The organism is Scandinavium tedordense, assembly GCF_024764965.1.
GTDB lineage: Bacteria > Pseudomonadota > Gammaproteobacteria > Enterobacterales > Enterobacteriaceae > Scandinavium > Scandinavium tedordense.
The window spans coordinates 1-57671 of record NZ_JALIGG010000053.1 but is presented as its reverse complement, the minus strand read 5'-3'; the positions used below and the strand labels follow the sequence as shown (position 1 = coordinate 57671).

Annotated in this window: 51 protein-coding genes and 1 rRNA gene (1 of these 52 running past the window's edge); 36 read left to right on the top strand and 16 right to left on the bottom strand. The window is 54.0% G+C overall.

The genetic code is table 11. The features are described from left to right. From hrpB to fhuB, 6 genes are all read left to right on the top strand, one after another. Nucleotides 1-493, top strand: the 3' end of a protein-coding gene (gene hrpB, locus MUU46_RS07975) for an ATP-dependent helicase HrpB (protein WP_258965253.1). The gene continues 1937 nt to the left of window position 1, outside the view; only the last 493 of its 2430 coding nucleotides appear in the window; the start codon falls outside the window, past its left edge; the stop codon is at nucleotides 491-493. 208 nt (nucleotides 494-701) lie between these two features. Then, complete coding sequence (gene mrcB, locus MUU46_RS07970; protein ID WP_258965252.1) at nucleotides 702-3245, top strand: bifunctional glycosyl transferase/transpeptidase; 2544 nt, start codon at nucleotides 702-704, stop codon at nucleotides 3243-3245. Between the two features lie 288 nt (nucleotides 3246-3533). Beyond that, a complete protein-coding gene (gene fhuA / locus MUU46_RS07965; RefSeq protein ID WP_159761157.1) occupies nucleotides 3534-5741 on the top strand; it encodes a ferrichrome porin FhuA in 2208 nt (735 codons plus the stop codon). 49 nt (nucleotides 5742-5790) lie between these two features. After that, nucleotides 5791-6588, top strand: a complete 798-nt coding sequence (gene fhuC / locus MUU46_RS07960; RefSeq protein ID WP_159761159.1) for a Fe3+-hydroxamate ABC transporter ATP-binding protein FhuC — start codon at nucleotides 5791-5793, stop codon at nucleotides 6586-6588. Then, entirely contained in the window at nucleotides 6588-7478 is an 891-nt protein-coding gene (gene fhuD, locus MUU46_RS07955; protein ID WP_258965251.1) for a Fe(3+)-hydroxamate ABC transporter substrate-binding protein FhuD, read from the top strand. Before fhuC ends, fhuD begins: the two co-directional genes overlap by 1 nt. Further along, nucleotides 7475-9457: a Fe(3+)-hydroxamate ABC transporter permease FhuB gene (fhuB, locus tag MUU46_RS07950; protein ID WP_159761163.1), complete on the top strand. Its 1983-nt coding sequence runs from the start codon at nucleotides 7475-7477 to the stop codon at nucleotides 9455-9457. The genes fhuD and fhuB overlap by 4 nt, the downstream gene beginning before the upstream one ends. Nucleotides 9458-9544: 87 nt before the next feature. On the opposite strand, the gene hemL is transcribed toward fhuB, so the two are convergent. Then, entirely contained in the window at nucleotides 9545-10825 is a 1281-nt protein-coding gene (gene hemL, locus MUU46_RS07945; protein ID WP_159761165.1) for a glutamate-1-semialdehyde 2,1-aminomutase, read from the bottom strand. A 178-nt stretch (nucleotides 10826-11003) separates the two neighbouring features. On the opposite strand from hemL, the gene clcA reads away from it, so the two are divergent. Together clcA and erpA are read left to right on the top strand one after the other, a co-directional pair. After that, a complete protein-coding gene (gene clcA / locus MUU46_RS07940; RefSeq protein ID WP_159761167.1) occupies nucleotides 11004-12431 on the top strand; it encodes a H(+)/Cl(-) exchange transporter ClcA in 1428 nt (475 codons plus the stop codon). 77 nt (nucleotides 12432-12508) lie between these two features. Then, entirely contained in the window at nucleotides 12509-12853 is a 345-nt protein-coding gene (gene erpA, locus MUU46_RS07935; RefSeq protein ID WP_110510828.1) for an iron-sulfur cluster insertion protein ErpA, read from the top strand. 49 nt (nucleotides 12854-12902) lie between these two features. On the opposite strand, the gene MUU46_RS07930 is transcribed toward erpA, so the two are convergent. The 3 genes from MUU46_RS07930 to mtnN are packed head-to-tail and all read right to left on the bottom strand — an operon-like array spanning nucleotide 12903 to nucleotide 15032. Beyond that, the gene (locus MUU46_RS07930) at nucleotides 12903-13526 is read right to left on the bottom strand and encodes a TRIC cation channel family protein (RefSeq protein ID WP_159761169.1); all 624 of its coding nucleotides are present in this window, start codon (nucleotides 13524-13526) and stop codon (nucleotides 12903-12905) included. A gap of 14 nt (nucleotides 13527-13540) precedes the next feature. Continuing rightward, nucleotides 13541-14341: a vitamin B12 ABC transporter substrate-binding protein BtuF gene (gene btuF, locus MUU46_RS07925; protein ID WP_159761171.1), complete on the bottom strand. Its 801-nt coding sequence runs from the start codon at nucleotides 14339-14341 to the stop codon at nucleotides 13541-13543. After that, nucleotides 14334-15032, bottom strand: coding sequence for a 5'-methylthioadenosine/S-adenosylhomocysteine nucleosidase (gene mtnN / locus MUU46_RS07920; protein WP_159761173.1), 699 nt, complete (start codon nucleotides 15030-15032; stop codon nucleotides 14334-14336). The genes btuF and mtnN overlap by 8 nt, the downstream gene beginning before the upstream one ends. Before the next feature lie 74 nt (nucleotides 15033-15106). Here mtnN and dgt point away from each other — a divergent pair, with 74 nt between their 5' ends. From dgt to cdaR, 3 genes are all read left to right on the top strand, one after another. Further along, on the top strand, nucleotides 15107-16621 hold the full coding sequence (gene dgt / locus MUU46_RS07915; RefSeq protein WP_258965250.1) for a dGTPase: 1515 nt from the start codon (nucleotides 15107-15109) through the stop codon (nucleotides 16619-16621). A 139-nt stretch (nucleotides 16622-16760) separates the two neighbouring features. Next, nucleotides 16761-18209 (top strand): serine endoprotease DegP, encoded by a 1449-nt coding sequence (degP, locus tag MUU46_RS07910; protein WP_159761177.1) that lies wholly within the window; start codon nucleotides 16761-16763, stop codon nucleotides 18207-18209. A 165-nt stretch (nucleotides 18210-18374) separates the two neighbouring features. Then, nucleotides 18375-19532 (top strand): DNA-binding transcriptional regulator CdaR, encoded by a 1158-nt coding sequence (gene cdaR, locus MUU46_RS07905; protein WP_159761179.1) that lies wholly within the window; start codon nucleotides 18375-18377, stop codon nucleotides 19530-19532. 92 nt (nucleotides 19533-19624) lie between these two features. On the opposite strand, the gene MUU46_RS07900 is transcribed toward cdaR, so the two are convergent. The 4 genes from MUU46_RS07900 to map all read right to left on the bottom strand — a co-directional run bounded on the left by MUU46_RS07900 (nucleotide 19625) and on the right by map (nucleotide 24569). Beyond that, nucleotides 19625-20014 carry a DUF3461 family protein gene (locus tag MUU46_RS07900; protein ID WP_159761181.1) on the bottom strand — a complete coding sequence of 130 codons (390 nt, stop codon included), beginning with the start codon at nucleotides 20012-20014 and terminating at the stop codon, nucleotides 19625-19627. Between the two features lie 111 nt (nucleotides 20015-20125). Then, nucleotides 20126-20950 (bottom strand): 2,3,4,5-tetrahydropyridine-2,6-dicarboxylate N-succinyltransferase, encoded by an 825-nt coding sequence (dapD, locus tag MUU46_RS07895; protein WP_052285401.1) that lies wholly within the window; start codon nucleotides 20948-20950, stop codon nucleotides 20126-20128. 29 nt (nucleotides 20951-20979) lie between these two features. Then, entirely contained in the window at nucleotides 20980-23643 is a 2664-nt protein-coding gene (gene glnD, locus MUU46_RS07890; RefSeq protein ID WP_159761183.1) for a bifunctional uridylyltransferase/uridylyl-removing protein GlnD, read from the bottom strand. A 131-nt stretch (nucleotides 23644-23774) separates the two neighbouring features. Beyond that, nucleotides 23775-24569, bottom strand: coding sequence for a type I methionyl aminopeptidase (gene map, locus MUU46_RS07885; protein ID WP_125352687.1), 795 nt, complete (start codon nucleotides 24567-24569; stop codon nucleotides 23775-23777). Between the two features lie 320 nt (nucleotides 24570-24889). On the opposite strand from map, the gene rpsB reads away from it, so the two are divergent. From rpsB to tilS, 20 genes are all read left to right on the top strand, one after another. Next, on the top strand, nucleotides 24890-25615 hold the full coding sequence (rpsB, locus tag MUU46_RS07880; RefSeq protein ID WP_159761185.1) for a 30S ribosomal protein S2: 726 nt from the start codon (nucleotides 24890-24892) through the stop codon (nucleotides 25613-25615). Nucleotides 25616-25735: 120 nt separating this feature from the next. Further along, nucleotides 25736-26587 carry a translation elongation factor Ts gene (gene tsf, locus MUU46_RS07875; RefSeq protein WP_159761187.1) on the top strand — a complete coding sequence of 284 codons (852 nt, stop codon included), beginning with the start codon at nucleotides 25736-25738 and terminating at the stop codon, nucleotides 26585-26587. 150 nt (nucleotides 26588-26737) lie between these two features. Beyond that, on the top strand, nucleotides 26738-27463 hold the full coding sequence (pyrH, locus tag MUU46_RS07870) for a UMP kinase (RefSeq protein ID WP_159761189.1): 726 nt from the start codon (nucleotides 26738-26740) through the stop codon (nucleotides 27461-27463). Nucleotides 27464-27748: 285 nt separating this feature from the next. Further along, on the top strand, nucleotides 27749-28306 hold the full coding sequence (frr, locus tag MUU46_RS07865) for a ribosome recycling factor (protein ID WP_159761191.1): 558 nt from the start codon (nucleotides 27749-27751) through the stop codon (nucleotides 28304-28306). 91 nt (nucleotides 28307-28397) lie between these two features. After that, nucleotides 28398-29594 carry a 1-deoxy-D-xylulose-5-phosphate reductoisomerase gene (ispC, locus tag MUU46_RS07860; RefSeq protein WP_159761193.1) on the top strand — a complete coding sequence of 399 codons (1197 nt, stop codon included), beginning with the start codon at nucleotides 28398-28400 and terminating at the stop codon, nucleotides 29592-29594. Between the two features lie 186 nt (nucleotides 29595-29780). Then, on the top strand, nucleotides 29781-30539 hold the full coding sequence (gene ispU / locus MUU46_RS07855) for a (2E,6E)-farnesyl-diphosphate-specific ditrans,polycis-undecaprenyl-diphosphate synthase (protein ID WP_159761194.1): 759 nt from the start codon (nucleotides 29781-29783) through the stop codon (nucleotides 30537-30539). Between the two features lie 12 nt (nucleotides 30540-30551). Beyond that, a complete protein-coding gene (gene cdsA, locus MUU46_RS07850) occupies nucleotides 30552-31409 on the top strand; it encodes a phosphatidate cytidylyltransferase (RefSeq protein WP_258965249.1) in 858 nt (285 codons plus the stop codon). 11 nt (nucleotides 31410-31420) lie between these two features. Further along, entirely contained in the window at nucleotides 31421-32773 is a 1353-nt protein-coding gene (gene rseP, locus MUU46_RS07845) for a sigma E protease regulator RseP (protein ID WP_159761198.1), read from the top strand. A 30-nt stretch (nucleotides 32774-32803) separates the two neighbouring features. Next, nucleotides 32804-35209 carry an outer membrane protein assembly factor BamA gene (gene bamA / locus MUU46_RS07840; protein WP_159761200.1) on the top strand — a complete coding sequence of 802 codons (2406 nt, stop codon included), beginning with the start codon at nucleotides 32804-32806 and terminating at the stop codon, nucleotides 35207-35209. 124 nt (nucleotides 35210-35333) lie between these two features. Continuing rightward, on the top strand, nucleotides 35334-35828 hold the full coding sequence (skp, locus tag MUU46_RS07835) for a molecular chaperone Skp (protein ID WP_258965248.1): 495 nt from the start codon (nucleotides 35334-35336) through the stop codon (nucleotides 35826-35828). Nucleotides 35829-35831: 3 nt separating this feature from the next. Then, nucleotides 35832-36857, top strand: coding sequence for a UDP-3-O-(3-hydroxymyristoyl)glucosamine N-acyltransferase (lpxD, locus tag MUU46_RS07830; protein ID WP_258965247.1), 1026 nt, complete (start codon nucleotides 35832-35834; stop codon nucleotides 36855-36857). A gap of 102 nt (nucleotides 36858-36959) precedes the next feature. After that, nucleotides 36960-37415: a 3-hydroxyacyl-ACP dehydratase FabZ gene (fabZ, locus tag MUU46_RS07825; RefSeq protein ID WP_110510849.1), complete on the top strand. Its 456-nt coding sequence runs from the start codon at nucleotides 36960-36962 to the stop codon at nucleotides 37413-37415. Between the two features lie 3 nt (nucleotides 37416-37418). Beyond that, nucleotides 37419-38207, top strand: a complete 789-nt coding sequence (lpxA, locus tag MUU46_RS07820; RefSeq protein WP_110510850.1) for an acyl-ACP--UDP-N-acetylglucosamine O-acyltransferase — start codon at nucleotides 37419-37421, stop codon at nucleotides 38205-38207. Then, nucleotides 38207-39352 (top strand): lipid-A-disaccharide synthase, encoded by a 1146-nt coding sequence (gene lpxB, locus MUU46_RS07815; protein WP_159761208.1) that lies wholly within the window; start codon nucleotides 38207-38209, stop codon nucleotides 39350-39352. The genes lpxA and lpxB overlap by 1 nt, the downstream gene beginning before the upstream one ends. Nucleotides 39353-39357: 5 nt before the next feature. Next, a complete protein-coding gene (gene rnhB / locus MUU46_RS07810) occupies nucleotides 39358-39945 on the top strand; it encodes a ribonuclease HII (RefSeq protein WP_374684999.1) in 588 nt (195 codons plus the stop codon). 23 nt (nucleotides 39946-39968) lie between these two features. Then, nucleotides 39969-43451 carry a DNA polymerase III subunit alpha gene (gene dnaE, locus MUU46_RS07805; protein WP_258965246.1) on the top strand — a complete coding sequence of 1161 codons (3483 nt, stop codon included), beginning with the start codon at nucleotides 39969-39971 and terminating at the stop codon, nucleotides 43449-43451. Between the two features lie 12 nt (nucleotides 43452-43463). Continuing rightward, nucleotides 43464-44423, top strand: a complete 960-nt coding sequence (gene accA, locus MUU46_RS07800; RefSeq protein ID WP_159761214.1) for an acetyl-CoA carboxylase carboxyl transferase subunit alpha — start codon at nucleotides 43464-43466, stop codon at nucleotides 44421-44423. A 102-nt stretch (nucleotides 44424-44525) separates the two neighbouring features. Beyond that, complete coding sequence (locus MUU46_RS07795; RefSeq protein ID WP_258965245.1) at nucleotides 44526-46664, top strand: lysine decarboxylase LdcC; 2139 nt, start codon at nucleotides 44526-44528, stop codon at nucleotides 46662-46664. Between the two features lie 60 nt (nucleotides 46665-46724). Then, complete coding sequence (locus MUU46_RS07790) at nucleotides 46725-47114, top strand: VOC family protein (protein ID WP_258965244.1); 390 nt, start codon at nucleotides 46725-46727, stop codon at nucleotides 47112-47114. Nucleotides 47115-47117: 3 nt separating this feature from the next. Beyond that, the gene (tilS, locus tag MUU46_RS07785; protein ID WP_258965243.1) at nucleotides 47118-48419 is read left to right on the top strand and encodes a tRNA lysidine(34) synthetase TilS; all 1302 of its coding nucleotides are present in this window, start codon (nucleotides 47118-47120) and stop codon (nucleotides 48417-48419) included. Between the two features lie 17 nt (nucleotides 48420-48436). On the opposite strand, the gene rof is transcribed toward tilS, so the two are convergent. Beyond that, nucleotides 48437-48697, bottom strand: a complete 261-nt coding sequence (rof, locus tag MUU46_RS07780) for a Rho-binding antiterminator (RefSeq protein ID WP_110510858.1) — start codon at nucleotides 48695-48697, stop codon at nucleotides 48437-48439. Continuing rightward, nucleotides 48684-48884, bottom strand: a complete 201-nt coding sequence (locus tag MUU46_RS07775; RefSeq protein WP_110510859.1) for a YaeP family protein — start codon at nucleotides 48882-48884, stop codon at nucleotides 48684-48686. The genes rof and MUU46_RS07775 overlap by 14 nt, the downstream gene beginning before the upstream one ends. Before the next feature lie 195 nt (nucleotides 48885-49079). On the opposite strand from MUU46_RS07775, the gene MUU46_RS07770 reads away from it, so the two are divergent. The 3 genes from MUU46_RS07770 to nlpE are packed head-to-tail and all read left to right on the top strand — an operon-like array spanning nucleotide 49080 to nucleotide 50773. Then, entirely contained in the window at nucleotides 49080-49625 is a 546-nt protein-coding gene (locus tag MUU46_RS07770) for a YaeQ family protein (RefSeq protein WP_258965242.1), read from the top strand. Beyond that, nucleotides 49622-50044, top strand: a complete 423-nt coding sequence (gene arfB, locus MUU46_RS07765) for an alternative ribosome rescue aminoacyl-tRNA hydrolase ArfB (protein ID WP_159761238.1) — start codon at nucleotides 49622-49624, stop codon at nucleotides 50042-50044. The genes MUU46_RS07770 and arfB overlap by 4 nt, the downstream gene beginning before the upstream one ends. A gap of 30 nt (nucleotides 50045-50074) precedes the next feature. Next, nucleotides 50075-50773 carry an envelope stress response activation lipoprotein NlpE gene (gene nlpE, locus MUU46_RS07760; RefSeq protein ID WP_258965241.1) on the top strand — a complete coding sequence of 233 codons (699 nt, stop codon included), beginning with the start codon at nucleotides 50075-50077 and terminating at the stop codon, nucleotides 50771-50773. Nucleotides 50774-50851: 78 nt separating this feature from the next. Here the strand turns inward: nlpE and proS are convergent, their stop codons facing one another. The 6 genes from proS to metN form a co-directional block, all read right to left on the bottom strand. Further along, nucleotides 50852-52570, bottom strand: a complete 1719-nt coding sequence (proS, locus tag MUU46_RS07755) for a proline--tRNA ligase (protein ID WP_258965240.1) — start codon at nucleotides 52568-52570, stop codon at nucleotides 50852-50854. A gap of 112 nt (nucleotides 52571-52682) precedes the next feature. Beyond that, nucleotides 52683-53390 (bottom strand): tRNA (N6-threonylcarbamoyladenosine(37)-N6)-methyltransferase TrmO, encoded by a 708-nt coding sequence (gene tsaA / locus MUU46_RS07750; RefSeq protein ID WP_159761244.1) that lies wholly within the window; start codon nucleotides 53388-53390, stop codon nucleotides 52683-52685. Further along, nucleotides 53387-53791: an envelope stress sensor lipoprotein RcsF gene (gene rcsF / locus MUU46_RS07745; protein WP_159761246.1), complete on the bottom strand. Its 405-nt coding sequence runs from the start codon at nucleotides 53789-53791 to the stop codon at nucleotides 53387-53389. Before rcsF ends, tsaA begins: the two co-directional genes overlap by 4 nt. A gap of 106 nt (nucleotides 53792-53897) precedes the next feature. Further along, nucleotides 53898-54713, bottom strand: coding sequence for a MetQ/NlpA family lipoprotein (locus MUU46_RS07740; protein WP_159761248.1), 816 nt, complete (start codon nucleotides 54711-54713; stop codon nucleotides 53898-53900). 41 nt (nucleotides 54714-54754) lie between these two features. Next, entirely contained in the window at nucleotides 54755-55408 is a 654-nt protein-coding gene (locus MUU46_RS07735; protein WP_110510867.1) for a methionine ABC transporter permease MetI, read from the bottom strand. Beyond that, the gene (gene metN / locus MUU46_RS07730; protein WP_159761250.1) at nucleotides 55401-56432 is read right to left on the bottom strand and encodes a methionine ABC transporter ATP-binding protein MetN; all 1032 of its coding nucleotides are present in this window, start codon (nucleotides 56430-56432) and stop codon (nucleotides 55401-55403) included. Before metN ends, MUU46_RS07735 begins: the two co-directional genes overlap by 8 nt. 188 nt (nucleotides 56433-56620) lie before the next feature. Between metN and gmhB the strand changes: the two genes are divergently transcribed. Beyond that, on the top strand, nucleotides 56621-57187 hold the full coding sequence (gene gmhB / locus MUU46_RS07725; protein ID WP_159761252.1) for a D-glycero-beta-D-manno-heptose 1,7-bisphosphate 7-phosphatase: 567 nt from the start codon (nucleotides 56621-56623) through the stop codon (nucleotides 57185-57187). 371 nt (nucleotides 57188-57558) lie between these two features. Further along, nucleotides 57559-57671, top strand: a 16S ribosomal RNA gene (locus MUU46_RS07720); the annotation flags it as partial.

The following is a 57671-nucleotide window of genomic DNA, read 5'->3' as shown; positions in this document are numbered from 1 at the left end:
AGACGAATGGCCTGCGGTGGATGATGCAGCATTGTTGACTGGGCTTGAGTCCTGGCTGCTGCCGCACATGACCGGTGTACATTCGCTGAAAGCCCTGAAGGCGCTGAATATCACCCAGGCATTACAGGGTTTACTGCCCTGGTCATTACGACAACGTCTGGATAGTGAGCTACCCACGCATTACACTGTGCCGACTGGAAGCCGGATTGCCCTGCGTTATGATGCGGATAACCCACCCGTTTTGTCGGTGCGAATGCAGGAAATGTTTGGTGAGGCGAGTACGCCGACTATCGCGCAAGGCCGCGTGGCGCTGGTGCTGGAGCTACTGTCTCCGGCACAGCGACCGTTACAAATCACGCGTGATCTTAGTGCGTTTTGGGCGGGCGCCTACCGTGAAGTGCAGAAAGAGATGAAAGGGCGTTACCCGAAACACGTCTGGCCGGATGACCCGGCGAGCACGGCACCAACGCGACGCACGAAAAAGTATTCGTAGTTTTGGGGAACGGTGCGGGCTGATGCCCTCACCCCGACCCTCTCTCACAGGGAGAGGGAGTAAACCGCACCGGCCAGTTCCCTCGCCCCTTTCGGGAGAGGGTTAGGGTGAGGGGCAAACACGTTTATTTTGAGAGATTTCTTCTTTCACCATGATGTGAAAGAAAAGAGAATCAGGCGCTTACGCCTGAATTTAGCGGAGAAAAAGTATGGCGGGGAATGACCGCGAGCCGATTGGACGTAAAGGCAAGCCTGCACGTCCGGCTAAGCAGAAGGTTAGCCGTCGTCGTCTCAGGGACGAAGAGTACGACGATGATGATTACGAAGATGAGGATGACGAACCGATGCCGCGCAATGGAAAAGGTAAAGGCAAGAAGCCCCGTCGCAAATACGGCTGGTTCTGGCTACTGGTCAAATTAGGCATCGTTTTTGCGGTGTTGATGGCCATTTATGGCGTCTATCTGGATCAGAAAATCCGTGCACGAATCGACGGTAAAGTGTGGCAGCTGCCAGCGGCGGTCTATGGCCGTATGGTTAACCTCGAACCGGATATGCCCGTCAGCAAGAATGAGATGGTGCGACTGCTGACGGCCACGCAGTACCGCCAGGTGACGGCGATGACCCGTCCGGGCGAGTTTACCGTGCAGTCCAACAGCATCGAGATGATCCGTCGTCCGTTTGATTTCCCGGACAGTAAAGAAGGGCAGGTGCGCGCGCGTCTGACCTTTGATGGCGATCATCTGGATTCCATCACTAACATGGATAACAACCGTCAGTTCGGTTTCTTCCGTCTCGATCCGCGCCTGATAACCATGATGTCATCGCCTAACGGCGAGCAGCGCCTGTTTGTGCCGCGCAGTGGTTTCCCGGACTTGCTGATCGACACGCTGATTGCGACCGAAGACCGTCATTTCTACGAGCATGACGGCATTAGCTTCTACTCGATGGGGCGTGCGGTACTGGCGAACCTGACGGCGGGCCGAACGGTGCAGGGCGCAAGTACCCTGACTCAACAGCTGGTGAAAAACCTGTTCCTCTCCAGCGAACGCTCCTACTGGCGTAAAGCCAACGAAGCGTACATGGCGCTGATCATGGATGCCCGTTACAGCAAAGACAGGATCCTTGAGCTGTATATGAACGAGGTGTACCTCGGTCAGAGTGGCGACAACGAAATCCGCGGTTTCCCGCTGGCAAGCCTGTACTACTTTGGCCGCCCGGTGGAAGAACTGAGCCTCGACCAGCAGGCGCTGCTGGTGGGCATGGTGAAAGGGGCGTCTATCTACAACCCGTGGCGTAACCCGAAACTCGCACTGGAACGTCGTAACCTGGTCCTGCGCCTGCTGCAACAGCAGAAGGTTATCGATCAGGAGCTGTACGACATGCTCAGCGCGCGTCCGTTGGGCGTGCAGCCGCGCGGTGGGGTGATTTCTCCACAGCCAGCGTTTATGCAGATGGTGCGTCAGGAGCTGCAGGCGAAGCTCGGTGACAAGGTGAAAGATCTTTCCGGTGTGAAAATCTTTACCACCTTCGATTCCGTGGCGCAGGATGCGGCAGAAAAAGCGGCGACCGAAGGCATTCCGGTCCTGAAGAAACAGCGTAAGCTGAGCGACCTCGAAACCGCGATGGTAATTGTCGACCGTATGACCGGCGAAGTGCGGGCGATGGTCGGTGGTGCAGAGCCGCAGTATGCGGGTTATAACCGTGCGATGCAGGCGCGTCGTTCGATTGGTTCTCTGGCAAAACCGGCGACCTATCTGACCGCGCTGAGTCAGGCGAATACCTATCGTCTGAACACCTGGATTGCCGATGCGCCGGTCACGATTCATCTTTCGAACGGCCAGACCTGGTCCCCGCAGAACGATGATAAGCGCTTTAGCGGTCAGGTGATGTTAGTGGATGCGCTGACGCGTTCGATGAACGTACCGACGGTGAACCTCGGGATGGCGCTGGGATTGCCGGCGATCACCGATACCTGGCAAAAACTCGGCGTGCCGAAGGATCAGCTTAGTGCGGTTCCGGCGATGATTCTTGGCGCCCTGAACCTGACGCCAATCGAAGTGGCACAGGCATTCCAGACTATCTCCAGCGGCGGTAACCGTGCGACGCTTTCCGCGCTGCGTTCGGTCATTGCGGAAGATGGCACCGTGCTGTACCAGAGCTATCCGCAGGCTGAACGTGCCGTTCCGGCACAGGCGGCCTACATGACGTTGTGGACCATGCAGCAGGTTGTGCAGCGCGGTACAGGTCGTCAGCTTGGCGCGAAGTATCCGAATCTGCATCTGGCGGGTAAAACCGGGACCACCAACAATAACGTCGACACCTGGTTTGCGGGCATCGACGGACGTGAAGTGGTGATCACCTGGGTTGGCCGTGATAACAACCAGCCGACTAAGCTGTACGGGGCCAGTGGTGCGATGTCCATTTATCAGCGTTATCTGTCCAACGAGTCGCCGATCCCACTGGATCTGACGCCACCGGAAGATATCGTCAATATGAGCGTCGACGACAACGGCAACTTTATCTGTGATGGGGCTGGTATGCGTCAGCTGCCGGTCTGGACGACCAATCCGGATCAGCTGTGTCAGCAGAGCCAGGCGATGCAACAGCAACAGCAGGACGCAAATCCGTTCGGCGGCCAGCAGCAGCCACAGCAACAGCAGCCTCAGCAGCAGCAACAGCAACAGCAGCCAGCGAAGCAGGAAAAAGGCGATGGCGTAGCGGGCTGGATTAAAGATATGTTCGGCGGCAACTAAGACTGTTCCCCCTCACCCTAACCCTCTCCCCACAAGGGAGAGGGGACTGTCCGGTTGAAAGGACAGGCCGGTTCCCCCCCTCGCTCATTGGGGGAGAGGACCGGGGTGAGGGGCATTTTTTAACCTTCCTTTAACTCCCCACTTACCATCAGGTTATTTTTTAAACCCTCAATTCTGGTAGGGACGTATTCCGCTTGCTATGACTTCCGCGTTTCGCCTATTATTCTGCGGGCATAATAATAATTCTCGTTTACGTTATCATTCACTCAATATTATCAGAGAACAATCATGGCGCGTCTCAACACTGCTCAGCCAATGAATACCTCACTGCGCAAGCTCGCATTGGTAGTAGCCACAGCGGTTAGCGGCATGTCTGTCAACGCACAGGCAGCGACACAACCTAAAGAAGAAACCATTACCGTGACGGCCGCACCAGCCGCACAGGAAAGCGCGTGGGGCCCAGCGGCTACCGTCGCAGCCAAACATTCCGCCACCGCCACGAAAACCGACACCCCGATTGAAAAGACCCCGCAGTCGATTTCAGTGGTGACGCGTGAAGAAATGGACATGAAACAACCGGCCACGGTGAAAGAAGCGCTGGCCTATACGCCAGGCGTCTTTGCAACGCGTGGCAGCTCGACGACCTATGATGTGGTGTCTATTCGCGGTTTCACCACCTCGTCCACGGTCAATACTAACCAGTACCTCGACGGCATGAAGCTTCAGGGTGATAACTACTCTGAAATGTCGATGGACCCGTATTTTCTGGAGCGTGTGGAAGTGATGCGCGGTCCGGTTTCCGTTCTGTACGGAAAAAGTAACCCAGGCGGTATCGTCAGCATGGTCAGCAAGCGTCCGACCACTGAGCCGTTAAAAGAAATTCAGTTCAAAATGGGCACTGACAACCTGTGGCAGACCGGTTTTGACTTCAGCGATGCAATTGATGACGACGGCGTGTGGTCTTACCGCCTGACCGGTTTGGGCAGCAGCCAGAACGCACAGCAGGAAATGGTGAAATCCACCCGTTACGCGATTGCGCCATCTTTCAGCTGGCGTCCGGATGATAAAACCGACTTCACCTTCCTGAGCAACTTCCAGAGCGACCCAAATGCGGGTTACTACGGCTGGTTGCCGCGCGAAGGAACCGTGGTGCCGTACTACGATGCCAACGGTAAAGCGCATAAACTGCCGACGGACTTCAACGAAGGGGAATCGGATAACAAAATGGCGCGCCGTCAGAAGATGGTGGGCTACAGCTTCTCGCATGAATTCAACGACACCTTCACCGTGCGCCAGAACCTGCGCTACGCCCAGGTGAACACCCTGTATCGCTCTGTTTATGGCAACGGCTACATTGCGCCGGGCCAGATCAGCCGCGCGTACGTGCGTTCAGATGAAAACATGAACAGCTTCACCGTGGATAACCAGCTGCAGTCCAAATTTGCTACCGGTGCCGTGGATCACACGCTGTTGACTGGCGTGGACTATATGCGTATGCGCAATGATATCGACGCTGACTATGGTTCAGCCGATCCGATCAGCATGAGTAATCCGCAACACGGTAACCCGAACGTCAACGTGTTCTTCCCGTATGCGGTGCTGAACCGTCAGGAACAGACCGGTTTGTACGTGCAGGATCAGGCCGAATGGGATAAGTGGGTGCTGACGCTGGGCGGTCGCTACGACTTCGCGAAAACGTCAACCCTTACCCGTTCGTCAAACACCACTGCGGAAGTTAACGATCACCAGTTCACCTGGCGCGGTGGCCTGAACTATCTGTTCGACAACGGTATTTCCCCATACTTCAGCTACAGCGAATCTTTCGAGCCGATCTCCGGGGCGACGATGGGCGGTAAACCGTTCAATCCGTCTAACGGCAAGCAGTACGAAGCGGGTGTGAAGTACGTACCGAAAGATATGCCAGTGGTGGTGACGGCGGCAGTGTATCAGCTGACCAAAGATGGCAACCTGACGGCAGACCCGAGCGCGCCGAGCAGCGGATTTAGCGTCCAGGGCGGCGAAATTCGCTCCCGTGGCGTAGAGCTGGAAGCGAAGGCGGCGGTGAATGCCAACGTCAACCTGACAGCGTCTTACACTTTCACCGATGCGAAATACACCGAAGATACCTGGTATGAAGGTAAGCGTCCGGCGGAGATCCCACGTAACATGGCTTCTCTGTGGGCGGATTACACCTTCCACGAAACCGCGCTCAGTGGTCTGACGATCGGTGCGGGCGGACGTTACATCGGTAACACCGTCAGCTACTACTCAGCGAACTCGCCTAAGGCGTATGAATCGTTCAACGTGGCAGGCTATGCGCTGATGGACGCTACCGTGAAATACGATCTGGCACGCTTTGGTCTGCCGGGATCGTCGGTGGGTGTGAATGTCACCAACCTGTTCGATCGTGAATACGTCTCCAGCTGCTACAGTGAATACGCGTGCTACTGGGGCGCGGAGCGTCAGGTTGTGGCGACAGCCACCTTCCGTTTCTAATCTCCTCTTTGGGCACGGTTCGCCGTGCCCTTTTGACAAGTTGGCCGTTATGCAGGACACCACAACTCAGACCGACACCACGTTCGCTATGAACGATGTCACCTTTCGTGTGCCAGGCCGTACGCTGCTGCACCCGCTTTCACTGACCTTCCCGCCTGGAAAAGTGACCGGCCTTATCGGTCATAACGGTTCAGGTAAATCCACGCTGTTAAAAATGTTGGGTCGTCACCAGCCGCCGTCAGAAGGCGATATCCTGCTGGATGGACAACCGCTGGAAAGCTGGAACAGTAAAGCGTTTGCGCGCAAGGTGGCCTATCTGCCCCAGCAGTTACCGCAGGCAGAAGGGATGACGGTACGCGAGCTGGTGGCGATTGGCCGCTATCCATGGCACGGTGCGTTGGGGCGATTTGGTGCAGCGGACCGCGAGAAAGTAGAAGAAGCGATTTCGTTGGTTGGATTGAAACCGTTGGCCCATCGTCTGGTGGACAGTCTTTCCGGCGGCGAACGCCAGCGCGCGTGGATTGCGATGCTGGTGGCGCAGGACAGCCGTTGTCTACTGCTGGATGAACCGACCTCGGCGCTGGATATTGCTCATCAGGTCGATGTCCTGGCGTTGGTGCATCGTCTCAGTCAGCAACGCGGCCTGACGGTGATTGCGGTGCTGCATGACATCAACATGGCGGCGCGCTACTGCGACTATCTGGTGGCGTTGCGCGGTGGTGAAATGATTGCCCAGGGCACGCCGGAAACGCTGATGCGTGGCGAAACACTGGAAAAAATTTACGGAATTCCGATGGGGATCCTGCCGCATCCGGCGGGTGCTGCCCCGGTAAGCTTTGTTTATTGATGAATGATTCCCTCTCGATAAGCCGTCGTCGTTTATTGACGGCTATGGCGCTGTCTCCGCTGCTCTGGCAGATGAAAAGCGCGCACGCTGCGGCGGTGGATCCGCAGCGCATCGTGGCCCTCGAATGGCTGCCGGTAGAACTGCTGCTGGCGCTGGGCGTAACGCCGTACGGCGTGGCCGACATTCCCAATTACAACCTGTGGGTTAACGAACCGGCGCTGCCTGCATCGGTGATTGACGTTGGCTTGCGTACCGAACCTAATCTCGAACTGCTGACCGAAATGAAACCGTCGTACATGATGTGGTCGGCAGGTTATGGTCCGTCGCCAGAAAAACTGGCACGTATCGCACCGGGCCGTGGTTTCAATTTCAGCGACGGTAAACATCCGCTGGCAAATGCCCGTAAGTCGCTTGTGGAAATGGGCCAGTTGCTGGGCATGGAAAACCAGGCTCACGCGCATCTCAACCATTTCGATCAATTTGTGGCGCAGCATAAACCGCGTTTTTCCGCGTGCGGCGGACGGCCGCTGCTGATGGTAACGCTGCTCGATGCCCGTCATGTGCTGGCCTTCGGTTCGAACTGCCTGTTCCAGCAAATCCTGGATGAGTACGGGATAGTGAATGCCTGGCAGGGCGAAACCAACTTCTGGGGGAGTGAGGTGGTCGGTATCGACCGATTGGGCGAGTTCAAGGACGTGGACGTTATCTGTTTCGATCACGGCAACGAAACCGACATGCAAAAACTGATGGCCACGCCGCTGTGGCAGGCGATGCCGTTTGTGCGTCAGCAGCGCTTCCAGCGAGTGCCTGCCGTGTGGTTCTACGGTGCGACGCTGTCGGTGATGAATTTTATCCGTATTCTCGATAACGCGTTGGGAGGCAAGGCATGAGCCAGCGCATCGCGCGTTTCCCGGCATTCATTCTCTTCGTGCTGTTTATCGCCTCGGCGTGGCTGAGCTGGCACAACTTTAACGTGGCGCTGCCACGTGGACAGTGGCGGGAAGCGCTGTGGCAGCCGAACGTCGATAGCATCCGGCAGATGCTGTTCCACTACAGTTTGCTGCCGCGCGTGGTTATCTCGCTGCTCGTTGGGGCCGGGCTGGGGCTGGTCGGCGTTCTGTTTCAACAAGTTTTACGTAATCCGCTGGCCGAACCGACGACGCTCGGCGTCGCCACCGGGGCACAGCTCGGCATCACGATCACCACGCTGTGGGCTATTCCGGGCGCATTCTCAACGCAGTTTGCGGCACTGGCGGGGGCCTGTGTGGTTGGTGCGCTGGTATTTGGCGTCTCCTGGGGCAAGCGTTTGTCGCCGGTGACACTGATCCTCGCCGGGCTGGTGGTGAGCATGTACTGCGGCGCGGTGAATCAGCTTTTGGTTATTTTTCACCACGACCAGCTGCAAAGCATGTTCCTGTGGAGTACCGGCACGTTGACGCAAACCGACTGGAGCGTGGTGCAGCAACTTTGGCCGCAGCTGCTCGGCGGCGTGATGCTCACACTTCTGCTGCTGCGCCCGTTAACCCTGATGGGGCTCGACGACGGCGTTGCGCGTAATTTGGGCCTGGCACTGTCTCTGGCACGTCTCGGGGCGCTGACACTGGCGATCGTTATCAGTGCGCTGCTGGTTAATGCAGTGGGCATTATCGGCTTCATCGGCCTGTTTGCGCCGCTGCTGGCGAAAATGCTCGGCGCGCGACGTTTGCTTTCGCGCCTGATACTGGCTCCGCTGATTGGGGCGCTGATCCTCTGGCTTTCTGATCAGCTGATTTTGTGGCTTTCACAGGTGTGGATGGAAGTGTCTACCGGCTCCGTCACTGCGCTGATTGGCGCACCGCTGCTGCTGTGGCTCCTGCCGCGCCTGCGTAGCATTAGCGCTCCGGCGATGGACGTGGGCGATCGCGTGGCGACTGAACGCCAGCGGGTACGGGTGTGGGCGTTGGCCGGTTGTGGTGTGCTGCTGATTGGTATGCTGGCTGCGCTGTCGCTCGGGCGTGATGCGCAGAGCTGGCACTGGGCGACGGGCGATTTACTGAATGCACTGATGGAGTGGCGTGCGCCGCGAATTCTGGCGGCGCTGATTGCCGGGATCATGCTGGCGGTTGCGGGTTGTATTATTCAACGCCTGACCGGCAACCCGATGGCGAGCCCGGAAGTGCTGGGTATTTCCTCCGGTGCTGCGTTTGGCGTGGTGTTGATGCTGTTCTTCGTGCCGGGTAATGCCTTTGGCTGGCTGCTGCCGGCTGGCAGTCTGGGCGCGGCGGTGACACTGATGATTATTCTGATTGCCTCAGGCCGGGGTGGATTCTCTCCGCACCGAATGCTGCTGGCCGGGATGGCGCTCAGTACCGCGTTTACGATGCTGCTGATGATGTTGCAGGCGAGCGGCGATCCGCGCATGGCGCAGATCCTCACCTGGATTTCCGGTTCTACTTATAACGCGTCGTACGAGCAGGTGCTGCACACCGGACTGGTGATGATTGTGTTGCTTGCGCTGACGCCGCTGTGTCGGCGCTGGCTGACGATACTGCCGCTCGGGGGTGACACTGCCCGCGCGGTGGGCATGGCGCTGACGCCGACGCGCGTGGCGCTGCTGCTGTTAGCCGCCAGCCTGACGGCGACGGCGACGATGACCATTGGTCCACTGAGCTTTATTGGTCTTATGGCGCCGCATATCGCGCGGATGATGGGCTTTCGCAGAACGATGCCGCACATGATTCTGTCGGCATTAGTGGGGGGGATTATGTTGGTTATTGCTGACTGGTGTGGACGGATGGTGCTGTTCCCGTACCAAATCCCGGCCGGGCTGCTGTCTACGTTTATCGGCGCGCCGTACTTTATTTATCTGCTGAGGAAGCAGAGCCGGTAAACATGCCCGGGGCGCAAGCTTGCCGGCCTACTCATCCGAAGAGTTGTAGGCTCGGTAAGCGTAGCGCCACCGGGCAATATCAACCTATCAAAGCTTCGCAAACACCTTACGCGCCGCGTCGATGGTGTTGTTGATATCCTGCTCGGTATGCGCCACGGACATAAAGCCCGCTTCGAACGCTGATGGCGCCAGATAAACGCCTTCTTCCAGCATCAGATGGAAGAATTTCTTGAAGCGTTCCACATCGCATTTCACCACATCCTGATAGCAGGTTACGGTTTTTGCATCAGTGAAGAAGATGCCGAACATCCCGCCCACATTATTCACGACCAGTGGGATCCCTGTATCACGCGCTGCACGCAGCAGGCCCTGCGCTAACTGGTTGGTCAGGCTGGTCAGGGTTTCATGAATACCCGGCTGGGCGACTTCAGTCAGACAGGCATAACCGGCGGCCATCGCAATCGGGTTACCGGACAGCGTTCCCGCCTGGTAAACCGGACCGGTTGGCGCCAGTGCGTCCATCACTTCGCGACGGCCACCAAAGGCACCGACAGGCATTCCGCCACCAATGATTTTTCCCAGACAGGTCAGGTCAGGAACCACATCGTAGTAATCCTGAGCGCCTGCCAGTGCAACCCGGAAACCAGTCATCACTTCATCGATAATGAACAGCGCGCCAAATTCGTCACACAGCGCGCGCAGACCCGGCAGGAAGTCTGGCTGCGGTGGAATGCAGTTCATGTTACCTGCAACAGGTTCGACGATGATGCAGGCGATATCCTGTGGATATTGCTCGAACGCTTCACGTACGGACGCCAGATCGTTATAGGTGCAGGTCAGCGTGTGTTTGGCAAAATCCGCCGGCACGCCCGGAGAATTTGGTTGGCCGAGGGTCAACGCGCCGGAGCCGGCTTTCACCAGCAGGCAATCGGCGTGTCCGTGATAGCAGCCTTCGAATTTGATGATTTTGTCACGCCCAGTAAAGCCGCGAGCCAGACGGATGGCGCTCATGGTCGCTTCGGTACCGGAGTTCACCATACGCACCATGTCCATGGTCGGGACCAGTTCGGTCACCAGCGCCGCCATTTTCACTTCCATTTCGGTCGGCGCGCCGAAGCTCAATCCGCGTGATGCCGCTTCAATCACCGCGTTCCGAATGGCCGGGTGGTTGTGGCCGAGCACCATCGGGCCCCAGGAACCGACGTAGTCAATGTAGGCTTTACCATCCACATCATACAGATACGCGCCGTCGGCACGTTCGACAAACAGTGGGGTACCGCCGACGCCGGTAAAGGCGCGCACCGGCGAGTTGACGCCGCCGGGGATCAGTTCGCGGGCCGCACTGTAGAGATTCTCAGATTTGCTCATTCGAGGTTCCTGGTTCGTAGAAAGCGTGTTAGCGGGCTATTCTAATTTATTCCCGGAAGGTTATGAAAGTTTTGCCCAATTGAAACAATGTAATAATGAAGGAATTTTAACGCGACGTACCGCTATAGGGTGGTTACAATGCAGTCTGCAATTTGTCCTACCAATTAATGATAATGGCATGAAAGCAGAAACTCCCTCTTTTGAATCACAGCAAATCGTTCGATTGCGCCGCGGGGATGCGGTGCGCCGTTTAGTTCGCAGGGATAAAACACCGTTAGCTATCCTGTTGATGGCCGCACTGGTTGGCACCTTAGCCGGCCTGGTGGGCGTCGCGTTTGAAAAAGCCGTTAACTGGGTGCAGAACGTGCGCATTGGCACGCTGGCGCAGGTGGCGGATCACTGGTTTTTAGTCTGGCCGCTGGCCTTTATTCTTTCCGGGCTGCTGGCAATGGTCGGCTATATCCTGGTGCGTCGTTTCGCGCCGGAAGCGGGCGGTTCTGGCATTCCTGAAATCGAAGGCGCGCTTGAAGAATTGCGTCCGGTCCGCTGGTGGCGCGTCATTCCGGTGAAATTTATCGGCGGTATGGGCACGCTGGGGGCCGGAATGGTGCTCGGACGTGAAGGCCCGACGGTGCAGCTCGGCGGCAATATTGGTCGCATGGTGCTGGATATCTTCCGTTTGCGTACTGCAGAAGCGCGTCACTCGCTGCTGGCAACCGGTGCGGCGGCAGGTCTGGCCGCGGCGTTCAATGCTCCCCTGGCGGGCATTCTCTTTATCATCGAAGAGATGCGCCCGCAGTTCCGCTACAACCTGATTTCGATCAAGGCCGTTTTCATCGGCGTTATCATGTCCAGCGTGGTGTTCCGCATCTTCAACGGTGAAACCGCCGTCATTGAGGTTGGGAAACTCGCGAATGCGCCAGTAAACACCCTGTGGCTGTATCTGGTTTTGGGGATGATTTTCGGCTGCGTCGGGCCGCTGTTTAATCACCTGGTGCTGCGTACCCAGGATCTGTTCCAGCGTATCCACGGCGGCGATATCAAGAAATGGGTGCTGATTGGCGGCCTACTCGGTGGTATCTGCGGCGTGCTCGGGCTGATTGAGCCGGAAGCGGCAGGCGGCGGCTTCAACCTCATTCCTATCGCGGCGGCGGGGCATTACACCGTCGGCCTGCTGATGTTTATCTTTATTGCGCGTGTCGTGACGACGCTGCTGTGCTTCTCGTCGGGTGCACCGGGCGGCATTTTTGCCCCGATGCTCGCACTCGGCACGCTGCTCGGAACCGCATTTGGTATGGCGGCAACGGCGTGGTTCCCGGCCTATCATCTGGAACCTGGCACCTTTGCCATCGCTGGCATGGGCGCGCTGTTCGCGGCATCTGTGCGTGCGCCGCTGACCGGTATCGTGTTAGTTCTGGAAATGACAGACAACTATCAGCTCATTTTGCCAATGATTATTACCTGTCTTGGCGCAACACTATTAGCCCAGTTCCTGGGCGGCAAACCGCTGTACTCCTCGATCCTGACCCGTACTCTTGCGAAGCAGGAAGCCGAAAAAGCAGAGAAAGAGGCGAAAGAAAAACAGGCCGTCGGGGAGAATACTTGAACGATTTAGTCAGGTATTGGATAATGAGCAAAAGACCTGGCGATACTTTAGCCAGTGCGAATTAACCGGAGTGTGAAATGAGTGATGACGTAGCGCTGCCCCTACAGTTTACTGATGCGGCCGCCAGCAAAGTAAAAAACCTGATTGCGGATGAAGAGAATCCGAACCTGAAACTGCGCGTCTATATCACCGGTGGTGGTTGCAGCGGGTTCCAGTACGGCTTCACTTTTGACGATCAGATTAACGATGGTGATATGACCATTGAGAAAGAAGGCGTCGGCCTGGTCGTTGACCCGATGAGCCTGCAATATCTGGTAGGCGGTTCGGTGGATTACACCGAAGGTCTGGAAGGCTCGCGTTTCATCGTGACCAACCCGAATGCCAAAAGCACCTGCGGGTGTGGTTCCTCCTTCAGCGTATAATTTCTGGAACGCTGAAACAAAAAAGCCGTGTCATCGACACGGCTTTTTGCTATCTGGAATTATCGTCTAAGGCGAAGGTCGGAAGTTTCAGGTGCCAGTGAATCGCCGCCAGGCGAATCCCGAGCGTCACCAACATGCCGAGCATGGCCGCGTTTTCCAGCGGTATTCCGAAGGTGAAATACGCGGTAGCGTGCACGATCCCACCCAGAATACAGGCGGTTGCGTAGATTTCAGTCCGCAGGATCATCGGCACTTCGCGTGCCAGTACGTCACGGATAATCCCGCCGCCGACGCCTGTTATCACGCCCATGCAGATAGCGACCAGCGGGCCGGCTCCGGCAATAAACGCTTTGTTCACGCCGATACCGACAAACACCGCGAGGCCGACTGCATCCAGCACCGGAAATATCCATTTCGGCAGGCGACGCGGCTGACGCACCAGCAAAATGGTCAACATGCTGGTGACCATTGCCACCACCAAATCGGTGGGATCTTTTACCCAGAATACCGGGCCGTGAGCCAGCGCCATATCGCGGATCGTACCGCCGCCCACCGCTGTCACCACGCCGAGCACCAGCACGCCAAATGGGTCCATACGCAGCTTACCGGCCAGCAGAACCCCGGAAATGGCAAATACAGCAGTACCCACAATATCCAGCCAATAGACAAGCATTGATGCGTTTCCCGTTAATTGACCTGCGCCATTGCGGTGCAGAGTTGTTTCGCGGCGAGGATAATACGCGGGGAGGCCCGTTCAAACCAGTCGCTGTTTACGGGAATTACCGGAATTTTTAGCTGACGACCCCAGTACTGCTGAATTTTTGTCACTTCAGTGTCGCTTCCGGCGGTGATAATCAGCTGAGGCTGCCGGGCGAGCACCTGTTCGCGGCTAACCTGCGGCCACGGAACGCGGCTGGTGGCAAAAATATTCGCTCCTCCGCAGGCCTCAATCACTTCGTTCTGAATCGAGTTTTTATTGCTGGTAAATAACGGATTAGTGCCAAATTGCAGGAATACCGTTTTTTTCGGGCGGTGAGCATATTCTTGCTTTAGCGCGGCGAATTCATGGCGCAACGACTGCGCTGCCTGTTTCGCCTGTTCGGGCACTGGACTCCAGGCCGCCAATTGCTGCAATGCATCAGCGATGTGCTCCACGCTGCCGGTGTCTACCCACACCACTTTAATACCCAACGCGCTCAGCTGATTTACCTGTCGCTCAGCATTGCCGCCGCGCCAGGCCAGCACTATATCGGGCTTGAGTGCCACGATGCGTTCCAGATTCATCCCTTGCCAGCTGGCGATTTGTTCGATATCGGATGCTTGCGGAGGATAATCAGAAAAGCTGCTCACGCCCACCGGGGTAATACCCGCCGCGAAAGCCAGTTCAGTATTGGCAGGGGAAAGCGTGACCACCCTCGGCGCGGCTATCAGCCACGCCGGAAAGGTCAACAGCAGGGCGAAAAGGCCCGATGTCAGGCCGTTACGCATTCGCCAGGTTCTGGACCAGCGTTTCGACCATCAGGGTCGACTGTTTAGCGGCGACGGCGAGGAACTCATCAAAGCTCAGGTGCGACTGCTGATCGGCGACGTCAGAAATGGCGCGAACAACAACGAACGGCACACCGAAGTTATGACAAACGTGTGCGATAGCGGTGGCTTCCATTTCCACGGCAACCGCCTGCGGGAAGTTGTGGCGGATTTTCGCCAGGCTTACGGAACCATTAATGAACGCATCGCCGCTGACGATAAGCCCACGTACGGCGTTGAGGCTAAGCTGTTTGATGCAATTTTCTGCTGCTTCAATCAGTTTCGCATCAGCCGCGAAGCCTGCCGGGCAGCCTGGTAGCTGGCCGTACTCATAACCAAAAGCGGTGACGTCGGCATCGTGATAGCGCGCTTCATCGGAGACGACGATATCGCCCACTTTCAGCGTAGGGGCCAGGCCGCCTGCGGAACCGGTGTTAATGATGACGTCAGGTTTGCAGCGTTCGATCAGCAGGGCGGCACCCATCGCGGCAGCCACTTTGCCGATCCCAGATTTCAGCAGGGCAACGTCAATACCATTCAGCTGGCCGGTGTAAATTTCGCTCCCGCCGATGGTGATAGTCTGACGGTTTTGGATTTTGTCACGCAGCAGCGTCACTTCTTCTTCCATTGCACCAATAATGCCGATTTTCATAGATTTACTCGCGATGTGATGGGTTTAAAGGCATAGTTTATCATGGAGCACGCATTTCCGGACCGGGAGAGGCTATGGCCACAATTGATTTTCGCACAAAGATAAACTGGCGTCGGCGTTACCGCTCGCCGCAGAACGCTGCGACGGAACATGAAATCCTGCGGATCTTCGAAAGCGATCGCGGGCGCATCGTCAATTCCCCGGCTATTCGTCGGCTGCAGCAGAAAACTCAGGTCTTCCCTCTGGAACGCAATGCAGCGGTGCGCACGCGGCTGACGCACTCTATGGAAGTTCAGCAGGTTGGGCGCTATATCGCCAAAGAAGTGCTGAGCCGCCTGAAGGAGCGCAAGCTGCTGGAGGTATACGGGCTGGATGAACTGACTGGGCCGTTTGAAAGTATCATCGAGATGGCCTGTCTGATGCACGATATCGGCAATCCTCCGTTTGGGCATTTTGGTGAAGCAGCGATTAACGACTGGTTTCGCCAGCGCCTGTGGCCTACGGATGCCGCCAGTCAGCCATTAAGCGACGATCGTTGCCTGGTCGGCACGCTGCGTCTGCGCGAAGGGGAAGATACCCTGAATGAACTCCGTCGTCGGGTGCGCCAGGATCTCTGCCAGTTTGAAGGTAACGCCCAAGGTATTCGCCTGGTACATACGTTGATGCGTATGAATCTCACCTGGGCTCAGGTCGGCTGTATTCTGAAATACACGCGTCCTGCATGGTGGCGGGGCAAGCCGCCAGAAAGTCACAGCTATTTAATGAAGAAACCTGGCTATTATTTCGCCGAAGAGGCCTATATTGCGAGGTTACGTAAAGAACTCGATTTAGCCCCTTACAGTCGCTTTCCATTGACGTGGATTATGGAAGCCGCCGACGATATTTCTTATTGCGTGGCCGACCTGGAAGATGCCGTTGAGAAACGCATTTTCAGCGTGGAACAACTTTATCAGCACCTGTATGACGCGTGGGGCACGCACGAAAAAGGTTCGCTGTTCTCACAGGTTGTCGAAAACGCCTGGGATAAATCTCGGTCTAATACCTTAAGTCGCAGTACAGAAGATCAGTTCTTTATGTATCTGCGGGTGAATACACTGAATAAGCTGGTACCTTACGCTGCGCAGCGATTTATCGATAATCTTCCGAAGATATATACCGGGGATTTCAACCACGCGCTGCTAGAAGACGAAAGTGACTACAGCCAGCTGCTTGAATTATATAAAAACGTCGCCATTAAACAGGTATTCAGTCACCCCGACGTTGAGCAGCTGGAATTGCAGGGGTACCGCGTGATTAGCGGGTTGCTGGAGATTTACCAGCCGCTGTTGAAATTATCGCTGGCGGATTTTAATGAGCTGGTGGAAAAAGAGCGCTTACGTCATTTGCCGATTGAAAGCCGTCTGTTTCAAAAACTGTCGACGCGACATCGTCTGGCGTACGTTGAAGCGGTAAATAAAATCCCGCGTGACGCCACCGAGTATCCATTGATGGAGTACTATTATCGCTGTCGTTTGATTCAGGATTATATCAGCGGCATGACCGATCTTTATGCCTGGGATGAATACCGCCGCTTGATGGCTGTGGAATAACGCGGAAGTTTTGTAAAGACGGACAATATTTTTTTACTTTTTCCAGAAAGTTAAATCCGGAACTTAGCGTTATAAATTGAATCTGACAGTCACATACACAGCAACTTTTGCTTTATCTGACATTTAGAGATTACGAGACATGAAAAAAACAACGTTAGCAATGAGTGCACTGGCTCTGAGTTTAAGTCTGGCCCTGTCCCCACTGTCTGCATCGGCTGCGGAAACAGCTTCCTCCGCCACGACTGCCCAGCAGATGCCAAGCCTGGCACCGATGCTGGAAAAAGTGATGCCTTCCGTTGTGAGCATTAACGTGGAAGGGAGTACCACGGTGAATACCCCGCGTATGGGGCGTAACTTCCAGCAGTTCTTCGGTGATAACTCCCCGTTCTGTCAGGACGGTTCACCTTTCCAGAACTCTCCGTTCTGCCAGGGCGGTGGACAGGGTGGCCCTGGCGCACCAAGGGGTAACGGTGGCTCCCAGCAAGAAAAATTCATGGCGCTGGGTTCTGGCGTAATCATTGATGCAGCGAAAGGCTATGTAGTTACCAACAACCACGTGGTGGATAACGCCACCACCATTAAAATTTCCCTGAGCGATGGCCGCAAATTTGATGCGAAAGTGGTGGGTAAAGATCCTCGCTCTGACATCGCGCTTATCCAAATTCAGGATCCGAAAAATCTCACTGCGATTAAACTCGCCGATTCCGATGCGCTGCGCGTCGGGGATTATACCGTCGCTATCGGTAACCCGTTTGGTCTCGGCGAAACCGTGACGTCCGGTATCGTTTCGGCGCTGGGTCGTAGCGGCCTGAATGTTGAAAACTACGAAAACTTTATCCAGACCGATGCGGCCATTAACCGCGGTAACTCCGGCGGTGCGTTGGTGAACCTCAACGGTGAGCTTATCGGGATTAACACCGCGATCCTTGCCCCGGACGGCGGCAACATCGGTATCGGCTTCGCTATCCCAAGCAACATGGTGAAAAGCCTGACCGAGCAGATGGTCAAATACGGCCAGGTGAAACGTGGCGAGCTGGGCATTATGGGTACCGAATTGAGCTCTGACCTCGCGAAAGCGATGAAAGTTGACGCTCAGCGCGGCGCATTCGTAAGCCAGGTGCTACCGAACTCCTCCGCGGCGAAAGCGGGTATTAAAGCAGGGGATGTCATCACCTCGCTGAACGGCAAACCAATCAGCAGCTTCTCCGCACTGCGTGCTCAGGTTGGTACCATGCCTGTTGGCAGCAAGATTGAGCTTGGTCTGGTTCGTGATGGCAAGCCGGTAAATGTATCTCTCGAACTGCAGCAGAGCAGCCAGACTCAGGTTGATTCCAGCAGCATCTTCAACGGTATTGAAGGCGCTGAGATGAGTAACAAAGGCGCAGACAAAGGCGTGGTGGTGAGTAACATCAAACCGGGTACTCAGGCTGCGCAAATTGGCCTGAAAAAAGGTGATGTGATCGTTGGCGCTAACCAGCAGCCAGTGAAAAACATTGCTGACCTGCGTAAGCTGCTTGAAAGCAAACCGAGCGTCCTGGCGCTGAATATTCAGCGTGGCGACAGCACTATCTACCTGTTAATGCAGTAATCTCAAGCGCTCTTCTCCATATGGAGGAGGGCGCTTTGCTTTTCCCACACTGTCTTTCTGTGAGCCTTCCCACAACTTCATACTTCCTCACTACAGTTTGTGCATTTGCACAATGCACTGCCTTGCACGCTTCCTTATTCTGTTCTTCTGCTGATAGGAGGGGTTATGGCTGGCTGGCATCTTGATACCAAAATGGCGCAGGATATCGTGGCGCGCACCATGCGCATCATTGACACCAATATCAACGTCATGGATGCGCGCGGGCGGATTATCGGCAGCGGTGACCGGGAGCGTATTGGAGAATTACACGAAGGCGCGCTGCTGGTTCTTTCTCAGGGCCGGGTGGTGGATATCGACGATGCGGTTGCGCGTCATTTGCACGGAGTACGCCAGGGAATAAACCTGCCGCTGCGGCTGGAAGGGGAAATTGTTGGCGTGATTGGCCTGACCGGCGAGCCTGCACTGCTACGCAAATACGGTGAGCTGGTGTGCATGACCGCCGAAATGATGCTGGAGCAGTCGCGGCTGATGCATCTGCTGGCACAGGATACCCGTCTGCGTGAAGAGTTGGTGATGAACCTGATTCAGGCGGAAGAGCACACGCCTGCACTCACCGAATGGGCACAGCGATTGGGCATCGATTTGAATCAGCCGCGTGTGGTGGCGGTAGTAGAAGTCGACAGCGGACAGCTCGGTGTCGACAGCGCGATGGCTGAGCTACAACAGCTGCAAACCGCGCTGACCGTGCCGGAACGCAATAATCTGGTGGGGATAGTGTCTCTGACAGAAATGGTGGTGTTGAAGCCTGCTCTGAACACGTTTGGCCGCTGGGATGCTGAAGATCACCGTAAACGGGTTGAGCAGCTGATTGCGCGTATGAAGGAGAATGGCCAGCTACGTTTTCGCGTGGCGCTGGGTAACTATTTCACCGGGCCGGGTAGCATTGCGCGATCGTACCGTACCGCGCGTACCACGATGATGGTTGGCAAGCAGCGTATGCCGGAAAGCCGCAGCTACTTCTATCAGGATTTAATGCTGCCGGTGCTACTCGACAGCCTGCGCGGCGGCTGGCAGGCCAATGAACTGGCGCGCCCGCTGGCGAAGCTCAAAGCGATGGATAACAACGGACTGCTGCGTCGAACGCTGACGGCATGGTTTCGGCATAACGTGCAGCAGCTGGCGACGTCAAAGGCGCTGTTTATTCATCGTAATACGCTGGAGTATCGGCTGAACCGTATTTCGGAACTGACCGGCCTCGATTTGGGTAATTTTGACGACAGGCTGCTGCTGTATGTGGCGTTACAGCTGGATGAGCAGAGGTGAGAAGGCATAGTAGGCACGGCAAGCAAAGCGCCGTCGGGCAAAATGTTCGGATCCACCATTAAAAAAGGCAACACCAGGTTGCCTTTTGGCGTTTATTTTCCGCGGGTTAACTTCTCGAGATCGGATTCGATTTCGCTGATCTTATTGGCAACCACGCTTTCGAGATGGTGCAGGTCGTCGAGGATCTTACGCTTCAGATCCACTTCGGTGCGATCGCGTTTGCAAATCTGATCCAGTTCGTCGATCACATATCGCAGGTTCGGGCTGATTTCCTGCACTTCTTTGTAACCCTGACCTACACCGTCGGCCACTACCGTTTTGCGCTGACGCGGGTATTTGAACTTCACGCTTTTCGCGAAAAACTCGCCTTTATCCTTTTGAAAATAGATTTTCAGGATATCGTTGTTGGCTTCCTGCCGGAGGCTGTAACGATCGATTTCATCAGGATTGGTAATGCCCAAACTTTTCAGATTGTCGTACATAGCGGTATCCCTTGGGTTAAACATAACCTTTGAATAATTAACGAAAAAATTATTTTCCGCCAGCACCAGGTATAAAAAAAGCGGGGTTGCCCCCGCTTTTTTCAGACTGATTTAGTCGATGGTGCGCAGTAGTTCGTTAATGCCGACTTTGCCGCGGGTTTTCGCATCCACTTTCTTCACGATAACCGCGCAGTACAGGCTGTATTTGCCATCTTTTGACGGCAGGTTTCCGGAAACGACAACCGAGCCTGCAGGTACGCGACCGTAGAACACTTCACCGGTTTCCCTGTCGTAAATTTTGGTGCTTTGGCCGAGGTAAACACCCATCGAAATCACGGAACCTTCTTCAACGATAACGCCTTCTACGACTTCGGAACGTGCGCCGATGAAGCAGTTGTCTTCGATGATGGTTGGGTTAGCCTGCAGTGGCTCAAGCACACCACCGATACCTACGCCGCCGGACAGGTGAACATTTTTACCGATCTGCGCACAGGAACCTACAGTCGCCCAGGTATCAACCATGGAGCCTTCGTCGACGTAAGCGCCGATGTTGACGTACGATGGCATTAACACGGTGTTACGTGCAATGTATGCGCCTTGGCGAACGGCTGCCGGTGGCACCACACGGAAACCTTCTTTCTGGAAACGTGCTTCGTCGTAGTCGGCGAATTTCATCGGGACTTTATCGAAGTAGCGGCTTTCCGCTCCGTCGATAACCTGGTTATCGTTGATACGGAAAGAGAGCAGTACCGCTTTCTTCAGCCACTGATGCGTAACCCACTGGCCGTCAATCTTTTCCGCTACGCGCAACGCGCCGGAATCCAGCAGGGAAATAACCTGGTTAACCGCTTCGCGGGTAACGGTATCTACATTCGCCGGAGTGATGTCGGCGCGGCGCTCAAAAGCGGACTCAATAACGTTCTGTAACTGCTGCATTGTTAAACTCTTTCCATTAAAAAAACACACTACCCTTTATCGTTTGGATTGAGGGCCGCTGTCAACCGCTGTTGTACTTCTTGCTGAAGCACATTATTAAGAGCACGCCGGTCGGCTGTCGCAATTATAAATAAATCTTCTACTCGTTCGCCAATTGTCGTAATTCTCGCCCCGTGGAGCGAGATGCCGAGGTCCGCGAAGACCTGGCCAACGCATGCCAGTAAACCCGGCTGGTCGAGCGCGATCAGTTCGAGGAAAGATTTTCTGTCGGTATGCGTCGGCAGAAAATTGACTTCGGTATCGACGGTAAAGTGACGCAATTTTGCCGGTTGACGTCGTGGGGCAGGGGCCTGCCACGAATACTGAGTGATGGCCTGTTCAAGTCCGTGACGAATGGCCTCATGCCTGTCGCCGGACAGTGGACTTCCGTCGGGTTCGAGCACGATAAAGGTGTCCATTGCCATCCCGTCGCGGGTGGTGAAAATCTGTGCGTCGTGCACGCTGAGATTACGCCGGTCCAGTTCAGCGCAAACGGCGGCGAACAGATATGGACGGTCCGGGCTCCAGATAAATATTTCCGTACCGCCGCGCGTCGCCTGCGGGCTCAGCAGGATCATCGGATCGTTCAGATCGTGTTGAAGCAGGTGACGGGCATGCCACGCAAGCTGGTTTGGCGTGTGGCGAACAAAGTAGTTGGCCCGACAACGCGCCCAAATATGATGCAGCGCCTCTTCGTCGATATTGTCCATCCGCAGCAGGGCTAACGCCTGAAGCTGATGATGGCGCACGCGTTCGCGCATGTCCGGCGTGTTCTGCATTCCACGGCGCAGCTGTTTTTCGGTGGCGAAATAGAGCTCACGCAATAGGCTCTGCTTCCAGCTATTCCACAGCGTTTCGTTGGTGGCGCAGATATCGGCGACGGTCAGGCAGACCAGATATCGCAGGCGGTTTTCGGTCTGAACTTCTTCGGCGAACTGTTTGATGACTTCCGGGTCCTGAATATCACGGCGTTGGGCGGTAACCGACATCAGCAGATGATGGCGTACCAGCCATGCAACAAGCTGTGTTTCGCGCGAGTTCAGACCGTGCAGTTCTGCAAATTTGAGGATGTCCTGAGCGCCGAGCACCGAATGATCGCCGCCGCGGCCTTTGGCTATATCGTGGAACAGAGCGGCAATCAGGATCAGTTCCGGGTGATTAAGGCGTGGCCACAGTTCGACACAAAGCGGATGGCGTGAACGCGTTTCCTCTTTGGCGAAGCTTTCCAGTTTCAGCAGCACGCGAATGGTGTGCTCATCGACGGTATAGGCGTGGAACAGGTCAAACTGCATCTGGCCGACAATATGCGACCATTGCGGCATGTACGCCCATAGCACGCTGTGACGGTGCATTGGTAACAATCCGCGGCTGACGGCGCCCTGGTGACGTAACATGCTCAGAAACAGCTCGCGCGCTTCGGGGATGTAGCACAGCGGCTGTTGCAGATGACGACGAGCATGGCGCAGATGCCGCAGCGTCGTCGAGTAAATGCCTGTAATGCTGCTGTTGCGTACCATGATGTGGAACATACGCAGAATCGCCTGTGGCTCGCGCATGAACAGGGTATCGTCGCGCAGGTCGATGAGCGTGCCGCGCAGCTGGAAATCGTCATCGATCGGGCGCGGCTTTTCATCGGCGGTCAACGCAAGGATCGCTTCATCAAACAGCTGAAGCAGCATCTGGTTGAGCTCGCCTACCCGGCGGGTGACGCGATAGAAATCCTTCATCATTTGCTCAACCGGCTGATTGCCTTCGCCGCTGTAGTTGAGCCGTTGGGCCACGTTCAACTGGCGATCGAACAGCAGACGGTTGTCGTAGCGGTTAATTTCCAGATGAAGCGCAAAACGGATACGCCACAGCAGGAGTAAACACTCGTTTAGCTCGTTGCGTTCAGCTTCGGTCAGGAAGCCAAAGCCGACCATTTCATCCAACGAGGTCGCGCCGAAATGACGACGCGCCACCCATTGCAGGGTGTGGATATCACGCAGGCCGCCGGGGCTACTTTTGATATCGGGCTCGAGGTTGTAGCTGGTGCCGTGATAGCGCTGGTGGCGACCATTTTGTTCTTCGACTTTAGCGGCAAAGAACTTTTCCGATGGCCAGAAGCCTTCGCTAAAAATATGCTTTTGCAGTTCGAGAAAGAGGGTGACGTCGCCGATCAGTAGGCGTGATTCAATCAGGTTAGTGGCGACAGTGAGGTCAGAAAGCCCTTCCAGCAGGCACTCTTCGAGGGTGCGTACGCTGTGGCCGACTTCGAGTTTGAGATCCCACAGCAGAGTCAGCAGCTCGCCAATCTTTTGCGCCAGCTCGTCGGGCAGCCTTTTACGGCTGAGGATGAGCAAGTCGATATCAGAGAGCGGATGCAGTTCGCCGCGGCCATAACCACCGACGGCAACCAGTGCCGCGTCTTCTACCTCACCAAAACCGTAATGCAACCACAGACGCTGGAGCATCTGATCGATGTATTCTGTACGGGCGGTTATCAGCTGTTCGGCAGATGTGCCGCTGTCGAAGGCGTCACCCAGCCAGCGCTGGAACGCATCAAGACGCGCCTTGATGCTGGCGCAGTTCAGTTCCGCATCTGCCCAACTGACCGGGTTTTCCGGCTGGCCTGGCAGAAAAGGTAAGGTTGTGTCAGGTAAGGAATTGCTCATCGCGCCACCCATAAGAAAAAACGATTACCCATAAAAAATCGCCGGGAGCGATTTTTAACGTCGCTTGCAGCGGCCCGAAGGATGGCGGCAGGACGCCCGTCATAAAAAAACCGGCTTGCGCCGGCTTCTTGTTATTCGTTGTGCGAGATTATCGCCGGGATAGTGTCATCCTTGCGTAACGTCATTATTTCGCAGCCGTTGTCTGTTACCACAATAGTATGCTCGTACTGTGCAGACAAGCTCCGGTCTTTGGTTTTCACCGTCCAGCCGTCTTTCATGGTGCGGATACGGTAATCGCCAGAGTTGACCATCGGCTCGATGGTGAACGTCATCCCGGCCTGAAGTACTACGCCGCCGTCATCTGCATCATAGTGCAGAACCTGCGGTTCTTCATGGAACACGCGGCCAATGCCGTGTCCGCAATACTCACGCACGACGGAGAAACCTTCCGCTTCGGCAAACTTCTGAATTGCTGCACCCAGCGTGCGAAGACGGATGCCCGGCTTCACCATACGCAGGGCGAGGTACAGGCTTTCCTGAGTCACACGGCACAGACGTTCGCCGAGGATGGTGGGTTTGCCAACGATGAACATTTTGGAGGTGTCGCCGTGGTATTCGTCTTTAATGACGGTCACGTCGATGTTAACGATATCGCCATCTTTCAGCAGCTTTTCGTCATCCGGAATACCGTGGCACACCACTTCATTAATAGAGATGCACACGGATTTCGGGAAGCCGTGATAGCCCAGGCAGGCGGATACCGCATGTTGAGTATTAACAATGTAATCGTCACAGATACGATCCAGCTCGCCGGTGCTGACACCGGGCTTGATGTACGGTTCGATCATTTCCAGCACTTCGGCAGCCAGACGGCCCGCCACGCGCATTTTTTCAATTTCTTCTGGAGTCTTAATAGAGATAGCCATGAATTCTGTCCATCGAGGCCGATTTCTCGGCAATACTAGTGTAAGTGCTGACAATGGTAACAGCCGCCGCTATCGACTGCCAAATTGAGAATCATTACAGCGCTTCGCACCAACATTTATTGGTTTCCACTCGCAATTTATGGTATAAAGCGCGCCGAACTTCCATTCCATTTGATATACACAGAAATGGTCTGGCAGCGACAAATCTCACATTGTGTAATAACACACACGTATCGGCACATACGCCGGGGTGCCCTTCGGGGTCGGTCGTATGGGATACGTGGAGGCATAACCCCAACTTTTATATAGAGGTTTTAAACATGGCAACTGTTTCCATGCGCGACATGCTCAAGGCTGGTGTACACTTCGGTCACCAGACCCGTTACTGGAACCCGAAAATGAAGCCTTTCATCTTCGGCGCGCGTAACAAAGTTCACATCATCAACCTTGAGAAAACTGTACCAATGTTCAACGAAGCTCTGGCTGAACTGAACAAGATCTCCTCTCGCAAAGGTAAGATCCTGATCGTTGGTACCAAGCGCGCAGCAAGCGAAGCGGTAAAAGAATCTGCTCTGAACTGCGACCAGTTCTTCGTGAACCATCGTTGGTTGGGCGGTATGCTGACTAACTGGAAAACCGTTCGTCAGTCTATCAAGCGTCTGAAAGACCTGGAAACTCAGTCTCAGGACGGCACTTTCGACAAGCTGACCAAGAAAGAAGCGCTGATGCGTACTCGTGAACTGGGCAAGCTGGAAAACAGCCTGGGCGGTATCAAAGACATGGGCGGCCTGCCGGACGCACTGTTTGTTATCGATGCTGACCACGAGCACATCGCTATCAAAGAAGCAAACAACCTGGGTATCCCAGTATTTGCTATCGTTGATACCAACTCTGATCCAGATGGCGTTGATTTCGTTATCCCGGGTAACGATGATGCAATCCGCGCAGTTAACCTGTATCTGAATGCCGTTGCTCAGACCGTACGTGAAGGCCGTTCTCAGGATCTGGCTTCTCAGGCGGAAGAAAGCTTCGTAGAAGCTGAATAATAAGGTTTAAGCCCTTATTAGTACCGAGTATGGATAGGGGCCCTCTTAAGCGGCCCCTTTTTCACTTTTATAACCGTTTGGCCCTTCGCCGGGCGGTTTCAATTCCCCGAGGATTTTAGAATGGCTGAAATTACCGCCTCCCTGGTTAAAGAACTGCGTGAACGTACTGGCGCAGGCATGATGGATTGCAAAAAAGCCCTGACTGAAGCTAATGGCGACATCGAGCTGGCAATCGAAAACATGCGTAAATCTGGTGCTATCAAAGCAGCGAAAAAAGCAGGCAACGTTGCTGCTGACGGCGTGATCATCACTAAGATCAATGGCAACTACGGTATCATTCTGGAAGTTAACTGCCAGACTGACTTCGTTGCTAAAGATGGTGGTTTCCAGGCTTTCGCAAACAAAGTTCTGGATGCAGCCGTTGCTGGCAAAATCACTGACGTTGACGTTCTGAAAGCACAGTTCGAAGAAGAACGTGTTGCTCTGGTTGCTAAAATCGGTGAGAACATCAACATCCGTCGCGTCTCTTCTCTGGAAGGCGAAGTGCTGGGTAGCTACCTGCACGGTGCACGTATCGGTGTTCTGGTTTCTGCTAAAGGCGCTAGCGAAGAACTGGTTAAGCAGGTTGCAATGCACATTGCAGCAAGCAAGCCAGAATTCGTTAATCCAGAAGACGTGTCTGCTGACGTGGTAGAAAAAGAATACCAGGTACAGTTGGATATCGCGATGCAGTCTGGTAAGCCAAAAGAAATCGCAGAGAAAATGGTTGAAGGCCGCATGAAGAAATTCACCGGTGAAGTTTCTCTGACTGGCCAGCCTTTCGTAATGGAACCAAGTAAGACCGTGGGTCAGTTCCTGAAAGAGAACAACGCGACCGTGACTAACTTCATCCGCTTTGAAGTGGGCGAAGGTATCCAGAAAGTTGAGACTGACTTCGCAGCAGAAGTTGCTGCAATGTCCAAGCAGTCTTAATTATCGATAAGGAGCCGCCTGAGGGCGGCTTCTTTTTGAGCTCCATTAAGTAAAAATTAGTCAGGCTCCTATAGGCTTGCACTGATGCGCGACATATCCTTGTCGTCAGAATTTACCCCTTTCAAACGTTGACAGTCCCAGGAAAGAAATATGGCTACCAATGCAAAACCCGTCTACAAACGCATTCTGCTGAAGCTCAGTGGCGAAGCACTGCAGGGAACTGAAGGCTTCGGTATCGATGCCAGCATTCTCGATCGTATGGCGCAGGAAATTAAAGAACTGGTCGAACTGGGGATCCAGGTCGGTGTGGTGATTGGTGGTGGTAACCTTTTCCGTGGTGCGGGTCTGGCAAAAGCAGGTATGAACCGCGTTGTGGGCGACCACATGGGCATGCTGGCAACGGTCATGAACGGCCTGGCAATGCGTGATGCGCTTCATCGCGCCTATGTGAACGCCCGCCTGATGTCCGCCATTCCGCTGAATGGCGTGTGCGATAACTACAGCTGGGCAGAGGCTATCAGCCTGCTGCGTAATAACCGCGTAGTGATCCTCGCCGCCGGTACTGGTAACCCGTTCTTCACCACCGATTCTGCAGCCTGCCTGCGCGGTATCGAAATTGAAGCCGACGTGGTACTGAAAGCCACTAAAGTTGACGGCGTATTTACCGCTGACCCGGCAAAAGATCCTTCTGCAACCATGTACGATCAGCTGAGCTACGCTGAAGTACTGGATAAAGAACTGAAAGTGATGGATCTTGCCGCATTCACGCTCGCTCGTGACCATAAACTGCCGATTCGTGTGTTCAACATGAACAAAGCAGGCGCGCTGCGTCGCGTGGTGATGGGTGAGAAAGAAGGTACGCTGATTACGGAATAATTTCCGTAAGCGAGACACGCCATCCTTCGCGCTGCCTCTGCATTGGCTGTATTCCCGAATCCCAGTCACTTACTTGAGTAAGCTCCTGGGATTCAATCAATTGCCGCCTTGATGCAACGTGAATGATTTTGTGTCTAAATAAAGGTAAGATTCCGCTTTAATTTTGCGATGCTTACCAGGCCGCCTTTTCGGCGCCAGGAATTATACGGGCTATACTTACCACACTCGCATATCGGCGGGTGTGGCGTATGGTCAGCCTGAGACAAGATTTCAAGGATTCGTAACGTGATTAGCGATATCAGAAAAGATGCCGAAGTGCGCATGGAAAAATGCGTAGAATCATTCAAAACCCAGATCAGCAAAATCCGCACGGGCCGTGCTTCTCCAAGCCTGCTCGATGGCATCGTTGTCGAATACTACGGTACCCCGACTCCGCTGCGTCAGCTGGCAAGCGTGACGGTAGAAGATTCACGTACCCTGAAAATCAACGTATTCGATCGCTCTCTGAGCCCGGCCGTTGAGAAAGCGATTATGGCGTCCGATCTCGGTCTGAACCCAAGTTCTGCGGGCACCGATATCCGCGTTCCACTGCCTCCGCTGACTGAAGAACGTCGTAAAGATCTGACCAAGATCGTACGCGGTGAAGCAGAGCAAGCGCGTGTGTCCGTGCGTAACGTCCGTCGTGATGCGAATGACAAAGTAAAAGCGCTGCTGAAAGAGAAAGAAATCAGTGAAGACGACGATCGTCGCTCTCAGGATGATGTGCAGAAAATGACTGATGCTGCGATCAAAAAAGTAGACGCGGCGCTGGCAGAGAAAGAAGCAGAGCTGATGCAGTTCTGATTTCTGACGTTATCTGATGAACGCCGTTCAGGAAACCTTCGGGTTTTGCTGGCGGCGTTTTGCTTTTTAGACTTTCTTCTTCGGATTTTTCATGAAGCATTTAACCGTTCTGGGCTCCACAGGCTCCATCGGCTGCAGTACGCTGGATGTGGTGCGTAATAATCGCGGCCTTTTTTCTGTCACCGCGCTGGTGGCTGGGAAAAACGTCGAGCGTATGGTTGAGCAATGCCTGGAGTTCTCCCCGCAATACGCCGTTATGGATGATGCACAAAGCGCCGCTGCGCTGATTGTGGCGCTGCGTCAGCACGGGAGCCAGACGGAAGTTCTGAGTGGTCAACAGGCTGCCTGCGATGTCGCTGCGCTGGATGATGTCGACCAGGTGATGGCGGCGATTGTCGGTGCCGCAGGATTGATGCCGACGCTGGCGGCTATCCGCGCGGGCAAAACCATTCTGCTTGCCAATAAAGAGTCGCTGGTCACCTGCGGACGTCTGTTTATGGATGCGGTGAAAGAGAGCGGGGCGCGTCTACTGCCAGTCGACAGCGAGCACAACGCCATTTTTCAGAGTTTACCGGAAACAATTCAAAATCAGCTGGGTTACGCTTCCCTTGAGCAGAATGGCGTTTTGTCGATTCTGCTTACCGGATCTGGTGGCCCGTTCCGTGAAACGCCTTTGTCTGAACTGCGCGATATGACGCCGGATCAGGCTTGTCGTCATCCGAACTGGTCGATGGGACGTAAAATTTCAGTCGATTCTGCCACCATGATGAACAAAGGTCTGGAATACATAGAAGCTCGTTGGCTATTTAACGCCTCAGTTCAACAGATGGAAGTCATTATCCATCCGCAGTCCGTGATTCATTCGATGGTGCGCTACCGTGACGGCAGCGTGCTGGCCCAGCTTGGTGAGCCAGATATGCGCACGCCAATTGCCCATACTATGGCCTGGCCTGGTCGCGTTGAATCTGGCGTTAATCCATTGGATTTCAAAGCATTAAGCGAGTTGTCATTTGCAGAGCCTGATTATCAACGTTACCCGTGCCTGAAGCTGGCAATGGACGCATTTGATCAGGGCCAGGCGGCAACTACCGCGCTGAACGCTGCCAATGAAGTGAGCGTTGAGGCATTTCTGACGTCGAAAATTCACTTCACGGACATTGCTGCCGTGAACCTCGAAGTCCTGTCAATTCTGGATTTGCAAGAGCCAGAATGTGTGGATGAGGTGATGGAAGTCGATGCGCGTGCAAGAAGTGTCGCAAACCAGCAGGTGATGCGCTTCGCAAGCTGATGATTATCCGTGCAACGGGCACGCAGGCATTTGTTAGCGCTGGGCTTCAGTGTTATAGTCTGCGCCATCCGATAACGCTGTAACGACAAAGTGTTATCGAGGGAGCCGTGGATTTACACGGCTTTTTTGCGCTAAGCGTCTGTATTCCGGTACCGCTAATTCCTTTTCATGGACTAATAACGCGTTATGTTGTCTGCTAACCAACCAATCAGCGAGAACCTGCCTTCCCACGGCTGTCAGCATGTGGCCATCATTATGGACGGCAATGGTCGCTGGGCGAAGAGACAAGGCAAGATCCGTGCCTTCGGCCATAAAGCCGGAGCGAAATCGGTGCGTCGAGCCGTCTCTTTTGCGGCAAATAACGGTATTGAGGCGTTAACGCTTTACGCCTTTAGCAGTGAGAACTGGAATCGCCCTGAGCAGGAAGTCAGTGCATTGATGGAACTGTTCGTTTGGGCGCTGGATAGTGAAGTAAAAAGCCTACACAGACATAACGTACGCTTACGTATTATCGGTGATACCCGCCGCTTTAACGCCCGTTTACAGGAGCGTATTCGTAAAGCAGAAGTGCTGACCGGGAACAATACCGGTCTGACGCTGAATATCGCTGCGAATTATGGTGGGCGCTGGGACATTATTCAGGGAGTTCAGCATCTTGCTGCACAAGTCCAGGAAGGGCTGTTGCGTCCTGACGATATCACCGAAGATTTGCTGGGTCAGCAAATCTGCATGCATGAACTGGCTCCCGTAGATTTAGTAATTAGGACAGGGGGAGAACATCGCATTAGTAACTTTTTGTTGTGGCAAATTGCCTATGCCGAACTTTACTTTACAGATGTTCTCTGGCCCGATTTCGATGAACAAGACTTTGAAGGGGCGTTGCATGCCTTTGCCAATCGAGAGCGTCGTTTCGGCGGCACAGAGGCTGGTGACGACAAAGCCTGATGGGGGTAGCTCTTGCTGAAGTATCGCCTGATCTCTGCTTTCGTTTTAATACCCGTTGTTATTGCGGCGTTGTTTCTTTTGCCGCCAATAGGTTTCGCTATTGTCACCCTGGTGGTGTGCATGTTGGCGGCCTGGGAATGGGGTCAATTAAGCGGTTTTAAATCTCGTTCACAGCGAGTATGGCTGGCGGTGCTTTGCGGATTAATTCTTTCCGCGATGCTCTTTTGGCTTCCGGAATACCATCACAACGTCCATCAACCGCTGGTTGAAGGTTCTCTTTGGGCCTCGTTGGGCTGGTGGATTGTCGCACTGCTGCTGGTGCTGTTTTATCCGGGTTCTGCTGCGCTGTGGCGTAATTCCAAAATGCTGCGTCTGGTGTTTGGTCTGTTGACCATTATTCCTTTCTTCTGGGGAATGCTGACGCTGCGTGCCTGGCATTATGATGAGAACCATTACAGCGGTGCGATTTGGCTGCTCTACATCATGATTTTGGTGTGGGGTGCTGACTCCGGCGCCTACATGTTCGGTAAGCTGTTCGGTAAACATAAACTGGCGCCAAAAGTCTCTCCGGGCAAGACCTGGCAAGGTTTCCTCGGTGGGCTGTTCACTGCGGCGGTTATCTCCTGGATTTATGGTCTGTGTGTGAATCTGGACGTTGCGCCGACGACGCTGTTAACGTGTTCTCTGATTGCCGCGCTAGCATCCGTGCTGGGCGATTTAACAGAAAGTATGTTTAAACGAGAAGCCGGTATCAAAGACAGTGGGAATTTGATCCCTGGGCACGGTGGCATTCTTGACCGAATTGACAGCCTGACGGCTGCGGTTCCGGTGTTTGCTTGCCTGCTACTTTTAGTCTTCAGGACGATTTGACGGAAGGGTTTATGCTGAGCATTCTCTGGAATCTGGCGGCATTCATTGTTGCACTGGGTGTATTAATCACTGTGCATGAATTTGGTCATTTCTGGGTTGCTCGTCGCTGCGGCGTCCGTGTGGAGCGCTTTTCCATTGGTTTTGGTAAAGCGCTCTGGCGCCGCGTTGACCGTCAGGGAACCGAATATGTCATCGCCCTTATCCCTCTGGGCGGTTACGTCAAAATGCTGGATGAGCGTGTCGAACCGGTAGCTCCGGAGATGCGTCACCACGCCTTCAACAATAAAACCGTTGGCCAGCGGGCGGCTATTATTGCTGCCGGTCCGGTTGCAAACTTCATCTTTGCCATTTTCGCCTATTGGCTGGTGTTTATCATCGGTGTCCCTGGTGTGCGCCCGGTTATTGGTGAAATAACGCCCAATTCGATCGCTGCAGAAGCACAAATTGCACCAGGCACGGAACTTAAAGCCGTAGATGGTATCGAAACGCCTGATTGGGATGCAGTCCGTCTGGCGTTGGTGACAAAAATTGGCGATGAGCAAACGACACTCACCGTTGCACCTTTTGGAACACAGCAGCGTCAGGATAAAATTCTTAATTTGCGCCACTGGGCATTTGAGCCTGATAAGGAAGATCCTGTCACTTCACTGGGGATTCGACCACGCGGTGCACAGGTCGAGACGGCACTGGCTGAAGTGCAAATTGACTCTGCCGCGCGCAAAGCAGGTTTGCAAGCAGGCGACAGGATCGTTAAAGTCGATGGTCAGCCACTCACACAGTGGATGACATTTGTCACTCTGGTGCGAGACAATCCCGGCAAGCCGCTGCGATTGGAGATAGACAGACAGGGGAGTCCCTTGTCTTTAACGCTGATACCAGATACAAAGCCCGGTAAAGGGAAAGCTGAAGGGTTTGCGGGTGTGGTTCCAAAAATCATCCCGTTACCCGATGAGTACAAGACAGTGCGCCAGTACGGGCCGTTTGCTGCCATCATTCAGGCTACGGATAAAACGTGGCAGTTGATGAAGTTGACGGTTCAGATGCTGGGGAAATTGATAACCGGTGACGTAAAACTGAACAACCTCAGTGGGCCAATTTCGATTGCTCAGGGGGCTGGGATGTCAGCGGAGTTTGGGTTGATTTACTATCTGATGTTTCTTGCGCTCATCAGTGTGAATCTGGGCATTATCAACCTATTCCCGCTACCCGTTTTAGACGGGGGTCATCTGCTCTTCCTGGCGATAGAAAAGCTGAAGGGCGGACCGGTATCCGAGCGAGTTCAAGACTTTAGTTATCGCATTGGCTCAATATTGCTGGTGTTGTTAATGGGACTTGCACTTTTCAATGATTTCTCTCGGTTGTAGAGAGAGTGTTAGGAAGAACGCATAATAACGATGGCGATGAAAAAGTTGCTCATAGCGTCGCTGCTGTTCGGCAGCGCGACCGTATACGGTGCTGACGGATTCGTAGTGAAGGATATTCATTTCGAAGGCCTGCAGCGAGTTGCTGTTGGTGCGGCCCTCCTCAGCATGCCAGTTCGTCCTGGCGATACGGTTACTGATGAAGACATCAGTAACACCATCCGTGCGCTGTTTGCCACTGGCAACTTCGAGGATGTTCGTGTTCTGCGTGATGGTGATACGTTGTTGGTGCAGGTCAAAGAGCGCCCAACGATTGCCAGCATCACTTTCTCCGGTAACAAATCGGTGAAAGATGACATGCTCAAACAGAACCTCGAAGCCTCTGGCGTTCGCGTTGGCGAATCTCTCGACCGTACCACTCTCGGTGATATCGAGAAGGGACTGGAAGACTTCTATTACAGCGTCGGTAAGTACAGCGCGAGCGTTAAAGCGGTTGTGACTCCGCTGCCGCGTAACCGTGTTGATCTGAAGCTGGTCTTCCAGGAAGGCGTATCGGCCAAAATTCAACAGATCAACATCGTCGGTAACCATGCGTTCAGCACCGATGAGCTGATCTCTAACTTCCAGCTGCGTGACGAAGTGCCGTGGTGGAACGTCGTAGGCGATCGTAAATACCAGAAACAGAAGCTCGCGGGCGACCTTGAAACCCTGCGCAGCTACTATCTGGATCGCGGTTACGCACGTTTCAATATCGATTCCACTCAGGTCAGCCTGACGCCGGATAAAAAAGGTATCTACATCACCGTCAACATTACCGAAGGCGATCAGTACAAGCTGTCGGGCGTTGAGGTCAGTGGAAACCTGGCAGGTCACTCTGCGGAGATTGAAAGCCTGACCAAAGTAGAGCCAGGTGAGCTCTACAACGGTGCCAAAGTGACCAAAATGGAAGATAACATCAAGAAACTTCTGGGTCGCTATGGCTACGCATATCCGCGCGTACAGTCTCAGCCTGAAATCAACGATGCTGATAAGACCGTCAAGCTGCATGTGAGCGTTGATGCGGGTAACCGTTACTACGTGCGTAATATTCGCTTTGAAGGTAACGATACCTCCAAAGATGCGGTCCTGCGTCGCGAAATGCGTCAGATGGAAGGCGCATGGCTCGGCAGTGACCTCGTGGATTCCGGTAAAGATCGTCTGAACCGTTTGGGATACTTCGAAACCGTTGATGTGGATACGCAGCGCGTACCAGGCAGTCCGGATCAGGTTGATGTTGTCTACAAGGTGAAAGAACGTAACACCGGTAGCTTCAACTTTGGTGTGGGTTACGGTACGGAAAGCGGCATCAGCTTCCAGGTCGGCGTTCAGCAGGATAACTGGTTGGGTACGGGCTACTCTGTCGGTATCAACGGCACCAAGAACGACTACCAGACCTACTCTGAGTTCTCCGTGACCAACCCGTACTTTACGGTTGATGGCGTGAGTCTCGGTGGTCGTATCTTCTACAATGACTTTAAAGCCGATGATGCGGACCTCTCCTCGTATACTAACAAGAGCTACGGCCTTGATGGTACGTTGGGCTTCCCGATTAACGAATACAACACGCTGCGTGCGGGTCTGGGCTACGTGCATAACGACCTGTCCAACATGCAGCCGCAGGTGGCCATGAACCGCTACCTGGATTCTATCGGTCAGGGTACAAGCACCACCAACGACGATTCGAGTTTCTCTGCGGATGACTTCACCTTCAACTACGGTTGGACGTATAACCACCTTGACCGTGGGTTCTTCCCGACGGAAGGTTCACGCGTTAACCTGAACGGTAAAGTCACTATCCCAGGCTCCGATAACGAGTTCTACAAAGTGACACTCGATACCGCGTCCTACTTCCCGATCGATAACGATCACAAGTGGGTGCTGCTGGGTCGTACACGTTGGGGCTACGGTGATGGTTTAGGTGGCAAAGAATTGCCATTCTATGAGAACTTCTATGCCGGTGGTTCAAGCACCGTACGTGGTTTCCAGTCGAACAACATCGGTCCTAAAGCGGTTTACTACGGTCCGAATCAGGATAACTGCGATAACGAAACGTTGTGTAGATCTGACGATGCTGTCGGGGGTAACGCAATGGCCGTGGCCAGTGCTGAGCTGATTGTTCCAACGCCATTTATCAGTGATAAATATGCTAACTCAGTCCGTACGTCATTCTTCTGGGATGCAGGTACAGTCTGGGATACAAACTGGGAAAACACCGCGCAGATGCAAGCCGCAGGAGTGCCTGATTATGGCGACCCGGGCAATATCCGTATGTCTGCAGGTATCGCATTACAATGGATGTCGCCATTGGGGCCGTTGGTCTTCTCCTACGCCCAACCGTTTAAAAAATACGATGGAGACAAAGCGGAACAGTTCCAGTTTAACATTGGTAAAACCTGGTAATTGTTCTGTGCAAAGGAATGCTAATGCAGTAGTAGCGATGACATCTGACGATCACTCGCGTGGTTGCATGACTTCGCAAAAAACGGTGCCTTCGGGCATTCATGGGATGGTAAGGAGTTTTATTGTGAAAAAGTGGTTATTAGCTGCAGGTATGGGTTTAGCAATGGCGGCATCTGCACAAGCAGCAGATACAATTGCAATTGTTAACATGGGTAGTTTGTTCCAGCAGGTTGCACAGAAAACTGGTGTTTCTGCAACTTTGGAGAACGAATTCAAAGGTCGTGCAAGCGAACTGCAGCGTCAAGAATCCGATCTGCAGAGCAAAATGCAGCGTCTGCAGCGCGATGGCTCTACCATGAAAGCGAGCGAACGCAGCAAGATGGAAAAAGACATCATGTCTCAGCGTCAGGCTTTCTCTCAGAAAGCTCAGGCTTTTGAGCAGGATCGTTCACGTCGCTCTAACGAAGAACGCGGTAAACTGGTTACTCGTATCCAGTCTGCAGTGAAGAGCGTAGCGTCTGACCAGAAAATCGATCTGGTTGTTGATGCAAACACCGTTGCTTACAACAGCAGTGACGTTAAAGACATCACCGCTGATGTGCTGAAACAGGTTAAATAAGTAATGCCTTCAATTCGACTGGCTGATTTAGCTCAGCAGTTGGATGCAGAATTACACGGTGATGGCGATATCGTCATCACCGCTGTTGCGTCCATGCAATCCGCTAAAGCAGGCCATATTACGTTCATGGTAAATCCCAAGTACCGTGAACACCTGGCCTTGTGCCAGGCCTCTGCTGTTGTGATGACGGCGGACGACTTACCTTTTGCTAAAAGCGCGGCGCTGGTAGTGAAGAACCCCTACCTGACTTACGCCCGTATGGCCCAAATTCTCGATTCTACGCCGCAGCCGGCGCAGGATATCGGCCCGAGCGCGGTGGTTGATGCTACTGCGAAACTCGGTCAAAACGTCTCTATCGGCGCGAATGCGGTTATCGAATCCGGGGTTGTTCTCGGCGATAACGTCCGTATTGGTGCGGGTTGTTTCATTGGTAAAGACACGACTATCGGTGCAGGAACGCGCCTGTGGGCGAACGTCTCCGTTTACCATGAAATTGAGATCGGTGAAAATTGCCTGATCCAATCCAGCACTGTTATCGGCTCAGACGGCTTCGGTTATGCCAACGATCGTGGCAACTGGGTGAAGATCCCCCAACTGGGCCGCGTCATTATTGGCGATCGCGTGGAGATCGGTGCATGCACCACAATCGATCGCGGTGCGCTTGACGATACCGTTATCGGCAATGGCGTTATCATTGATAACCAGTGCCAGATTGCGCACAACGTGGTCATCGGTGACAATACCGCCGTTGCAGGCGGCGTTATCATGGCAGGCAGCCTGAAAATTGGCCGTTACTGCATGATCGGCGGTGCGAGCGTTATCAATGGCCACATGGAAATCTGCGACAAAGTCACAGTGACCGGAATGGGCATGGTTATGCGCCCGATCACTGAGCCTGGTGTATACTCCTCAGGCATTCCGCTGCAGCCGAATAAGGCCTGGCGTAAAACCGCTGCGCTGGTGATGAATATTGATGACATGAGCAAGCGTCTCAAAGCTCTTGAGCGTAAAACCAGTCAACAAGACTAACGACTCACCCTAAGCGCCAACCTTCCCGGCCTGTCTGATTTCTTATAATCCGGCAGGCCGTGTTATTATTGCATTTCAGTATATTTAGACAGGAAGAGTATTTTGACTACTGACACTCATACTCTGCACATTGAAGAGATTCTGGAACTTCTGCCACACCGTTACCCGTTCTTACTGGTCGATCGTGTGCTGGACTTTGAAGAAGGTCGTTTTCTGCGCGCAGTTAAAAATGTCACCGTGAATGAGCCATTTTTCCAGGGGCATTTTCCGGGCAAACCGATTTTTCCAGGCGTGCTGATTCTGGAAGCCATGGCGCAAGCTACTGGTATTCTGGCATTCAAGAGCGTGGGTAAACTCGAACCAGGTGAACTTTACTACTTCGCTGGTATCGATGAAGCGCGCTTTAAGCGTCCAGTCGTGCCAGGAGATCAGATGATCATGGAAGTCACCTTTGAGAAAACTCGCCGTGGCCTCACCCGCTTTAAAGGCGTGGCGATGGTTGACGGTAAAGTTGTTTGCGAAGCGACGATGATGTGTGCTCGTAGCCGGGAGGCCTGATACGTGATTGATAAAACTGCCTTTATCCATCCTACTGCCATTGTGGAAGAGGGTGCCGTTATCGGTGCCAACGCTCACATTGGTCCGTTTTGTATTGTAGGTTCAGACGTCAGCATTGGCGAAGGGACCGTACTGAAGTCTCATGTTGTGGTTAACGGTCATACGACTATTGGCCGTGACAATGAAATCTATCAGTTTGCTTCCATCGGGGAAGTTAACCAGGATCTTAAATACGCTGGCGAACCGACTCGTGTGGAGATTGGCGATCGCAACCGCATCCGCGAAAGCGTCACCATTCATCGTGGCACAGTACAGGGCGGCGGATTGACGAAGGTAGGCAGCGACAACCTGCTGATGATCAACGCCCACGTGGCGCACGATTGTACAGTCGGCGATCGCTGTATTCTTGCCAACAACGCAACGCTGGCAGGTCACGTATCTTTGGACGACTTTGTTATTGTCGGTGGCATGACGGCTGTCCATCAATTCTGCACCATTGGTGCACACGTGATGGTTGGTGGCTGCTCCGGCGTAGCTCAGGACGTCCCTCCGTACGTTATCGCGCAGGGCAACCACGCCACGCCTTACGGTGTAAACATCGAAGGGCTGAAGCGCCGTGGTTTCAGTCGAGAAGCGATCATTGCGATTCGCAATGCGTATAAAGTGCTGTACCGCAGCGGTAAAACGCTGGAAGAAGCCAAACCAGAAATTGCTGAACTTGCAGAGCAACACCCTGAGGTGAAAGCTTTCTCTGACTTCTTCGAACGTTCTACGCGTGGTTTGATTCGTTAATGTCTGAACGCCCATTAACGATAGCCCTGGTCGCCGGAGAAACCTCCGGCGATATTCTTGGTGCCGGTCTGATTCGCGCATTGAAAGCGCGGGTGCCGAATGCCCGATTCGTCGGTGTCGCCGGGCCATTAATGCAAGCTGAAGGCTGTGAAGCCTGGTACGAAATGGAAGAGCTGGCGGTAATGGGGATCGTCGAAGTCCTCGGTCGTCTGCGTCGTCTGCTGCACATTCGCTCCGATCTGACCCGCCGTTTTACCGAACTCAAGCCGGACGTTTTCGTCGGCATTGATGCGCCTGACTTCAACATTACCCTTGAGGGGAATCTGAAGAAACACGGCCTCAAAACTATTCATTATGTCAGCCCGTCCGTCTGGGCCTGGCGCCAAAAACGTGTTTTCAAAATTGGCAGAGCCACCGATCTGGTGCTCGCATTTCTGCCTTTCGAAAAAGCGTTTTATGACCGATTCAATGTTCCCTGCCGTTTTATCGGCCACACGATGGCAGATACCATGCCGTTGGACCCTGATAAAAACGCCGCCAGAGACACGTTGGGCATTGCCCACGATGTCCATTGTTTGGCACTGCTGCCAGGTAGTCGCGGCGCTGAAGTGGAAATGCTCAGTGCCGATTTCCTGAAAACGGCACAGCTGCTGCGCAACCATTATCCCGATCTGGAAGTCGTTGTGCCGCTGGTTAACGCCAAACGCCGCGAGCAGTTTGAGCGTATCAAAGCAGAAGTGGCGCCCGACTTGAATGTTCACATGCTCAACGGAATGGGTCGAGAAGCGATGATTGCCAGCGATGCTGCTCTGTTGGCCTCAGGCACAGCAGCGCTCGAATGCATGCTGGCGAAATGCCCAATGGTCGTGGGTTATCGCATGAAGCCGTTCACTTTCTGGCTGGCGAAACGGCTGGTGAAAACTGACTACGTGTCGCTACCTAATCTGCTGGCAGGTCGGGAACTGGTGAAAGAACTCTTGCAGGATGAGTGTCAGCCGGAGCTGCTCGCAAAAGCGCTACAGCCGTTACTGGCGGATGGCAAAACCAGCCACGCAATGCATGACACCTTCCGTGAACTGCACCAGCAGATTCGCTGCAATGCCGACGAGCAGGCAGCCAATGCGGTGCTGGAGCTGGCACAATGACAGACATGTTTATCTATCCGCATATCCATTTGGTGGCGGGTGTCGACGAAGTGGGTCGCGGTCCGTTAGTGGGCGCGGTGGTTACCGCTGCAGTAATCCTCGATCCGGCGCGGCCGATTATCGGTCTGAATGATTCCAAAAAATTGAGTGAAAAACGCCGCCTGGCGCTGTTCGATGAAATCAAGGAGAAGGCGCTAAGCTGGAGCCTCGGTCGTGCAGAGCCGCACGAAATCGACGAACTCAACATTCTGCATGCCACGATGCTGGCGATGCAACGCGCCGTTGCAGGCCTGCACATTTCACCGGAATACGTGCTGATTGACGGTAATCGCTGTCCGACGCTGCCGGTACCGTCAATGGCGGTCGTCAAAGGCGACAGCCGAGTAGCGGAAATCAGTGCAGCATCTATTCTGGCGAAAGTGTCCCGCGATGCGGAAATGGCCGCGCTGGACATTACCTTCCCCGAATATGGCTTCGCGCAGCATAAGGGATACCCTACGGCTTTCCATCTGGAAAAGCTGGCTCTACATGGCGCCACCGAACACCACCGGCGCAGTTTCGGGCCTGTTAAACGCGCTCTGGGCATTGCCTGAATAAGTAAAGCGGGATTCTGAAGATGGCTGAACCACGTTTCGTACACCTGCGGGTGCATAGCGACTACTCCATGATTGATGGGCTGGCGAAGACCGGGCCGCTGGTGAAAAAGGCGGCCGCTCTCGGTATGCCTGCGTTGGCGATCACCGATTTCACCAACCTCTGCGGCCTGGTGAAGTTCTACGGCGCGGGTCACGGAGCCGGTCTGAAACCGATTATCGGTGCGGATTTCCACGTTCAAAGCGAGCTGTTTGCCGATGAGCTGACACAGCTGACGGTCATTGCCACCAACAACGAAGGCTATCAGAACCTGACGTTGCTTATTTCACGCGCCTATCAGCGCGGGTACGGCGCACAAGGGCCGTATATCGACAGGGACTGGCTGGTTGAGCAGAAGGAAGGGTTGATCCTGCTGTCCGGCGCACGAATGGGCGATGTGGGCCGGGCATTGTTGCGCGGCAACAGGGCGCTGGCCGAACAGTGTGCTGCGTTTTACCAAGAGCATTTCCCGGATCGCTACTATCTGGAGCTGATCCGTACCGGTCGTCAGGACGAAGAAAATTACCTGCACGCGGCGGTAAAACTGGCTGAAGAGTGTGGTTTACCTGTCGTAGCAACCAACGATGTGCGTTTTATTGATGCCAGCGACTTTGACGCGCATGAAATTCGCGTGGCCATTCACGACGGTTTCACGCTCGACGATCCTAAGCGCCCGCGCAACTATTCGACGCAGCAGTACATGCGTAACGAAGACGAGATGTGCGAACTGTTTTCCGATATTCCGGAAGCGCTGGTCAATACTGTTGAAATTGCTAAACGCTGCAACGTCACCGTCCGTCTTGGTGAATACTTCCTGCCGCAGTTCCCAACCGGGGAAATGACCACCGAAGATTTCCTCGTCGTGAAATCGAAAGAAGGGCTCGAAGATCGTCTTGAATTCCTGTTTCCGGACCCGGCCGTACGTGCTGAAAAACGCCAGCCATACGATGAGCGTCTGGACATCGAACTTCAAGTTATCAACCAGATGGGGTTCCCGGGCTACTTCCTTATCGTAATGGAATTCATCCAGTGGTCGAAGGATAACGGTGTGCCTGTAGGTCCGGGACGTGGTTCCGGTGCAGGCTCGCTGGTGGCGTATGCGCTGAAAATTACCGACCTCGATCCGCTGGAATTCGACCTGCTGTTCGAACGTTTCCTTAACCCGGAACGTGTATCTATGCCCGACTTCGACGTTGACTTCTGCATGGAGAAACGCGACCAGGTTATCGAACACGTGGCGGAAATGTACGGTCGCGACGCGGTATCGCAGATTATTACCTTCGGTACGATGGCGGCGAAAGCGGTTATCCGCGACGTGGGCCGCGTGCTCGGCCACCCGTACGGTTTCGTTGATCGCATCTCCAAATTGGTGCCGCCCGACCCGGGCATGACGCTTGCCAAAGCCTTTGAAGCTGAACCACAGCTGCCGGAAATCTACGAGGCAGATGAAGAGGTTCGCGGGCTGATTGATATGGCGCGTCAGCTCGAAGGGGTCACCCGTAACGCCGGTAAGCACGCCGGCGGCGTGGTTATCGCGCCGACTAAAATTACCGACTTTGCCCCGCTGTACTGCGATGAATCCGGGCTTCATCCGGTGACCCAGTTCGATAAAAACGACGTGGAATATGCCGGCCTGGTGAAGTTTGACTTCCTGGGTCTGCGTACGCTGACGATCATCGACTGGGCGTTGAAGATGATCAACCCGCGCCGGGCGAAGCAGGGCTTAGAGCCGATTGATATCGCCTCTATCCCGTTGGAAGATAAGAAAAGCTTCGACATGCTGCAACGCTCGGAAACCACGGCGGTGTTCCAGCTTGAATCCCGCGGCATGAAAGACCTGATTAAGCGTCTGCAGCCCGACTGCTTCGAAGATATGATAGCCCTGGTGGCCCTGTTCCGTCCGGGGCCGCTGCAGTCCGGCATGGTAGATAACTTTATCGACCGTAAGCACGGGCGTGAAGAGATTTCCTATCCTGACGTACAATGGCAGCACGAAAGCCTGAAAACTGTACTGGAGCCGACCTACGGCATCATCCTGTACCAGGAACAGGTTATGCAGATTGCCCAGGTACTGTCGGGTTATACCCTCGGCGGCGCGGATATGCTGCGTCGTGCGATGGGTAAGAAAAAGCCCGAAGAGATGGCCAAGCAACGTGGCACGTTCGAAGAAGGCGCAATCAACAACGGCGTCGACGGTGAACTGTCGATGAAAATCTTCGACCTGGTGGAAAAATTCGCCGGGTACGGCTTTAACAAATCGCACTCTGCGGCCTATGCGCTGGTTTCTTACCAGACGCTGTGGTTGAAGGCACATTATCCGGCTGAATTTATGGCTGCGGTCATGACGGCCGATATGGATAATACCGAGAAAGTCGTCGGGTTGGTGGATGAGTGCTGGCGCATGGGGTTGAAAATTCTGCCGCCAGATATCAACTCCGGGCTGTATCATTTCCATGTCAATGACGAAGGGGAAATCGTTTACGGTATCGGTGCGATTAAAGGCGTCGGGGAAGGCCCGATTGAAGCGATTCTTGAAGCACGTAACGAAGGCGGTTATTTCCGCGAGCTGTTTGACCTCTGCGCCCGCGTAGACACCAAAAAGCTCAACAAACGCGTGCTTGAAAAACTGATTATGTCCGGGGCGTTTGACCGCCTCGGTCCGCACCGCGCGGCGCTGGCAAACTCGCTGCCTGACGCATTAAAAGCGGCAGATCAGCATGCCAAAGCCGAAGCCATTGGCCAGGCGGATATGTTCGGCGTTCTGGCCGATGAGCCTGAACAGGTGGAACAATCCTACGCCAGCTGCCAGCCGTGGCCGGAACAAATCGTACTGGATGGTGAACGTGAAACGTTAGGTTTATACCTGACCGGCCACCCGATCACCCAGTATCTCAGAGAAATTGAGCGCTATGTCGGCGGCCTGAGGCTTAAAGACATGCATCCGACCGATCGTGGTAAAGTGACCACGGCGGCGGGGCTCGTGATTGCTTCGCGGGTAATGGTCACCAAGCGAGGCAATCGTATCGGCATCTGTACGCTGGATGACCGTTCCGGGCGGCTGGAGGTGATGTTGTTCACCGACGCGCTGGATAAATACCAGCATTTGCTGGAAAAAGACCGCATACTTATCGTCAGCGGACAGGTCAGCTTTGATGACTTCAGCGGGGGGCTTAAAATGACCGCCCGTGAAGTTATGGACATTGACGAAGCCCGGGAAAAATATGCTCGCGGGCTTGCTATCTCGCTGACGGACAGGCAAATTGATGACCAGCTTTTAAACCGTCTCCGTCAGTCTCTGGAACCCCATCGTTCGGGGACTATTCCAGTACATCTCTACTATCAGAGGGCTGATGCACGCGCACGGCTGCGCTTTGGCGCGACCTGGCGTGTTTCTCCGAGCGACCGTTTACTGAACGAGTTGCGTGGCCTCATTGGGTCGGAGCAGGTGGAACTGGAGTTTGACTAATACAGGAATACTATGAGTCTGAATTTCCTTGATTTCGAACAGCCGATTGCAGAGCTGGAAGCGAAAATCGATTCTCTGACCGCCGTGGGCCGTCAGGATGAAAAACTGGATATTAACATCGACGAAGAAGTGCATCGTCTGCGTGAAAAAAGCGTAGAACTGACACGTAAAATCTTCGCCGATCTTGGTGCATGGCAAGTGGCCCAGCTGGCACGCCATCCGCAGCGCCCATATACCCTGGATTATCTGCGCCTGGCGTTCGATGAGTTTGACGAGCTGGCGGGCGATCGTGCCTATGCCGACGACAAAGCTATTGTCGGCGGTATCGCACGTCTGGATGGGCGCCCGGTGATGGTCATTGGTCACCAGAAAGGCCGTGAAACCAAAGAGAAAATTCGCCGCAACTTCGGTATGCCGGCTCCGGAAGGCTACCGTAAAGCGCTGCGCCTGATGGAAATGGCTGAACGCTTCAAGATGCCAATCGTGACCTTCATCGACACCCCGGGTGCATACCCTGGCGTCGGCGCGGAAGAGCGTGGTCAGTCTGAAGCGATCGCGCGCAACCTGCGTGAAATGTCTCGCCTGAAGGTGCCGGTTATCTGCACCGTTATCGGTGAAGGCGGCTCCGGTGGTGCGTTGGCTATTGGTGTGGGTGATAAAGTGAATATGCTGCAATACAGCACCTATTCCGTTATCTCTCCAGAAGGCTGCGCCTCCATTCTGTGGAAAAGCGCTGACAAAGCGCCACTGGCTGCTGAAGCCATGGGCATCATTGCGCCGCGTCTGAAAGAGCTGAAGCTTATCGATACCGTTATCCCTGAACCACTGGGTGGCGCACATCGCAAGCCGGAAGCGATGGCAGCAAGCCTGAAAGCCCAGCTGTTGGCCGATCTGGAAGACCTGGAAGTGCTGAGCACCGAAGACCTGCTCAACCGTCGCTACCAGCGCCTGATGAGCTACGGCTACGCGTAAGCGTAAAGAGTGCTCCGAAAAAGCCACACGTCGTGTGGCTTTTTTTATAGCTGCAGTTCAGCTGCGCTATGATTAGCACAGGTTTTTTTCCAGGAGGAATGCGTGAATATTATCGCCATCATGGGGCCGCACGGCGTCTACCATAAAGATCAGCCGATTAAGGATCTGGAAGCGTCGCTGACGCAGCAGGGATTCAAAATTATCTGGCCGCAAAACAGCGCTGACCTAATCAAGTTCATTGAGCAGAATCCGCGTATCTGCGGGGTTATCTTCGACTGGGATGAATACGGTGAAGAACTGTGCCGCGATATCAATCAGCTCAACGAATATTTGCCGCTTTACGCATTCATCAACACTCATTCCACGCTGGATGTCAGCGTTAACGATATGCGCATGGCGCTGTGGTTCTTTGAGTACGCACTGGGTGCGGAAGAAGACATCGCCACGCGCATACGCCAGTACACAAGCGAATACCTCGACAACATCACTCCGCCGTTTACCCGGGCGCTGTTTAATTATGTGAAAGAGGGGAAATATACCTTCTGTACGCCAGGACATATGGCGGGAGGGGCGTATCAAAAAAGTCCAGTGGGCTGTCTGTTTTACGATTTCTTCGGCGGAAATACCCTGAAGGCGGATGTCTCGATATCGGTGACTGAGCTGGGCTCGCTGCTCGACCATACCGGCCCGCATCTGGAAGCGGAAGAGTATATCGCCCGCACATTTGGAGCCGAGCAGAGTTACATGGTGACCAACGGCACGTCGACGTCGAACAAAATCGTCGGCATGTACGCGGCTCCGACGGGCAGTACGTTGTTGATTGACCGCAACTGCCATAAGTCGCTGGCGCATTTACTGATGATGAGTGACGTGGTGCCGCTGTGGCTGAAGCCGACCCGCAATGCGCTTGGCATTCTGGGGGGGATCCCGAAACGGGAATTTACCCGCGACAGCATCACGCAAAAAGTCAGCGCCACTTTTGGGGCGGAATGGCCGGTACACGCGGTTATCACCAATTCCACCTATGATGGTCTGCTGTATAACACCACCTGGATTAAAGAAACACTCGACGTGCCGTCGATTCACTTTGATTCTGCGTGGGTGCCTTACACGAATTTTCATGCGATTTATGAAGGTAAAAGCGGCATGAGCGGCGATCGTCTGCCGGGCAAAGTCATCTACGAAACGCAGTCCACGCATAAAATGCTGGCCGCGCTGTCGCAGGCGTCGCTCATCCATATCAAAGGCGACTATGACGAAGACACCTTCAACGAAGCCTTTATGATGCACACCTCGACGTCGCCGAGTTACCCGATTGTAGCCTCGATTGAAACCGCCGCGGCGATGCTGCGCGGAAATCCGGGTAAGCGCCTGATTAACCGTTCCGTTGAGCGTGCGCTGCATTTCCGTAAAGAGGTACAACGTCTGCGCGAAGAGTCTGAAGGCTGGTTCTTTGATATCTGGCAGCCTGAAAAGGTAGATGAAGCCGAATGCTGGCCGGTTTCGCCGGGAGAAGACTGGCACGGATTTTCCGATGCTGATGCGGATCATATGTTCCTCGATCCGGTTAAAGTGACGATCCTGACGCCGGGGATGGACGAGCAAGGCAACATGAGCGAAGAGGGGATCCCGGCGGCGCTGGTGGCGAAATTCCTCGATGAACGAGGTGTGGTGGTCGAGAAAACCGGGCCGTATAATTTGCTGTTCCTGTTCAGCATCGGGATCGACAAAACACGTGCAATGGGCTTGCTGCGTGGCCTGACGGAGTTTAAGCGCGCCTACGATCTGAATTTACGGGTCAAAAACATGCTGCGGGATCTGTATGCGGAGGATCCCGATTTCTATCGCAACATGCGTATTCAGGATCTGGCGCGAGGGATCCACAAACTTATCTGTCAGCATCAGCTCTCGCATCTGATGCTGCGTGCGTTCGACGTACTGCCGGAAATGAAAATGACGCCGCACAAAGCCTGGCAGCGGCAGATCAAAGGTGAGGTGGAAACAATCCAGATAGAGCAGCTGGTGGGGCGCGTTTCGGCTAACATGATCCTGCCGTATCCACCGGGCGTTCCGCTGCTGATGCCGGGAGAGGTCATCACTGAGGAAAGCCGTGCGGTGCTCGATTTCCTGTTGATGCTGTGTTCCATTGGGCGTCATTATCCTGGCTTTGAAACCGACATCCACGGCGCGAAGCGTGATGAAGATGGCGTGTACTGGGTACGAGTCTTAAAAGAGGCCTGATGTCTTGCGTCAGGCGTCTCGCCACAGGTAACGTGCTGCGGATATCAATAAGGAGAAAACATGCTGGGTTTAAAACAGGTTCACCACATCGCCATCATCGCAAGCAACTACGCCAGGAGTAAGGCGTTCTACTGCGATATTCTGGGCTTCACCCTGCAGGGCGAGTTTTATCGTGAAGAGCGGGATTCCTGGAAAGGCGATTTGGCGCTTAACGGCCAGTACACTATTGAGCTGTTTTCTTTTCCGTTTCCGCCTGCACGTCCGTCACGTCCTGAAGCGTGCGGCCTACGCCATCTGGCCTTTAGCGTGGATGACCTCGATGCTTCCGTTGCCCATCTCGAAAGCTACGGCGTGAAATGTGAGGCGATTCGAATCGACCCGTTTACCGACCGCCGCTTTACTTTCTTTAGCGATCCGGACGGACTGCCGCTGGAGCTGTATCAGCAATAACTCATGAGCCTGAAATCTGTCATCGACGCGTTACAACCTTATCGACATTTTCTGGTCGCCTTCAGCGGCGGCCTGGATTCGACGGTGCTTTTGCATCAGCTGTCGTGCTGGCGAGAGCAATCACCTGACGTCACACTGCGCGCTATCCACATTCATCATGGGTTGAGTGCAAACGCTGACGCCTGGGTGGCGCACTGTCGGCAGGTTTGTTCTGGGCTGGAAGTACCGCTGGAAGTGGTAAGGGTAACGTTGGCAGACGAAGGGCTTGGTATTGAGGCTCACGCCCGTGAAGCGCGCTACGACGCTTTCCGTGCGGCATTGCAACCGGGCGAAGCGCTGGTCACGGCTCAGCATTTAGACGATCAGTGTGAAACGCTGCTGTTGGCGCTCAAGCGCGGCAGTGGTCCGGCGGGGCTGTCGGGCATGTCTGTAGAATCGGCCTTTGCCGGAACGACGCTACTGCGCCCATTGCTCAACCTGCGCAGAGAAGCGCTTGAGCAGTGGGCTGCCAAACACCAGTTACGCTGGATTGAAGATGAAAGTAATGGCGACGACGCTTATGATCGTAACTTCCTGCGCCTGCGGGTAGTGCCGCTCCTGACGGAACGTTGGCCACATTTTGCCGAAGCGGCGGCACGCAGCGCGGCGTTGTGCGGTGAGCAGGAAGATTTACTGGATGAGCTGCTGGCTGAAGAACTGGCCACGCTTACCGGTGCGCAAGGACAGCTTGCCATTGAACCGCTGTTGAAGGTGAGCGACTCCCACCGCGGGGCATTGCTTCGTCGCTGGCTGGCGGGGCATCAGGCGAAGATGCCGTCACGAGCGATGCTGGAACGACTGTGGCGGGAAGTGGCGCTGGCGCGTGATGATGCAAATCCGCTGGTGCGCCTGGGCGATTTCGAAGTTCGACGCTATCAGCAGCAGCTGTGGTGGGTCCCGACGTACGAACGGCAAAATGCCACCCAGCTGGCGTGGGCTGATATGACTCAACCGCTGCCGCTACCCAATGGTGATACGCTTCGTTGCAGTGAGGGAGCTGATATCCGCGCGCCGAACGCCGATGAGCACGTTAGCGTGCGTTATACCGCGTCCGGCACGTTGCATATTGTTGGGCGCAGCGGGGGGCGTAAGCTCAAAAAAATCTGGCAGGAGCTGGGCGTCGCGCCGTGGTTGAGAGAAACCACACCGCTGCTTTTTTATAATGAGACGTTAATTGCAGCGGCGGGATACTTTGTGACGCTCGGTGGGCAGTGCAGGGAAGGGGACGTTGGTTTGGCAATGATCAAACAAAAAAACGGGCAGTAGCACTGCCCGTCTGCGGATTACTCTTCGCTTACCACCACGGTACCGATATCCGGGTGGCTAAAGCTGGCTATTTTGTCGAGTCGCAGCTCGCGGCTTTCGCCTGAGGTTTCAACGACAAGGTACTCAACGTTTTTGCGTGAGACTAGATCGTTTGCTTTCGCCTTCAGCACTTCGCCATCTTTCAGCTCCAGCGCCAAAACGAGATGGTTCTGACAGGCGAGTTCGAGATTGTCATAGTCATCACAGTTGATGGGTTGATAAGACTCATTCATTGACATAATCGCTCACCAGTAAGTTTGCCGCCGCAAAGGCCGCTTTTTCCCTGACCGACTCTGAAATCGCGTCATCTGACGCCACTTCATTCAATACTTTTAGCACACAACCCAGCGAATCAGGTATATATCCCAGGTCTCCGCTGGCGATTTCCGCATACCGCTTGCGTATTAGCTCACAATACTTTTCCACATGCCCTCCTGTCAGCATTCTGACTTAACTGTGGGATGCAAGTTTAAGCCTACGAAGATAAACTCTGTTTAGCAAGGTGACTATACCATACTCATTTAAGCAATATCAGCAGGATGAGCTGTCTTGCGGTGAATTGGCGACAGCCTTTTGCGGCTGATTTCGGTACAATGGCCGCCAATTTTCAGGAGTAAAATCATGGCGCTGAAAGCGACAATTTATAAAGCGGCGGTCAATGTTGCCGACCTCGACCGTAACCAGTTTCTCGATGCCAGCCTGACGCTGGCACGTCATCCCTCAGAAACCGAAGAGCGTATGATGCTGCGCCTGCTGGCATGGATCATGTATGCCGACGATCGTCTGCAGTTTACCCGCGGCCTGAGCGCAGATGACGAGCCGGAAGTGTGGCTGCTCAACGATCATTTGGGTATCGATCTGTGGATTGAACTCGGTTTACCCGAAGAACGCCGCATTAAGAAAGCCTGTTCACGTTCGAAGCAGGTGGCGCTGTTCACCTACAACAGCCGTGCCGCGGAAATCTGGTGGCAGCAAAATCAGTCCGCGCTGGCCGGGTTCAAAAACCTGAGCATCTGGTACTTTGACGATACGCAACTGTCGCAGCTGACGGCGTTTGCGGTGCGCAATATGTCACTCCAGGCTACGCTTCAGGAAGGCACGCTGTGGCTGTCCGACGATCAGAATAATCTGGAAATCGTCCCAACCTGCTGGCAGCAGCCGAAATGATAGTTATCTCCCAGTCGGTGTCTCTGGGCGACGAAGAGGTGGAGATCACCGCGATTCGTGCGCAGGGCAACGGCGGGCAGAACGTGAATAAGACCTCAACGGCGATTCACCTGCGCTTTGACATTCGGGCCTCCAGCCTGCCAGAGTATTACAAAGAGCGACTGTTGGCTGCCAGCCACCATCTGATTACCGCCGATGGCGTGATAATCATTAAGTCGCAGGAATATCGCAGCCAGGAAATGAACCGTGAAGCGGCCGTCGCGCGGCTGGTCTCGGTGATTCAGACCCTGACCGTTGTACAAAAACACCGTCGGGCAACACGCCCAACACGGGCGTCGAAAGAGCGCCGGCTGGCGTCTAAGTCGCAGAAGTCATCGGTAAAAGCGATGCGCGGCAAAGTCCGGAGTTCCGGGGACTGACCCCACATTGAGCCACATAAGGAAATTAAGGTGAAGAAGGTACTGGTGACCCTCGCAGCGATTAGCATGCTTTGCGCATTGCCTGGCTGTAATAACCGTTCAGATGAACAGACGTTAAAAACAGGGCAGGACACCGCCCTGCAACCGATGCAGCAAAGCTGGCGCGGCGTTTTGCCGTGCGCTGATTGCGAGGGAATTGAAACGTCGCTGTTCCTGGAAAAAGACGGTACCTGGGTGATGAATGAGCGTTATCAGGGCGTTACCCGTGAGCCTTCATCGTTCGGTTCCTACGGTACATGGGCCCGCACGGCTGAAAAGCTGGTGCTGTCCGACAGCAAAGGCGAGAAGTCTTACTATCGTGCGAAAGGCGATAAGCTGGAAATGCTGGACAGAGAAGGCAATCCGATTGTCTCATCGCTGAATTACACGCTGGAGCCGGTGAAATCCAGTCTGCCAATCACGCCAATGGCGATGCGCGGGATGTATATCTACATGGCGGATGCAGCCGTCTTTACCGATTGCGCGACGGGCAAACGTGTGGCGGTGGCAAATAACGCCCAGCTGGAACGTGATTATGCTGCTGCGCGTGGCACGGAAAGCAAGCCTGTGCTCCTGACCGTTGAAGGCCATTTCACGCTGGAAGCCAATCCGGATACTGGCGAACAGGTGAAAACCCTGAAAGCCGATAAAGACGCGAAGTTCATGCCGGGTAAAGCGTGCGGTAACTGAAGCAGAACGTAAACTGCAGATAAAAAAATGCCAGCCGCATAATGGGCTGGCATTTTTTATGCCTGAAGGGCGGCAGATTTAGCCTTTAATCGACTGAACCAGGTAGTTGAGGATATCCCCGGTTTTGATCATCTGCTTCTCGCCATTACGACGGTATTTGTATTCAATTTCGTCGCTGTCGAGGTTACGGTCGCCGATGACCACGGTATGTGGAATACCGATCAGTTCCATATCGGCAAACATCACGCCCGGACGTTCTTTACGATCGTCCATCAGCACTTCAATACCCTGAGCACGCAGCTCGGCGTACAGTTTCTCGGCCAGCTCCTGAACGCGATAGGATTTGTGCATGTTCATTGGCAGGATTGCAACCTGGAATGGAGCAATGTTGTCCGGCCAAACGATGCCGCGCTCGTCATGGTTCTGCTCGATAGCCGCTGCAACCACGCGGGTCACCCCGATACCGTAACAGCCCATTGTCAGGGTCTGGTTACGACCGTCTTCACCCTGCACTGAAGCTTTCATTGCTTCGGAATACTTGGTTCCGAGCTGGAAGATGTGACCGACTTCGATCCCGCGTTTGATAAGCAGCGTGCCTTGACCGTCTGGGCTTGGATCGCCTGCCACCACATTACGGATATCAGCCACTTCCGGGGTCGTTACATCGCGGTCCCAGTTGATGCCGAAGTAGTGTTTACCGTCGATGTTTGCGCCAGCAGCGAAATCGCTCATTGCGGCAACGGTACGATCGATAACCACTGGAATGGTCATGTTGACTGGGCCGAGGGAACCCGGACCGGCATTGACGATGGCACGAATTTCAGCTTCGGTTGCGAAAGTGAGCGGGCTGGCAACGTGGGCCAGTTTTTCAGCTTTCACTTCGTTCAGTTCGTGATCGCCACGCACCAGTAGCGCAACCAGCGGGTACGCGCTGTCTTCAGCTGCTTTTACCAGCAGAGTTTTAACCGTTTTCTCAACCGGCAGATTGAACTGCTCAACCAGCTCGGCGATGGTTTTTGCATTTGGCGTTTCAACCAGCGTCATTTCTTGGGTAGCCGCCGCACGCGGTGCTTTTGGTGCCAGCGCTTCGGCAAACTCAATGTTTGCCGCGAAGTCAGAGGAGTCAGAGAAGATAACGTCATCTTCACCGCTGGACGCCAGTACCTGGAATTCGTGAGATGCGCTACCGCCGATAGAACCGGTATCTGCCTGAACAGCACGGAAATCCAGACCCATACGGCTGAAGATTTTGCTGTAAGCCGCGTACATCGCGTCATACGTTTCCTGCAGGGATTCCTGGGATGTATGGAACGAGTAGGCGTCTTTCATGATGAATTCACGGGAGCGCATCACACCAAAGCGGGGACGAACTTCATCGCGGAATTTGGTCTGGATCTGATAGAAGTTCAATGGCAGCTGTTTGTAAGAGCTCAGCTCGTTACGAATCAGGTCGGTGATGACTTCTTCATGCGTTGGGCCGAGAACAAATGGACGATCGCCGCGATCGACAAAACGCAGCAGTTCAGGGCCGTACTGCTCCCAGCGACCGCTCTCCAGCCACAAGTCAGCAGGCTGAACCACGGGCATGGACACCTCGATTGCACCGGCGTTATCCATCTCTTCACGCACGATGTTTTCGACTTTTTTCAGGACGCGCAGGCCGGTCGGCAGCCAGGTGTACAACCCGGAAGCGAGCTTACGAATCATCCCGGCGCGCAGCATCAGCTGGTGGCTGATAACCTCGGCGTCGGCAGGTGTCTCCTTCAGCGTGGAGAGCAAGTATTGACTAGTACGCATGTTATTACGGTTCCATTTGAACGATCGGCACAGGCGGGAAAGCCCGCCAGATACAAAAAAAGTGGTTTAGTTTATCAGCCTGGCAGAGTTGTCAAAAGAGAGGAGAAGAAAATTAGCGCGCTTCCAGATCAAAGACTTCGAACCCGGCGTCGGTGACGCGCCAGCGAACGTTAAAATCATGCAGCCAGACGGCGTAAGTTTTTCCTGTCTCCTCCCCTTTACGGTAGGCCGGACGCGGGTCCTGGGCCAGTACATCCATTATAAAAGCGCGAAGATGAGGATAATGCTTTTCAAGTGACGGAAATGCGCTTTCGAGTTCTGCGGTGAAGCTGACGTCTACGCAGGCAACCGGTGCTTGCTGCGCGTAGCTCGCCTGGGCATCCGGTAGCGCCTCGGCAAACGGCAGATACGGTTTGATATCCACGACCGGCGTGCCGTCCACTAAGTCCAGACTGCCGAGTTGCAGAATGACGTGGTTTTTATGACAGCGAATGTCTTTCAGTTCGACCAGTGACATTCCGATAGGGTTTGGACGGAAAGTCGATCGGGTTGCAAACACACCCATTCTGGCATTTCCGCCAAGACGGGGAGGACGAACGGTCGGACGCCAACCGCCTTCCATGGTTTGATGAAACACGAACAGCACCCAGAGGTGGCTGAAGGCTTCAAGACCGCGAACGGCATCTGGCTGATTATATGGAGACAGCAAGTGAAGTTCGCCGTTACCGTGTTGCACCAGACCGGGCTGGCGCGGGACGGCAAACTTCTCTTTATAGGGCGAGCGGATAACACCTATCTGCTCAAAGGAAAATGCACTCATTTCGCCGAAACGTTGAGGGCGCTTCCGATGCAAACGGCCTGGCGATAGCAGCCTGGCGTGCCGCTGGTGATTTCACAGCTATGCAGCAGAACCGCGTTGGCTTTCATTTTCGCAGCGTTAATTTGCAGACGCTTGCGGGCGGTCGGGATGTTCGGTGGAGAATCCTGGTTTGATGCCTGGCAGGATTCGCCACTGACTTCGCCGAGATCGCGGAACGGTTTGCCAAGCAGGTCTTCGGCGCTGTTATAGATTTTTACCGGGGCAGGGCGCGGTGCTTTCGGTTTGGCAGTCTCGGTTTTTGCTGGAGTTGCGGTGCTTTGTACAGGTTCTACGGGAGATCTGTTTAACATGGAACAGCCGCTCAGGATGAGCGCTACAAAACAGATCGGTAAAGCACGCATAGTATTTCCTCAATGTATTAAAAAGCCGAACTTATTGAATCAGCTGCCCGCCAAAATGACAAGACGGGCAAAAGCCCGTCCTGAATGATATTACTTTGTGAAAAGATTACCAGCCTTTAACCGCGCCACCGTTGAAGATCTTGTTGGCGGCTTCGTAGACTTCGTCAGACTGATACGCTTCAACGAATTTCTTCACGTTTTCCGCATCTTTGTTGTCTTCACGGCTCACGATCAGGTTTACGTACGGGGAGTCTTTGTCTTCAACAAAGATGCCGTCTTTTGCCGGAGTCAGGCCAATCTGGCTTGCGTAAGTGGTGTTGATAACGGCCAGTGCAATCTGAGCATCGTCCAGGGAGCGTGGCAGCTGCGGAGCTTCTAGCTCAACAATTTTCAGGTTTTTTGGGTTCTCGGTAATGTCCAGAGAGGTCGGCAGCAGACCAACGCCTTCTTTCAGTTTGATCAGGCCCACTTTCTGCAGCAGCAGCAGGGAGCGACCGAGGTTGGTTGGATCGTTAGGCACCGCAACCTGAGAGCCCGGCTGGAGTTCGTCCAAAGATTTGATTTTTTTGGAGTAACCAGCAATCGGATAAACGAAGGTGCTGCCGACTGGAACCAGTTTGTAGCCACGATCTTTGATCTGCTGATCCAGGTATGGTTTGTGCTGGAAGGCGTTGGCGTCAATATCGCCTTTACTCAGCGCTTCGTTAGGCAGGACGTAGTCGTTGAAGGTCACGAGTTCAACGTCAAGGCCATACTTCTCTTTTGCTACTTTCTGAGCAGCTTCAGCAACCTGCTGTTCTGCACCCACGATCACACCGACTTTAATATGGTTAGGGTCTTTTTGATCCGGACCACAACCCACGAGTGCCAGAGAACCAATCAGGGCACCTACTGCCGCAAAGGTTTTTAACTTGAACGCCATTTTCTTTCCTTAACTCTTAGAGTTGTATGTTGTGTGTAACGTTACTTGTGAGTGACAGCCCGGACGATACGATCGCCAGAGAATTGAATTAAATAAACCAGAACAACCAGTAATACCAGCACGGTGTTCATTACCGTGGCGTTATAGCCGATGTAACCGTACTGATAGCCAATCTGACCCAAACCACCGGCACCGACGGCACCGCCCATCGCGGAGTAACCGACCAGAGTGATGAGCGTAATGGTGGCCGCGTTCACCAGACCCGGCAACGCTTCTGGCAACAGGACTTTGCGAACGATCTGCATGACCGTTGCACCCATTGCGCGGGAAGCTTCAATCAGCCCGGTTGGGATTTCAAGCAGGGCATTTTCCACCATACGGGCGATAAACGGTGCTGCACCTACGGTCAGTGGAACGATCGCTGCCTGCAGGCCGATAGACGTTCCGACAATCACGCGGGTAAATGGAATCATCCATACCAGCAGGATAATGAATGGAATAGAACGGAAGATATTCACCAGTGCAGAGAGGATACCGTACAGCTTCACGTTCTCAGCAATCTGGCCAGGACGCGTGACATATAGCAGCACGCCCACAGGCAGACCCAATACGAAACCAAAGAAACCGGAAACAAAGGTCATTGCCAACGTTTCCCAGACGCCACGCGCCAGTAACCACATCATCGGCTCAGACATAACCCAGTACCTCTACTTTCACATGGTGTTCTTGCAGCCAGGCAATGGCGGCTTGCGTATCTTCGTGTGTGCCGTGCATTTCAGTCAGCATAATGCCGAACTTCACACCGCCGGCGTAATCCATCTGCGCACTAATAATGTTGTTGTTCACATTAAAGCGGCGGGCGGTTTCTGACAGCAGCGGTGCATCGACGGACTGGCCGGTAAATTCCATACGCAGCATCGGCACGCTGTCCGCCAGCTGTTCTGGTTTCAGGCGAGTCAGATAGTCTTCCGGAATGTCCAGGTGCAGTGTGGACTGAATGAATTGTTGCGCCAGTGGCGTTTTCGGATGAGAGAAGACTTCGCTCACCGTATCCTGCTCGATCAACTCACCGTTACTGATAACCGCCACGCAGTCACAGATACGCTTCACCACGTCCATTTCGTGCGTGATAAGCAGAATGGTCAGGCCGAGGCGACGGTTAATGTCTTTCAACAGTTCGAGAATAGAACGGGTAGTGGCCGGATCCAGTGCGCTGGTGGCTTCATCACACAGTAGAACGTTTGGATTGCTTGCCAGCGCACGGGCGATGGCCACGCGCTGTTTCTGACCACCGGAAAGGTTCGCCGGGTAGCTGTCGTGTTTATCTGACAAACCAACCAGTTCCAGCAGTTCCGTCACGCGTCGCTTCACTTCTTCTTTAGAGGTGTTGTCCAGCTCAAGCGGCAGGGCAACGTTCCCGAAAACGGTACGTGATGCCAGCAGGTTAAAATGCTGGAAAATCATGCCAATCTGGCGACGTGCTTTGGTTAACTGTGATTCGGAAAGGGCAGTTAAATCCTGCCCATCAACAAGAACGCTTCCCTGGGTTGGGCGCTCGAGTAAGTTGACGCAGCGGATCAGCGTGCTTTTACCTGCACCTGATGCTCCGATGACGCCGTAAATTTGCCCGGCAGGCACATGCAGGCTGACGTTATTCAACGCCTGAATGCTTTTATTGCCTTGCTGGAACACTTTGGTGATATTCGAAAGTTTTATCATTAGCTATTTATAATCGTTTAGTGATTTGCCGTGGCGTTTTGTGCTGCTGCAGAGGTGCAGCGACGTCAATGAAATGGATGTTAAGGCATCCAGACGTCTAAATCAATCCGGGAGGGCAATAATGAGCACTTTATTGGCGCAGGAAAAATGAGATACTAGCGCCACAAGCCTTACTCAGGAGCAAACCGGTGGCAAAAACCGTACCCGCTATTTTTTTAGACCGTGATGGCACTATTAATGTCGATCATGGTTATGTCCACGAAATCGACGCATTCGAATTTATCGATGGCGCCATTGACGCTATGCGTGAGCTAAAAGATATGGGCTATGCGCTGGTGTTGGTGACCAACCAGTCCGGAATTGCTCGGGGCAAATTTACCGAAGCCCAGTTCGAAACATTAACTGAGTGGATGGACTGGTCTTTGGCCGATCGTGGTGTTGATCTGGATGGCATCTATTTCTGTCCCCATCATCCGCAAGGAACAGTAGAAGAGTACCGTCAGGTCTGCGATTGCCGTAAGCCACATCCGGGAATGTTGATTTCTGCCCGTGATTTCCTTCATATCGATATGGACGCCTCCTTTATGGTTGGCGACAAAATAGAGGATATGCAGGCAGCCACCGCTGCAGGCGTCGGTACTAAAGTATTAGTGCGTACCGGCAAGCCAGTGACCGATGAGGCGGAAAATGCAGCGGATTGGGTGCTTAATAGCCTTGCGGCGCTGCCTGCAGCCATCAAAAAGCAGAATAAGTAAGCGTTCAGGCGAAAAGATGAGCGGTTGAAATAAAAATGCATTTTTCCGCTTGTCATTCCTCAGCAGCTCCCTATAATGCGCCTCCATCGACACGGAACATGTGAACAACTTCACAGTGTACCGGCGGCGATGAGAGTTAAAAATCCTGAAATTAAGGGTTGACTCTGAAAGAGGAAAGCGTAGTATACGCCACCTCGAGTTAGCAAGCGAAAGCGCGTAACTCACTGCTCTTTAACAATTTATCAGACAATCTGTGTGGGCACTCAAAGTGACATGGATTCTTAACGTCGAAAGACGCTAAATAGAATACCAAGTCTTATGAGTGAACATACGTAATTCATTACGAAGTTTAATTCGTGAGCATCAAACTTAAATTGAAGAGTTTGATCATGGCTCAGATTGAACGCTGGCGGCAGGCCTAACACATGCAAGTCGAGCGGTAACACAGGAGAGCTTGCTCTCTGGGTGACGAGCGGCGGACGGG

What these genes read in the sequence shown, in the direction of transcription:
- mrcB (WP_258965252.1), top strand. Translation starts at nt 702, where the DNA reads ATGGCGGGGAATGACCGCGAGCCGATTGGACGTAAAGGCAAGCCTGCA.
- fhuA (WP_159761157.1), top strand. Translation starts at nt 3,534, where the DNA reads ATGGCGCGTCTCAACACTGCTCAGCCAATGAATACCTCACTGCGCAAG.
- fhuC (WP_159761159.1), top strand. Translation starts at nt 5,791, where the DNA reads ATGCAGGACACCACAACTCAGACCGACACCACGTTCGCTATGAACGAT.
- fhuD (WP_258965251.1), top strand. Translation starts at nt 6,588, where the DNA reads ATGAATGATTCCCTCTCGATAAGCCGTCGTCGTTTATTGACGGCTATG.
- fhuB (WP_159761163.1), top strand. Translation starts at nt 7,475, where the DNA reads ATGAGCCAGCGCATCGCGCGTTTCCCGGCATTCATTCTCTTCGTGCTG.
- hemL (WP_159761165.1), bottom strand. Translation starts at nt 10,825, where the DNA reads ATGAGCAAATCTGAGAATCTCTACAGTGCGGCCCGCGAACTGATCCCC.
- clcA (WP_159761167.1), top strand. Translation starts at nt 11,004, where the DNA reads ATGAAAGCAGAAACTCCCTCTTTTGAATCACAGCAAATCGTTCGATTG.
- erpA (WP_110510828.1), top strand. Translation starts at nt 12,509, where the DNA reads ATGAGTGATGACGTAGCGCTGCCCCTACAGTTTACTGATGCGGCCGCC.
- MUU46_RS07930 (WP_159761169.1), bottom strand. Translation starts at nt 13,526, where the DNA reads ATGCTTGTCTATTGGCTGGATATTGTGGGTACTGCTGTATTTGCCATT.
- btuF (WP_159761171.1), bottom strand. Translation starts at nt 14,341, where the DNA reads ATGCGTAACGGCCTGACATCGGGCCTTTTCGCCCTGCTGTTGACCTTT.
- mtnN (WP_159761173.1), bottom strand. Translation starts at nt 15,032, where the DNA reads ATGAAAATCGGCATTATTGGTGCAATGGAAGAAGAAGTGACGCTGCTG.
- dgt (WP_258965250.1), top strand. Translation starts at nt 15,107, where the DNA reads ATGGCCACAATTGATTTTCGCACAAAGATAAACTGGCGTCGGCGTTAC.
- degP (WP_159761177.1), top strand. Translation starts at nt 16,761, where the DNA reads ATGAAAAAAACAACGTTAGCAATGAGTGCACTGGCTCTGAGTTTAAGT.
- cdaR (WP_159761179.1), top strand. Translation starts at nt 18,375, where the DNA reads ATGGCTGGCTGGCATCTTGATACCAAAATGGCGCAGGATATCGTGGCG.
- MUU46_RS07900 (WP_159761181.1), bottom strand. Translation starts at nt 20,014, where the DNA reads ATGTACGACAATCTGAAAAGTTTGGGCATTACCAATCCTGATGAAATC.
- dapD (WP_052285401.1), bottom strand. Translation starts at nt 20,950, where the DNA reads ATGCAGCAGTTACAGAACGTTATTGAGTCCGCTTTTGAGCGCCGCGCC.
- glnD (WP_159761183.1), bottom strand. Translation starts at nt 23,643, where the DNA reads ATGAGCAATTCCTTACCTGACACAACCTTACCTTTTCTGCCAGGCCAG.
- map (WP_125352687.1), bottom strand. Translation starts at nt 24,569, where the DNA reads ATGGCTATCTCTATTAAGACTCCAGAAGAAATTGAAAAAATGCGCGTG.
- rpsB (WP_159761185.1), top strand. Translation starts at nt 24,890, where the DNA reads ATGGCAACTGTTTCCATGCGCGACATGCTCAAGGCTGGTGTACACTTC.
- tsf (WP_159761187.1), top strand. Translation starts at nt 25,736, where the DNA reads ATGGCTGAAATTACCGCCTCCCTGGTTAAAGAACTGCGTGAACGTACT.
- pyrH (WP_159761189.1), top strand. Translation starts at nt 26,738, where the DNA reads ATGGCTACCAATGCAAAACCCGTCTACAAACGCATTCTGCTGAAGCTC.
- ispC (WP_159761193.1), top strand. Translation starts at nt 28,398, where the DNA reads ATGAAGCATTTAACCGTTCTGGGCTCCACAGGCTCCATCGGCTGCAGT.
- ispU (WP_159761194.1), top strand. Translation starts at nt 29,781, where the DNA reads ATGTTGTCTGCTAACCAACCAATCAGCGAGAACCTGCCTTCCCACGGC.
- rseP (WP_159761198.1), top strand. Translation starts at nt 31,421, where the DNA reads ATGCTGAGCATTCTCTGGAATCTGGCGGCATTCATTGTTGCACTGGGT.
- bamA (WP_159761200.1), top strand. Translation starts at nt 32,804, where the DNA reads ATGGCGATGAAAAAGTTGCTCATAGCGTCGCTGCTGTTCGGCAGCGCG.
- lpxD (WP_258965247.1), top strand. Translation starts at nt 35,832, where the DNA reads ATGCCTTCAATTCGACTGGCTGATTTAGCTCAGCAGTTGGATGCAGAA.
- lpxB (WP_159761208.1), top strand. Translation starts at nt 38,207, where the DNA reads ATGTCTGAACGCCCATTAACGATAGCCCTGGTCGCCGGAGAAACCTCC.
- rnhB (WP_374684999.1), top strand. Translation starts at nt 39,358, where the DNA reads ATGTTTATCTATCCGCATATCCATTTGGTGGCGGGTGTCGACGAAGTG.
- dnaE (WP_258965246.1), top strand. Translation starts at nt 39,969, where the DNA reads ATGGCTGAACCACGTTTCGTACACCTGCGGGTGCATAGCGACTACTCC.
- accA (WP_159761214.1), top strand. Translation starts at nt 43,464, where the DNA reads ATGAGTCTGAATTTCCTTGATTTCGAACAGCCGATTGCAGAGCTGGAA.
- MUU46_RS07790 (WP_258965244.1), top strand. Translation starts at nt 46,725, where the DNA reads ATGCTGGGTTTAAAACAGGTTCACCACATCGCCATCATCGCAAGCAAC.
- tilS (WP_258965243.1), top strand. Translation starts at nt 47,118, where the DNA reads ATGAGCCTGAAATCTGTCATCGACGCGTTACAACCTTATCGACATTTT.
- rof (WP_110510858.1), bottom strand. Translation starts at nt 48,697, where the DNA reads ATGTCAATGAATGAGTCTTATCAACCCATCAACTGTGATGACTATGAC.
- MUU46_RS07770 (WP_258965242.1), top strand. Translation starts at nt 49,080, where the DNA reads ATGGCGCTGAAAGCGACAATTTATAAAGCGGCGGTCAATGTTGCCGAC.
- arfB (WP_159761238.1), top strand. Translation starts at nt 49,622, where the DNA reads ATGATAGTTATCTCCCAGTCGGTGTCTCTGGGCGACGAAGAGGTGGAG.
- proS (WP_258965240.1), bottom strand. Translation starts at nt 52,570, where the DNA reads ATGCGTACTAGTCAATACTTGCTCTCCACGCTGAAGGAGACACCTGCC.
- tsaA (WP_159761244.1), bottom strand. Translation starts at nt 53,390, where the DNA reads ATGAGTGCATTTTCCTTTGAGCAGATAGGTGTTATCCGCTCGCCCTAT.
- rcsF (WP_159761246.1), bottom strand. Translation starts at nt 53,791, where the DNA reads ATGCGTGCTTTACCGATCTGTTTTGTAGCGCTCATCCTGAGCGGCTGT.
- MUU46_RS07740 (WP_159761248.1), bottom strand. Translation starts at nt 54,713, where the DNA reads ATGGCGTTCAAGTTAAAAACCTTTGCGGCAGTAGGTGCCCTGATTGGT.
- MUU46_RS07735 (WP_110510867.1), bottom strand. Translation starts at nt 55,408, where the DNA reads ATGTCTGAGCCGATGATGTGGTTACTGGCGCGTGGCGTCTGGGAAACG.
- metN (WP_159761250.1), bottom strand. Translation starts at nt 56,432, where the DNA reads ATGATAAAACTTTCGAATATCACCAAAGTGTTCCAGCAAGGCAATAAA.